The sequence below is a fragment of the Nitrospirota bacterium genome, from assembly GCA_016235245.1.
GTDB lineage: Bacteria > Nitrospirota > Thermodesulfovibrionia > Thermodesulfovibrionales > UBA6898 > UBA6898.
In genome coordinates this window covers 1-57,671 of sequence record JACRLO010000027.1, presented here as the reverse complement: position 1 = coordinate 57,671, position 57,671 = coordinate 1, and the positions used below count along the sequence as shown (strand labels likewise).

Sequence of the window (57,671 nt, the reverse complement as noted above, 5' to 3'; positions counted from 1 at the left end):
AAGAAGACCGAGGCAGCCGAGAGGCTTGGCATAAGCAGAAAGGTGCTATGGAAAAAAATAAAAGAAATCGGAATCGAATAATGCAAGACTATGCAATGAACTGCTTCATATAGCCTGCCTGTGTTCCCTCCTGGGAACGTGAACCTCTTCCCCTTGTTCCCGCGCGGGAACGTTTTTTTTCAGAAGAACAGTACAACTCTTTGTAATTAAATCACTCTGTATCATGGCACCCTCCTTGCTCATCCATAATTATCGACGATGATATCCGGGATACAACATAAGCAGATGGGCATGCCGGCTCTTCTTTATGTTCGGAAGAAGGAGGTGAATCAGACTGCCGAATGAAAGAGGGTGGGGGCCGGATGGTGACAGAAAAGAACCAAAAAGGAGGCAGCAAATGGAAGGGAAAAAGAGTGGTATAAGTGAGGACTGGTTATCGCTGTTCCTCGGTCTCTTTATTTTTCTCCTCTCTCTCGGTAGCTTCGGGGGGGTCGATCTTCTGGGATGGGGAATAAATACAAAAGTATGGACCGACCCTGCGAAAGCCATGGGGCCGGTGGCAAAAAATCTTCAGGCAGTGAAGGGTGATATTGTAAAGATTGACGGGCAGAAAATCACTCTTAAAAAGTCAGATGGGAAAGAAGAAACCATAACGGTTAAAGAAGATACCAGCACCCTTAAAGCCGGGGACAAGTTTGAGAGGAAAGGCATGTCAGGGTTTGTCTCAATCCTTTTGACCTACCTCGCCATGCTGGTGGTCATGGGAGCTGGAGCCAAACTGCTGGGCACAAACGTAGGAAAGTTCGCTGTCGGTTTTACGATAGTTTTCTGGATAGGCTATCTCTGTTGGTTTTGCGGCCATTATGCCTATATTGCAGCAACAAAAAATCAGCTGAAAAACTTTAATATACCCTGGGCGTTAAGCCTGACCGGTGAAGCCGGGTTTATTATCGCTCTCCTTGCCGGACTCGTTGTCGGAAACTTCTTCCCGAAACTCTCCGGGATGTTGAAGGAGGCATCGCGTCCTGAACTCTACATTAAGACTGCCATTGTTATTATGGGCGCCGGCCTTGGCCTGAAGTCTGCTGAATCCATGAGCCTGGCAACAAACGTCATGTTCCGCGGACTCTGCGCGATTATTGAGGCCTACCTGATCTATTGGGCCGTTGTATATTTTGTTGCCCGGAAGTATTTCAAGTTCAGCAGGGAATGGGCGGCCCCACTGGCGTCAGGTATTTCGATCTGTGGCGTGTCAGCTGCCATAGCGACTGGCGGCGCTATCAGGGCAAGGCCGGTGGTTCCAATTATGGTCTCCTCCCTTGTTGTCATATTTGCGGTCGTGGAGATGATCCTTCTGCCCTTTATTGCCCAGGCGATGCTCTGGAGCGAGCCGCTGGTGGCAGGTGCGTGGATGGGGCTTGCCGTCAAGACCGATGGAGGTGCAGTAGCAAGCGGCGCCATTACCGATGCGCTCATCAGGGCCAAGGCCCTCGAAATGGAAGGGATCAATTACAAGGCAGACTGGATAACCATGACGGCTACCACGGTCAAGATGTTTATTGACATCTTCATCGGCATCTGGGCATTCATCCTGGCCATTATCTGGTGCACCAAGATTGAATGCAAGCCGGGCCAGAAAATCCAGGCTATCGAGATCTGGCATCGCTTTCCGAAATTCGTCATCGGATACGCCTTCACCTTCTTTCTGGTTTTGGCAATCTGCTGGCCTGCAGCCAACGCCATCAGTCCCGTAGACAAACAGATCAAGGCGGCCAGGGAAGAGATCGCCTCAGTCGAAAAGCAGCTGCCGAAGACAACAGACCCTGCAGAGTTGACTGCGCTTAACGGGAAAATAGCTGCAACAAAGGACAGGATCAAAGAGCTTGAGACCTCGATCAGGGAGCCAAAGAAGACCATGGCAGCAGCCGGCGCGGCCACCAGCGAAGGCAACGTGTTTCGGGTAATGTTTTTTGTGCTCACCTTCTTTACCATCGGTATTGTGTCGAACTTCAAAAAGCTTTGGGAAGAAGGCATCGGAAAACTGGCAGCAGTATATATCCTCTGCCTGTTCGGGTTTATTATATGGGTCGGTCTTGGTATTTCATGGCTATTTTTCCATGGCGTGAAGCCGCCGGTCATATAACAGGATAATTAATCTATAGTCGCAAAAGGAGATAACCATGGCAGAAAAACCGAATCTTTCGAATGAGCTGGAAAAAATGAACGCTGAGTATGAGCCCCTGCTCCCGATCGAAAAACAGCTTATCGGCTGGAGCGTGGGGTTGGGAACAGGCCTGCTTTTGATCCTGTACTGGGTGAGCACCACCTTTTTCCCAAGCGGGCACTGATTTTTCCGGCAGATGATGCAGGGGTTATCCGCAAAAAGGCAGAGACCAAACGGTATTCCGTGCGGTCTCTGCCTTGACGGTCAGACCCCAAAAAAATACATGGGGTATTTTTGAGATGGCTTTAAATAACAGCAAGAGCGCAGGGGAAGCATTGTTTGCGCCCGATGAGAATTGGGACAAACTGTTCGATATGATTCCTGATGCGGTCTGTATCTTAGACCGCAGCTATCGGATTGTTCGGATCAATAAATCCATGTCCGAGCGCTTAGGCCTTATGAGAGAAAACTGTATTGGCACAACATGCTATGAGGCAGTGCATGAAAAAGGATGCCCTGCCGATTCTTGTCCTCATACCAAAACATTACAAGACGGCTCCATCCATACGACAGAGGGTTATGAGAAAAACCTGGGGGGATGGTTCCTGGTCACAACGTCGCCCTGGACAGATTCAGGCGGTAATGTGGTTGGCAGTATCCATATTGCCCGGGATATTAGTGAGCGAAAAAAACTGGAGGAAGAAAGGGGAACGCTTATCTCCGAATTGCGGGATGCCCTTACAAAGGTCAAACAATTGAGCGGCTTTCTTCCTATTTGTGCTTCCTGCAAGAAAATCAGAGATGACAAGGGGTGCTGGCAGCAGATTGAATGCTATATTCGTGAGCGTTCTGAGGCGGAATTCAGTCATGGTGTATGTCCGGACTGCGCAAAAAAATTATATGCGAAATATTATAAAAAATAACTGCCCGTCAGCGCTGAAATACCGGATCAACGCATGTTGCGGTAGATTTCATCATACTGTTCCTTCAACTGCATCCAGGTCTTCAGGGCTTCATGATTTTCCTTCCATTCCGCAAAATCCCTGTTATCCTTATGTTCGGTGCCCGTGCATTCTCCGATGAATGCATCTGTCTTCATATGGTATTTCTCCTCCATTTTTGCAAGGAATAGTCTGATTTCTTTCAGCTTCCTGTTGCAGATATTTACTTCCCGCGAAAGCGTAATACCGTATTCATCCGTATGCATAATCGGTCCCTCTTATTCATCTGTTGTCATAAAGCATCCAGCACGCCTGGAACACTTTTATAGTATTGCACGAAGAAAGCCCCGCTTTCAAATATAGGTAAAAAATTACAGTATTTGGCAGAAAAGAAGCATGCTAAGCTTTAGCTGAATATCCGGTTGATGATCCTTGGTACTGCGGCATAATTATGTAAAGGGCAGAATAGTAAGAAATGAGGAGGGTGAAATTATAATGTCTTATTTGAAGTGGTCGGATGAGTATAGTGTCAAGGTAAAGGAAATTGACGAGCAGCATAAAACGCTGATTAAAATGATTAACACGTTACACCAGGCGTTGATTTCAAACAAGGGGCGTGAAGCTCAAAAAACAATAATAATTGAGATGGTACATTATGCGAATGACCATTTTGTGACAGAAGAAAGGTATATGCAGAGCTTCAATTTCCCCGGTTATCAATCTCATAAGATCGAGCACGAACAATTTACCCTTAAGGCGCTTGATTTAAAAGAGAGAGTGGAAGGCGTCAGCTTTGTGCTTACAATGGAAATATTGCATTTTCTGAAAGAATGGCTCCAAAACCATATCCTCGGAACCGATATGAAATATTCAAGACATTTTATCGAGAGCGGCCTCAATTTAAACGGTGAGCCCCCTGCAGGCTTCCCATAAGGCAGGCAGCTGAGCAGCAGGGCCTTCTGCTGATTCATTTAACCAGACTGCGACTCTGCGCACGGATTGAGGCGTTTATTCTGCGCGCAAGGGACGCTGCTTCGGTTTTCGTGAATGGACCGTAGAGTGTTGTGCCGCGGTCATAGACCTTCTTTTGTGCAGGTGGGAAGGCATAGGACTGGACGATCCTGCTGTCGACCAGTATGGAGAATTGGCGCTGCCGGTCCCTGTCTGCGACTTCTCTGAACTTCTTCGCCCCGGACTTCGTATGAATCAGCTCAACGCTGTAGTTGCCCGGCGAATTGCGGCCGGTCGGGACAGTCCTGGCGACACGAAAATCGGAGATTGCCATGAAGGGTTGGGTCTCCGTCTTCACAGACCTGGAACCGTCTCTCCACTGAAAGGTTTTGGAAGGTTCCTGTCCGTGCATTGACTCGAGCCGGTATTCGACAACAGCCTCGCCATTAGGGGCGGCTGTTGTCCCCGGTCGGATAACCTTGATTGTCAGGGCCTTTGCGGTAAAGAAATCGTCCATTTCGCTATGCTCACGGTCTTTGAAGCTGACCCGGACATGCTGGCCTTTTGAAATATCTTCGGCAGAGCAGTCTGTAACCCTGGCCTCACGACTCAGGAACTCATGCATGCGGCCGTCTACAATGATCCAGATGGAAAATAGCCCCTCATTATCTGATTCTGTCCGTTCGATAATTCCTTTTACCGTCCCTGAGCGGGGAAGATTATCGGCGGTTGAAGCTGCAGATGCAAGTGTTACCAGCAGCAGAAGTATTGACGCTGCTCTTAAATGAATACGTTTAATTACCTTAATATTTCTTCTTCGCATTTTGCGTTAACGTAACGATTCAGGCGCGGCTATTTTCTGTCGCCTGCATTCGGCTGGTTATGCGTCCCTTTCTTCCATTTGAAAGAGGCTACGATGCGCTCTGCCATTTCTTTGTCAAAACCCGCTTCCTGCCATAGAGGATATGGCAGCATCGATGATCGTTGCGATCAGCCGCGTCCGCGGTAAAGTCCGGGACTACCTGTCACTCCTCTCTGATCATTAAATCATCATTGTATATTACGCCGCTTGACAATGATGGCGGGGCATAGAGCCCGAAATGTGCCTGGGTAAGAAAGCCATTGCCTCTCCTTACCTCGGCCTCGGAAACCAGCTGATCGTCCTGCCAGACCCTGGCATAGCCGTGTTCGCTGTCGAAATGAAGAGATATTGTAAGTTTTACCCACTGTTTCATGGGAAACGTAATCGTTGAAGTCTGAAAGGTACGTTCCCCCTGGCCGGTATAGGGCACATGCATAAGATGAACAAAGCCCTGATCGCTCAAATTTACCAGGACAGCATCCCAGCTGTCAGAGGTAGTGTGGTCCAGCGTCGCAAAACTGACCCATTCTCCGGGAGAAAGATTCACATCCAGCCAGACCCAGAATTCGATTACTACCGGGGTCTTAAATGCGCCGCCGGCTGTTTTATAGAGCTGAATCGTTGGATACGCCCGATGGTTATTATTTTGAGTTGGTGTGCTGGGTGGATTTGCGGCATAAATCCAGCCTTTGTGAGAATAGCTGCCGGAGCGCGTCTTCTCAGACGACAGATCATGAGAAGCAGACTTCATATGATTTTGCGGGACAATATAAAAGCCCAGGAAATCGTCAACTGATTCAAAGCTGGTCTGAAATGTTTTCAGCAGAGACTCGGGACTGGATGCGGGAGACTCGGGACTGGATGTGGGAGACTCGGGACTGGATGATGAACCGCCGCCGCAGGCGCTGAAAAGCAAAGCTGACATGAGAAGTGCGCCCGATAAGAGCTGTTTGAACGGGAATGCCTCTTTTGAATTACCGTCTTGCATTATCATAACTTCCGTGCAAATTATATCACAATTTGGAAGGGATATGACTCTATTCCCCTGTGAATTCAGATTTTGACAAGGATATCAGAACCAAAGTATCTGCTTATAAGCTCTTGCACCGTCGCCCTCATATATGCTCCCTCCACTTTATGAGTTTCTGAGTAAATGGACCAGGCAATGTCGCTAAACACATCGAGGATTACAGGATCAAAATGCTTCCCCCGCTCCTCGCGTATAAGGCGCATTGAATCCTCAAAAGATAATGGCTCCTTGTAGGGGCGTTTTGAGGTCAGGGCATCAAATACATCAACTACTGCAAATATTTTAGCAGCAACAGGAATTGCGCTGCCTTTCAAGCCATCTTTATACCCATCTCCTGAAAACTTCTCATGATGATAACGAACCACCTCTTCTGCGTCCTGCAGCCAGACATAACTTCCAATGATCTCTGCACCGTGTTCAACGTGAGTTTTCATAATATCATGCTCTGCTTCAGTCAATTTGCCCGGTTTAAGGAGGATGTTGTCGCTTATTGCAATCTTCCCCGCATCATGCAGGAATGCGCCTTTAATCAGCGCCTGAATCTCTTTTCTTTTTAAATGCATTGCCTCCGCAAGCCTGACCGCATAGATCGTGACACGATAATTATGATCATTTGTGTCACTATCCCTTTTGGCAATTGCACTGCCAAGCACCTCCAGCATTCCCAGATTAGCACTGGACAAGTCTACGGAATACTTAATCAGCCCTTTATTGAGGGCAATGATAACAGGATACAAGACTACGGTGGAGATCAGAACCGTCATTACCACCTGTATCAGAGAAAACAGCACGCGTTCTCGTATGTCTTTCACGATTCTGGGCTCTACCCGGTAGGCACCTTCAAAATAGCCGACTATTCTTCCGTCTGTTGTCTTTAACGGGCTCAACACCCTTACGAACATCTGGTCATCAATATAGAAGTTCTCATACTGTATGATCTCATTCATGAGACGGTCATGCTTGAGAAGGTTCATTCTATCTTCGATCTTTTCCGTATCTTCGCGGGCAAGCTCGATAACCTGTTTTTTGCTCTTATCATAAAATTCAATTACTGAAAACCTTCCGGTCAGAAGGTGCTCCTGACTCTTCTGGCGTAAAATGGCAACATTTTCTGGCGTGAGATCATCAAGATACGTCATCTCATCAGCAATAAATTTTCTCGACTCAATTTCAGCCAGGCCGATGACAAAATCATCTATCTTTTTATGCTCAACAAAGTAGCTTACCGCGCCTGCGACAACTGACAGAATAAACCACGCAACAGCAAGCCGCAGAATAAGTTTTTTATGAATAGTATCGAACATGCCTGTCGATGCCTTAATCTTCTGTCTACCTGTTTTCAATTTATCTTTTCTTAACCTTGATACAAATGATAGCACAGTCTACGAATCTGTCCATAAGAAGTCGCTGACATCGCTATGAGCGTTCCCGGTCTTTTCGCAGCGTTGCGGATCAAGCTTGACAGAAGCGCACATCTGACGCGATAATAAACAGGAGTTCATGTGAACAGACGTTCATCTCTTCGCAGCCCGCACTCTAATTGCAGATTGGAACGATAAAGAGATATGCAGAATCACCCGGCAACCCCCATTGTAGAATCGGAAGACAAGAACGGCTCAGGCGGCTGCACCAGGAAAGAGCCGGGTCGTTTTCTTATCCTGGGCGTCTTTTTTTCTGCGTTTCTTGGCCTATCCTTTATCACGCGCGTCGTCCTCATGGTAAAGAGCCTGCGCCTGCTTGATGCAAACCCGCTGCTTCTCCTGAAAGTATACGGTGTCGGTTTTCTGTTCGACCTTGTGACGGCCGGATATGTCGCGCTCCCCTTTGTCATCTACCTGATTTTCTTGCCTGACCGGCTGTATCGCAGCAGGCTGCACCGTATTGCCATGTTTATTGCCGTCTTTCTTACGACCTATGTTTTTATATTCAGCAGCGTTGCTGAATATTTCTTTTTTGACGAGTTTGGCGTGAGGTTCAACTTCATTGCGGTAGACTATCTTATCTATACCCATGAGGTTGTGCAGAATATCATTGAATCATATCCTGTGGTCCCGCTCTTTTCGGCCATTGCTGTCATAGCGGCATTGACCGTTTTCCTGATACGGAGAAGACTCCACCTTGCCTCTGCTCATGAGAGCAGCCTGGGCCAGAGACTGAAAAAAGGAGCGTTTTTTTTCATTATACCGGTGGTTACTACGGTGTTTGTGAGTCTGCCTCTGTCGCATATATCCTCAAATACCTATGCCAACGAGCTTGCTTCCAATGGTATCTATAGTCTTTTTTCGGCCTTCAGGAACAACAAGATTAACTACAACGCTTTTTATGCATCATTGGAGGACAGGGATCTTTTTAGAAATCTGAGAACCCTGCTGCAGGAAGAAAATGCGGTTTTTCTGAATGATGATCCCCTCGACATTACAAGAAGGCTCCGTACGAACGGCGCAGAGAAAAGACTGAATGTCGTGGTCGTTGTGGAGGAAAGCCTGAGCGCTGAATATCTTGGGGTCTTCGGCAACAGCAAAGGGCTCACCCCGAATCTTGACCGCCTCGCAAAGGAGAGCGTCTTCTTCACGAATATGCATGCGACCGGAACAAGGACCGACCGGGGGCTTGAGGCAGTCAGCCTCTCTATGCCGCCAACGCCCGGCAGATCGATGCTGAAGCGCAAAAACAACGAGGGCCTCTTTTCCTGGCCTGCCTTGATGAAAAGCCTCGGCTATGACACAAAGTTCCTGTATGGCGGATACGGTTATTTTGACAATATGAACTATTTCTTCAGCCATAACGGTGTAGACCGTATTATTGACCGGGCGGACTTCTCAAAGTCTGAGATCATTTTTGAGAATGCCTGGGGTGTGAGTGACGAAGACCTTTTCCGCAAGTCATTGGCGGAATTCCGTACATCATATGAAAATCGCAGGCCCTTTTTCGGCCTGATCATGACAACCTCAAACCACAGGCCCTATACCTACCCCGAAGGAAGGATCAGCATACGGTCCCATACCGGGCGAGACGGCGCGGTAATGTATGCCGATTATGCAATCGGTAAATTTCTGCAGGATGCCGCGAAAGAGCCCTGGTTCAACGATACGATCTTCGTTTTCGTGGCAGACCACTGTGCAAATTCTGCCGGTAAGTCGTCGCTGCCGGTGAAACGGTATGAAATCCCCCTCTTTATATTCTCTCCGGCGCATCTTGCCCCTCAGGGCATCGACAGGCTCGCAAGCCAGATCGATATTGCGCCGACCGTTATGGGCCTGCTTAATATCAGTTATCATTCCCGGTTCTTCGGCAAGGATATATTCAGGATGTCCCCGCAGCAGGAACGGGCCTTTATCGGGACCTATGAAAAACTCGGGTATCTGAAACAGGACCGGCTTGTCATCCTCGACGTGAAGAAGGAAAGCGGCATTTACCAGATCGACCGGGAGACGAAGAAGTCCAGGACTGCAGCCCCTGATCAGGGGCTGCTGGAGGAGGCGATCAGTTATTATCAGGGAGCAAACTATTTTTTTGAACATCGTCTGAACCGGTTCGAAGCGGGGGCGTCTCAAGATGTCCGTTAAGGCCGGGAAGACCACCGTGAAACGTCGCACCGCAGATCAGTCAAAGAGGCGCATCCTCGATGCCGCCGGTGAGGTATTTGCCGAGAAAGGGTATGCAAAGACTACGATACGCGAAGTTGCGCTCCGCTCGGGCATAAGTATCGGCGGCATCTATCTCTATTTCAGAAACAAGGAAGAGCTGTATACAGGGCTCATGCGGGAACAGATGGACGCCTTCTGCAAAGACACCGACAGAGTCAGAACCAGAGAACCGCTTGATGCTCTGAAGTCCATCATCGACAGCTATATGGAGCATGCGCTCAGGAAGACGAAAATGCTTTCGACCAATATCAAGGAGCATGATCTGGCCCTCAAAAAGCCCCTTAAAAAGGTTTTTTTCCGGTTCCAGAAGCAGCTGATCAGGGATATCCTGCAACGGGGTATGGCGGCCGGCGTCTTTAAAAAGATTGACTGTGATGAGACTGCAGATGTCGTTCTTTTCTGCATCAGGGGAGCCATGCTTTCCTACCTCTCCGGCGAAATAAAAGCATTGAAAAAGCACGGTGAAGGGCTTTTTCAGATGATACTTCATGGAATAAGGAGATAGAATGATGCGCGATATCCGTTACAGAAGAAGTGGCCCTGGTCCCGGGTTGCGGTCCTGGGCTGCGTTTATGGCACTGTTTTTTCTGCTTGCTGCCTGCGGCAGGAAACAGGAGCAGCCGATAACGAAACCGCCTGTGCCGGTTACGGCCGGCGTTGCAGCACAGAAGTCAGTTCCTCTGCAGATCGCTGCTATCGGTAATGCGGAGGCATCGTCTACGTTTGCGGTCAAGGCCCAGGTCGGTGGAACACTGACCAGGGTCCATTTCACGGAAGGGCAGGATGTGAAGAAGGGCGACCTGCTCTTTACCATAGACCCGAGGCCGTATGAGGCAGCGCTCAGGCAGGCTGACGCCAATTATGCGCGGGACCGCGCCCAGTCAGAGAATGCCCGCGCAGAGGAACGGCGGTATACGGATCTGGTGAAGAAAGGGTATGTATCGCAGACCCAGTATGAACAGGTGCGCACCAATGCCCTGGCTCTTGAGGCTGTTGCCCAGGCCTCAAAGGCACAGGTGGATAATGCCGCTCTCGAGCTGGCGTACTGCACGATCCGTTCGCCCTTTGCCGGAAGGACCGGCAGCCTCGTGGTATATGAAGGAAACCTTATCAAGGCCAATGCCGATACGGCCATGGTGACCATTAACCAGATCCAGCCGATCAACGTGAGCTTTGCCGTGCCTGACAAGAGCCTCCCTGAAATAAAGAAATATATGGCAGGGGGGTCATTGAAGGTGGAGGCCCTGCTCTCAAAGGACGACACGAACCCGCTTCAGGGAAAGCTGACCTTTATCGACAATGCTGTTGACTCGGCAACGGCAACGATACGACTCAAGGGGAGTTTTGCCAATAGCGACAGACGACTCTGGCCGGGTCAGTTCATCAATGTGCTGCTGACCCTTGCGACCCAGAGCAACGCTATTGTTATCCCAAATCAGGCGGTGCAGACCGGACAGATGGGAGCATTTGTCTTTGTCATCCGGGAAGATGCAACCGTGGAGGCGCGGCCGGTTGTGGTGAGCAGGACATTCGGCGAGGAGTCGGTCATAGAGAGCGGCCTGAAGTCAGGTGAAAAAGTGGTGACTGACGGACAACTCAGGCTTACTCCCGGAGCAAAGGTGGAGATTAAGTCAGAGCAGCAGACAGCGGATAAGAAGGGGCAAGGGTCAGAGGTCAGGGGACAGGAAATGCACGGCAGGGAAAAAGGTCCGAAGACTGAAATCCCTGCAGCTGGCAAAGCGAAATGAACCTTTCTGAACTATTCATAAAGCGCCCCATCATGACCAGCCTGGTGATGCTGGCGGTGATGCTGGTCGGTATGTTTGCGTACCGGGTCCTGCCGGTCAATGACCTGCCGAAAGTCGACTTCCCGACCATTCAGGTGCGGGCCGATCTGCCGGGGGCGAGTCCCGAGACCATGGCCAGCGCTGTTGCGACGCCTCTGGAACGGCAGTTTTCGACGATTGCAGGTCTTGACGCCATGACCTCAACGAACGGTCAGGGGATCTCGATCATTGTCCTTAAGTTTGCCATCGAGAAGAGCATCGATGCCGCGGCCCAGGACGTACAGGCAGCCATCTCCAAGGCTGCCCGGCAACTGCCTGCTGACATGCCGACCCCGCCATCCTATCAAAAAGTAAATCCGGCCGACCAGCCGGTGCTCTACCTTGCGCTCAGCTCTCCGACCCTGCCGCTTTCGGATGTCAATGAATTTGCCGATACCATCATTGCTCCGCGCATCTCGATGATCAACGGCGTGGCCCAGGTGCTGGTGTACGGCTCCCAGAAGTATGCCGTGCGGGTACAGCTGGACCCCAAAGCCTTGTCCAGCCGCAAGATCGGTCTGGACGAGGTGTCGGCAGCGCTGAACAGCGGCAATGTCAATCTGCCTACCGGCGTCCTGCAGGGAGACAAGCAGGCCTACACTATTCTGGCAACCGGTCAGCTGTACAATGCCGAGGCGTACAAACCACTGATCATTGCCTGGCGCGGCGGAGCCCCGGTGCGGCTGCAGGACGTCGCCACCGTTTCCGACAGTGTTGAGAACAACAAGGTGGCTGCCTGGTTCAATACCAAAGGTAAATCTACCCGGGCAATAGTCCTGGCCATTCAGCGCCAGCCAGGCACGAATACTATTGAAGTGGTGGACAACATAAAGCAGCAGATCCCGGGCTTTCGCCGGCAGCTGCCCGGATCGGTAGAGCTGGACATACTCTTCGACCGCACCGAAACGATCCGGGAATCAGTGGCTGACGTCAGATTTACCCTTCTGCTTACCATTGGCCTGGTCATCATGGTGATCTTCCTCTTCCTGCGCAATCTGTCGGCCACGGTCATACCGAGTCTGGCGCTGCCGCTGTCGATCATCGGCACCTTTGCGGTCATGTACGCCCTCGACTTTTCGGTCAACAACATCACCCTGATGGCGCTTACCCTGTCTGTCGGTTTTGTGGTGGACGACGCCATTGTGATGCTCGAAAACATTGTCCGGCATATGGAGCACGGCGAGACGCCCATGGAGGCGGCCCTGAAGGGTTCCCGGGAGATCGGTTTCACGATCCTCTCGATGACCATCTCGCTGGTGGCGGTCTTCATCCCGGTGCTCTTCATGGCCGGGATGCTCGGGAGGATGCTGCATGAGTTTGCCGTTACGATCACCTTTGCCATCCTCATCTCCGGAGTAGTCTCCCTGACCCTCACCCCCATGCTCGCGAGCCGTTTTCTGAAACCGCCGGGTCAAGAGAGGCACGGTCGTCTGTATCAGTTCATGGAACGGTTCTTTGACGGCATGCGCAATCTTTATGAAAGGACACTCAAGTGGGTGCTTCATTTCCGCCGCACGGTCATGGCAGTGACCTTTATTATGACCCTGTTGACGGCATGGCTTTTCACCAGGATGCCGATGGGCCTGCTTCCTTCCGATGACATAGGTGCTCTCAGCGTCACTACGGAAGGGGCGCAGGGCATATCTTTTGAAGAACTGAAGCGCAAACAGCAGAAGCTTGTCGAGATCGTGCTGCAGGAGCCGGATGTTGAGGCCTTCATGTCGTCCGTGGGAGCCACCGGCAGCCGGGTCGGCGGCAACAGCGGCGCCATGTTTATCAAACTCAGACCGCGCTATGAACGCAAACTGAACGCTGATCAGATCATCCAGAAACTGCGTCCCAAGGTTGCAACAGTGCCGGGCATTGTGATGATCATGCAGAACCCGCCTCCTATCAGACTTGAGGCGACCCAGTCCAAGGCCCAGTATCAGTTTGTGCTGCAGAGCCCTGACACGGAGGAGCTTTACCGTCAGGCTTCTGTCTTCGAAACGAAACTGCGCGGCATGCCGATCTTGCAGGACGTCACCTCGGACCTGCAGATGAAGAACCCGCAGATCAATCTCGACATTGACCGCAACCGGGCTGCGGCCCTCGGCATTTCCGCCCAGCAGATCGAGGATACTCTGTACTCGGCGTACGGTTCACGCCAGGCCACTACGATCTACTCGCCCAATAATCAGTACAAAGTCGTGATGGAGCTGGAGCCGCGATATCAGTCCGACCCGTCGGCACTGGGCATGCTCTATGTCCGTTCCTCGGCCGATCAGCTGGTCCCGCTCTCATCCCTCGGAACCCTGAAGAATAATCTGGGGCCGCTGTCGGTCAACCATCTCGGCCAGATCACCTCAGTGACCATCTCGTTCAACCTCAAGCCGGATGTGCCACTCGGCGATGCGGTATCTGCCATCCAAAAAGAGGCCATGGCACTGCCATCGACCATCACGACCGGTTTTCAGGGAACGGCCCAGGTTTATCAGGCCTCGACCAAGGGGCTTGCGCTTCTGCTGATCATAGCTATTTTGGTCATCTACATCGTGCTCGGTATTCTCTATGAAAGTTATATCCATCCTCTCACGATCCTCTCAGGCCTGCCGTCGGCAGGGTTTGGTGCGCTCATAACCCTGATGATATTCGGCAAGGACCTGAACCTCTATGCCTTTGTCGGTATTATCATGCTGGTCGGCATTGTGAAGAAAAATGCGATCATGATGATCGATTTTGCCCTTGATGCACAGCGGCATGAGGGGAAAGCGCCTCTGGATGCCATCTACCAGGGTGCTATCGTACGGTTTCGTCCCATCATGATGACCACCATGGCAGCGCTCATGGGCACACTGCCGATTGCGATCGGGTTTGGCGCAGGCGCAGCTTCCCGCCGCTCGTTAGGTCTTGCGGTGGTGGGCGGATTGCTGGTATCACAGCTCCTGACGCTCTACATAACTCCGGTGGTCTATTACTATATGGACAGGATGCAGGAATGGGTAAAAGGGCGCTTCAGGATCAACCTGCACAGGCAAAAACCGGACACTATGCAGAGCTGACTGAAGGTGTATAATAAGTGCAATATGAATGCTTGCCATCGGAGGAATGATATATGAAACGAATAATTCTCATACTGTTGATCACGACTTTTTCTTTTGTCCCTGCCGCGCATGCTGTCGAAATTATCGGGAAGGGCGAACTGATTACCCTTCAACGGGCCGTCGAGGTGGGCCTTATACGACACCCCAACATGCTTGCGGGACAGGGCTCAGTTGCGGTCAGCGAGGCGAGGAAGGGACAGGCCCAGGCAGGCTATTGGCCGACGGTCGATGCTGCGGCCGGGTATGCGCGGTATGAACCTTCCGGTGTCCAGTCCGGCAGCACGACGCTTACGCCAGCCGGCTCCCAGTGGCAGTATTCAGGCAGCGCATCCGCAAAACAGATGCTCTTTGATTTTGGCAAGACCTCGACAAACGTCAATATCCAGAAACTGAATATCGAGGCATCGAAGGCTGACCTTGAAAATACGGAAGAACAGATCATTCTGAATGTCAAGCAGGCGTATTACAACATCCTGCGGACGAAAAGGAACAGGACGGTTGCTGAAGAGACGGTCAATCAGTTCCGGCAGCACCTTGAACAGGCAAAGGCCTTTTTCGAGGTCGGCACGAAACCGAAGTTCGACGTGACAAAAGCTGAGGTCGACCTGAGCAATGCACGGCTGAACCTTATCAGGGCAGAGAATGCCGTTCGGCTTGCCGTGGTGTCGCTCAACAATGCCATAGGCGTTCCTGATGCGCCGGAGTATGTTGTTGAGGACAACCTTTCTTTTGAAAAATATGTCGTTGGACTGGAGGATGCGGTGAAGAAGGCCTATGACAACAGGCCGGAACTGAAAGCGCTCACAGCCCGCCGGATTGCTGCGGAAAAAGCAGTGTATGGCGCCAGGACAGGCTATTTCCCGATGCTGACCGGCAATGCCTCCTGGGCTTGGGCAGGCACGAGATTCGATATCAATGACGGCTCCTGGAGCGCAGGCATGACCCTCTCCATACCGATCTTCAGCGGATTTCTCACCAAAAACCAGGTTTCAGAGGCTAAGGCAAATCTGATCATATTTACGGCCAATGAAGAGGCGGTGCGCCAAAATGTGCTTTTAGAGGTACAGCAGAATTATCTCAGTCTGAAGGAAGCCGAAGAGAGGATCGTCACGGCCGAGCTTACCGTGGGCCAGGCCAAAGAAAACCATGAGATCGCCACCGGCAGGTATTCGGCCGGTGTAGGCAACCCCATAGAGGTGACTGATGCTGAGGTCGCCCTGAGCAATGCAAAGGCAGCGCATATACAGGCGCTCTATGATTATAAGATCGCGGCTGCAAGTCTTGAAAAGGCGATGGGCGTCAGATAATAGAAAATTCTTAAATATATTTAATATGTAATTCATATTGAATTCATTATTTTCTTGTAACATGATCACAAGGGCAAAAACCCTTATCAAAACCCCTCCTACGGTAGCCGGTCCCCCACCGGCTACCACATTTTTCTTCACACTCCAGGCTTCCATCCCAGAGAGCAAAACAGGTCCATAGTCAGATGCAAAATAAGTCTGTTTTAGATGCCTAAATGGTAAACTATACCCTGATGTAACTATTAAACGGTTCAGATTGTTCCATGAATAAAGAGGGGTTGTGTACTGCCCGGAGGTAGGATGAAAAAGATCATTGCAGTCGTCGCTGTTGTTGCTGTTTTGGCAGCAGCCGGCTTTTTCTGGCGCAACAGCAAGGGAAACGGCGTAAAATTCCGGACGGAGAAAGTAACGAAAGGTGATATTGTACAGTCGATCACTGCGTCCGGTACGGTAAATGCCGTAACAACGGTCCTTGTCGGCACCCAGGTCTCGGGTACGATCAAAGATATCTTTGTTGATTTCAATTCCGTGGTAAAGAAAGGGCAGCTTATCGCGCAGATTGATCCGGCGATCTTTGATGCCCAGGTGGCTCAGGCACGGGCAAATGTCCTTTCTGCAAAGGCGAACGTCGAAAAGGCTGTTGTGGCGCTTGCCGATGCAAAGAGGACCTTCAACAGACAGAAGGAACTCTTTGCGAAGAACCTGATATCAAGGAGCGATGTTGATACAGCAGAGACTGCCCATGATACCGCCGGCACGCAGGTCTCTGCTGCAAAGGCACAGCTCAGCCAGACCGAGGCTGCCTTGAGAATAGCCGAGACGAACCTGAGATATTCCAGAATAGAATCTCCGGTAAACGGCACGGTCGTATCCAGGAACGTAGATCCGGGACAGACCGTTGCCGCAAGTTTTCAAACTCCTACGCTTTTCACCATAGCCCAGGACCTGACGAAGATGCAGGTTGACAGCAGCGTTGCCGAGGCTGACATAGGGAAAATACAGGTTGGACAGCCTGTTGAATTTTCAGTTGATGCCTATCCTGACAGCCCTTTCCAGGGGACAGTCTCCGCGATAAGAAATGCGCCGATTACGGTGCAGAACGTGGTCACCTATGACGTGGTGGTAAAGGTGGAAAATCCCGAGCTGAAGCTCAAACCGGGCATGACTGCCAATGTTTCCATAATTGTTTCGAGCAAAAAGGATGTCCTGAGGGTATCCAATACGGCCCTCCGTTTCCGGCCGCCTTCCGACAAGAAGGACGCGCCTGCAAAGAAGGGCAAGGGCATCGGCGTCTGGGTCCTTGAAAATGAGAAGCTCAAGCGCATTGCAATAACCACCGGCATAAACGACGGCACCTATACGGAACTGCTTTCAGGCGAAATAGCCGAGGGACAGGAAATAATTGTCGAGTCCCTGGCAAAACCGAAAAGCCAGTCCCAGTCCCAGTCTTCGGCACCGCGCATGCGTTTCTGACATGGCCCTTATCGAAACAAGGGAAATCTCCAAGACGTACTGTCTCGGGGACATTGAGTTGAATGCGCTCAAGAATGTTTCCCTCAGCATTGAAAAGGGCGAATTCATAGCCATCATGGGACCTTCGGGCTCGGGCAAGTCTACGTTTATGAATATCCTTGGCTGTCTTGATAAGCCGACAGCCGGAAGATACCTGCTTGAAGGGGTTGATGTGGCTCATATGGACAGGGACGAACTTGCAGCCATCCGGAACAAGAAACTGGGGTTTGTCTTTCAGGGGTTCAATCTTCTGCCGAGGACTTCGGCTATGGAGAATGTCGAACTTCCCCTGCTCTATGAAGGCATTTCTGCAAAGGAACGGGTGGAGAGGTCTTCGGCAGCGCTTGCGAAGGTGGGCCTTGCAGGCAGGGAAAACCATCATCCCAACCAGCTCTCAGGGGGCCAGCAGCAGAGGGTAGCCATCGCGCGGGCGCTGGTAAACAACTCGCCGGTGATCCTCGCTGACGAACCGACCGGGAACCTCGATACAAAGACCAGCTTTGAAATAATGGACCTTTTTGTGCAATTGAACAAAGAGTCAAATATCACGATCATTCTGGTGACCCATGAAAAAGACATAGCTGATTTCAGCAGGAGGCTGATATTCTTCAGAGACGGTGTTGTCCTCAGCGATGAATCATCGGGGAAGACATGATTAATATCCCTTCAACATTGCGCATATCCTTTAGGGCGCTCAGGGTGAACAAGATGCGCTCTGCCCTGACTATGCTTGGCATTATCATCGGTGTCGGTGCGGTCATAACCATGCTTGCGGTGGGCACCGGAGCAAAACAGAAGCTTGGGGACCAACTCGCCAGCATCGGAAGCAACCTCATCATGATTGTGCCCGGCTCAACCGCTGCCGGCGGGGTGAGGCTGGGGGCAGGGACCCAGTCCACGCTGTCGATCGGTGATGCAGACGCAATACAGAAAGAATGCCCGGCTGTTTTGTATGTTGCGCCGGCACACAACGGGTCGGCCCAGGTGATTTACGGCCATCAGAACTGGTCAACCAGTATTACCGGGACGACAACGAATATGCTCTCTGTGCGGGACTGGCCCCTGACAGAGGGAAGGCCGTTCAGTGATGAAGAGGTCAGAAGTGCGGCAAAGGTCTGCCTGCTTGGCCAGACAGTTATTGATAATCTCTTCGGCGGCATCAACCCTATCGGCCAGATTATCAGGATAAAGAATGTGCCCTTTACGGTTATAGGGAGCCTTGACAGCAAAGGCCAGGACCCAAGCGGACGTGACCAGGACGATACGATATATGTCCCTGTGTCAACGGCACAGAAGAAGCTCTTTGGCACTACGTTCCCGGGCATGGTGAGGATGATCATGGTGAAGGCAAAAAGCACTGAGGACCTTCCCAACGCCGAAAAACAGATAAATGAACTGCTGAGGCAGAGGCATCATATCGGACCGAAACAGGACGATGACTTCACGGTCAGAAACCTTACCTCCATGATGCAGGCTGCCGAGCAGCAGACAGAGGTAATGACCCTTCTGCTTGCAGCCATAGCCTCTGTTTCCCTGCTTGTGGGAGGCATCGGCATTATGAATATCATGCTCGTTTCGGTAACGGAGCGGACCAGGGAGATCGGCATCAGGATGGCGATCGGCGCAAAGACCTGGGACATCAGGCTCCAGTTCATCATCGAGGCGCTGATTCTCTCCCTCATAGGCGGTGTTGCCGGGATCATCATCGGCATATCCGGTTCGGAAATATTGTCTGCGCTTGCAGGATGGTCCACGATCGTCTCGCCGCTCTCGATTGTCCTGGCCTTCGGTTTCTCAGGACTGGTCGGCATCTTCTTCGGCTTCTACCCAGCATATAAGGCATCCCTTCTCGACCCCATAGAAGCACTCAGATACGAATAAAAAAAGCCCTGCAAAAATGCAGGGCTTTTCATTGTTAACCGATACGGTGAGCGGTTTATTTAATAAGAGTGGCAAGACCGCCGACAACAGGAAGTTTTTTTGTGCCGCCGTTTGCCGCATTAATGATGCCCATGATCATAAGCGCCAGGCAGGCAAACCAGAATACCGGCATAAGCAGCATAGCCATCAACGGCCCCATAACAGGGATGAAGGCCAAAATGAATGATATAATGCCCAGTCCTATACCTCCGGCAAACCCGAAGATAAGGAGGATCAACTGCTGGTTAACATGAAACTTGGCATAGAGGCTGTTTTTGGCATCCGTCACCAGCGGGATGAAAAATAGAATCGGGAATATGTACCCCACGATCGCCAATACTTTGTTCTTCTCCACATCCTGTGCATCAAACTGCGTGATCTCCTCATTTGTCTCGCCCATTGAACCCTCCTTGATATAGTATTTCTTGCGACTGAAACAGTTTACCACGTAAGTCCCCTGAAGTGCTGCTATCTTTCCTGGACATCTCCCTGAACAATGCAGCTGGCCCTGATTGCGGTATGAAGAATTGCTTCAGTTCCACGGTTGTCCCATACATTGATATGTTCACAAACAGTAGCAAAGAGAGCAGTGGATTACAAAAAACAGGGGATGAAACGAGCAGAGGGGGTCGGTGATATCAGGCCTTTTTTACAAAATCTCCGAAGCCCTTCAATATCCTGAGGCCCAGTTCCTGGCTTTTTTCCGGGTGGAACTGGGTCGCAAAAACATTGTCCTTCCAGATCATGGAGGTGAAGCTGCCGTTATAGTCGGTGGTCCCGCTGATAATTCCCGTATCTTCGGGGACAACGTAGAAAGAATGCACGAAATAGAAATAGGAATTGTCCTCAATACTGCCGAATATCGGAGGCCTTCTGGCAATGGTAACCGTGTTCCAGCCCATATGCGGCACCTTCATTCCCGCGCCGAAGCGGACGACCTTTCCCCTGAAAACATCGAGCCCCTTGCAGGTCCCAAACTCCTCTGATTCGCTGAAGAGCACCTGAAGGCCGAGGCAGATACCGAGATAGGGTTTGCCCTTTTGTATAGACCTGATTACGCTGTCCGTAAGTGACAGGTCAGTAAGGTTTCTGATGCAGTCCTTGAAGGCCCCGACACCGGGCAGCACCACTGCCCCGGCATTATCAATCACCCCTGGACTTGAAGTTACTGTTGCCTCTATACCGACTTTCTGGAAGCCTTTCTCTACACTTCTGAGATTGCCCATACCGTAATCAACAATTGCGATCATTATTTAGATTACGTTTCCAAAAAACGAATTGTCAATGGCTTCCGTAATTATCGCCCGGCATGAATTACGAATGACAGAAACGGATGAGATCAGATATACCCCTCCGCCCCAGTCTCAATAGTTTTTGCAAAGGCGGTCAGTTCAGATATTTCCGTTTTCAGGACATTGATCAGCACGGCAACGTCCGTCAGGTCTTTATCCGATCCCTTTCCCTCGATCTTCATCGCGGCAGAAAAGACAGCCTGGGCGCTCAGCATTCCTGCCACCCCCTTTATGTTGTGGCTGCACTGTTCGACCAGGGAAGCATCTCCCGATCTGACGGCATCTTCAAGTTCATGGATCTTTTGGGGGAGACTGTTCAGAAAGGTATCGAGCATTGTTTTGAAAAAGACCTTGTCATTGTCAAATCGTGTCAGGGCTGCAGGCATATCAATCGGCGACGCCATGCAAACGCTCTTTTTTGTTTCATGCTCCTTATCCATGCTGTACTCAGCCGGTCTGAAATATTTGGCTGTCTGCGATCTTGACCATTTTTCGATGACCTTGAAGAGGGTATGAGGGTCTATCGGCTTGGAGAGATAATCGTCCATTCCGGCTGCCAGGCATTTTTCGCGATCTCCCTTCATCGCAAGCGCTGTCATTGCCACGATAACCGTATGTCTTCTGCCTGCTTCCCTTTCGCGGATTAACTGTGTGGCCCCGAAGCCGTCGATTTCCGGCATCTGGACATCCATGAGACTAATATCGAAGTCATTTCTTCCTGAGGTCTCGACAGCTGTACGGCCATTGTCTGCCATCTCGATCCTGCTGTATCCTCCCCTGTTGAGCATCGACACAATGAGCTTTTGGTTGATCGGGTTGTCCTCTACCACGAGGATGCTGAGGTCACTGAATTTTCTCTCGGCAATGGCGTACCTTGTTACCACAGGAGATATCTCTCTGCGTTTTCCCTCCGCTCTTGCGCTCAGGATTGCAGCCATAACATCCAGCAGAAAAGTCTGTTTTACCGGTCTTACGAGATACCCTTCGCAGCCGAGTTCCCGCAAATGAGCCACGTCCCCGCGATTTCCGAGCGACGTGATTACAATTACCGCCGTATCTTTAATCGAGGGTGTGTTCCTGATGATAGCGGCAGTGTGTTCACCGTTCATGTCGGGCACCTGCAAATCAAGCACTACTGCGTGGTACGGCCTTCCCGCAGCGGCAGCTTCACCGAGTGCTTCAATGGTGGATGCCCCGCCTGCTGCCGCATCGGTGAGGCAGCCCACACTGCCGAACATCCTGATCAGGATGTCACTGTTTGTCGCATTGTCATCGGAGATCAGGACCCTGATGCCCCTGAAATCAAAGCCCGAGGCCTCCTCTGGTGCATGAACGCCCTGCTGTTTAGCAAAGGACAAGGTAAACCAGAAGCTGCTGCCTTTTCCTGGTTCGCTCTCAAGTGTTATTTCGCCGCCCATCATATCGGCCAGCTTCCTTGATATCGAGAGGCCAAGTCCCGTACCTCCGTGGAGGCGGGTTGTAGAGCCGTCAGCCTGGACAAAAGCCTCGAATATGTTCTGCTGCTTATCGGCCGGGATGCCTATCCCCGAATCCTTCACCCGAAACAGAATGGCAGCAGTATTGTCGGTCTCCTCAATCAGTTCGGCGCTGATCAGAACATCACCCGTCTGCGTAAACTTCACGGCGTTGCCGCCAAGGTTAAGGAGGATCTGGCGCAGCCTGCCCGGATCTCCCCTGAGGAGCGACGGCACATCATGACTGAGGAGCAGTGCCAGTTCAAGCCCCTTTTCAGCAGCCTGCGGCGCCAGGGTATCGATCACGTCCTCCATAAGCACGCGCAGGTTAAAGTCTGTATCTTCGAGCGTCATTTTGCCTGCATCGATCTTTGAAAAATCCAGGATGTCATTGATCAGGTCCAGGAGTGCATAGGCGCTTTTGCGCACGTTTACCAGGTAGTCGCGCTGCTCGACGGTCAGTTCAGTATCCAGCGCCAGCAGCGTCATGCCGATAATGCCGTTCATCGGCGTACGAATTTCGTGGCTCATATTCGCAAGGATTTCCGATTTCAGTCTGCTGGCCTCTTCCGAGGCCAGACGTGCCGCTACCAGTTCATTATGCTTGATCTGAAGAATATGCATCATATTGCTGAAGGTCTCACGTATTTCGAAGGCCGGGTCTGTGATCGACAGTTTATATACGCGGCATTCCTTGCAATCGCTGAATTTTCGGGCAAAATGTCCCTGTATCATGCCGCCGCAGTGCGTTCCCGCTATCTGCCAGCATCGGATATTCACTTTGCCGTATACCGGGCATTCCAGATGGCCGCAGTTGAGGGTCTGCCAGCAGACAGGGATAAAAGGGTTTTCCTGCGGCTCATAGACATAGGATTCGAAGCCCTTTTTCTTTTCTATGTCGGATATGATCTCGGCAAAGACGGTGAGGGCCGAACGCAGATTGTTTCGGTCGGTCTCGATCTTTGCGTATGCGTCCTGAAGTTCAACAGTCTTTGATTCAAGGTCTTCCACCGAATGGTACAGGGCGTCTTCGACGATCCTGCGTTTTGTGCTGTCATGAAAGATGGCCCGGAACGATACGGGCTGTCCGTCCCTGAATCCGCAATCAACGCTCCCCTCGACCTGGATGATCGTCCCGGACTTCGTGATGAGTCTGGCTTCGAAGCGGTCGGTTATTTCCCCTGCCAGCAGCGCCTGAAAGGCTGCGGTAAACATCTGCCTGTCTTCAGGATGGACGATATCCAGAAAGGGCCGCCCCTCGATCTCCTGCTGATCGTATTTCATCACTTTGAGCCATGACCGATTGACATACACAATGGCCCCCTCAGGCGAGATGATCTGGATGAGGTCAGAGGCGCTGTCGAATAAATCTCTGTATCTCTCTTCGCTTTGTATGAGCGCCATTTCAGAGCGGTAGAGTGTCTTGAGCGGCAGGTTTCTCAGGGTAATAAAAACGACTGTGCCGACAATGGACCCCAGAAGCGCGATCAGCAATGTTCTTTCGACCAGCGGACGGACAGAACGATAAATCTCAACCCTGAGAGTGGCCTTGTCAGGGTTGGTAAGAAGAGCGGCCTGCATGATAAAGGGCGGTTTGATATGGTCGGCAGTTTCAGCCACAACCACATTTTTCTCATTGACGAGACGCCGGATCTCACCGCTGCCCTGTCTGAGCCGCTGTGAGATCGATTCCGTAAGTTTTTCCTGTCCGATCTCCTGCTCGGGACCTTCCAGATTCATTGAATGAGAGATTATGGCGGCATTAATTTCAGCATCGGTCTTCAGACTTCCGGCCATATACTGATACGAGATAACAAAATAACTGAGCGGAATGGCGATCACAAAAATGCTGATGACCGCGGCTGAGATGTAGGTAATGACTCTGGATATTGAATGTCGCCGGTTCAGCATCAGACAATTCTCTGCTTTGTCATAGTGTATCTATCTGCAATATTTCAGCCCCGCATCTTTCTCCGGATTTGAACCCGTGAAGGTATTATACGAAATTGGCGCTAAAATCTGAATGAGTTCTTAGGATGAGGGGGCATTTGAGATCCGGGCAGATCACTGTGTTGGGGCGGGTCAACAAAATCGGAATTTGCCACATAAGGGAAATGCATTTTCAACAGGGGGAACATCAGCCTTTTCGTCTTTCATACGATTCCTCAAAACGATTATGGAGTTTCTTGAACTGACGCATCACTTCGGGATCAAAATGCGCAGGCAATGATCTCCCATCACCACTGACTAAAATCTTATATGTGGTCTGATGATCGAAGGCCGGTTTATAGGAGCGACTGTTTCTCAGTGCGTCGTATTGGTCTGCAATGTTTAAAATCCGTCCTTCAATAGGGATTTTATCGCCTTTCAGTCCCTGCGGATAACCGCTTCCATCCCACCGCTCATGATGCGATGAGGCTATTTTACTTGCCATGACCAGTCTCTGATGATTTCCGATGATCTTCGACCCGTGCGCGGTATGTTCTTTTACCTTGACCCATTCTTCGGGCGTGAGTTCCCCCTGCTTTCTCAGAATATCGGGATGGACATGAACTTTGCCGACATCATGCAGGGTGGCCTGAATACGCATAGCCTCAATAAATTTCTCAGGCATTTTGAGGCCCTCTGCGATCATGGCGCAGTAATCACCAACCCGAAGAATATGATTGCCTGTGTCCTCGTCATATGCCTCTGATGCCCGAGCAAGCGCATAGACGGTATATTCAAAAGCGGATTCTGTTTCGAGAATCTGGCCGGAGAGGGACTTCAGAAACAGACTCTGCATAACAAAGCTGTTTAAGACCGACGCGTCATACGGTGTAACATCCCTGTTGTAATTTACTGCAAATATGCATAGCGATTGGCTCTGATAGCATGCCATGTTGGAGACTGGTATCATCAGGGATGCGAGCTTTTCCTTAATTATATGCAATTCCGATTGGCTCTGGTCGTTTTCGTTATAAAAAACGATTCTCGGTTTATCGGTATCCCCAACTGTTTGCTGGAAGTCGAAGGAGAGCGGTGTCCTGGTAAGCTCATTCAGCATATACTCATAGTGGTACCACTGCCAGTCATGATGCTCATCAGGAATTCCAACAATAACTAATTGCGGTCTGTCAAAGGCATCGGACGTTTTACGGATTATCTGATTTACAATATCATCCACCTTCGGGAGGAAGGCAAATTTCAGTGGATCAAAAGACAGGATGCTCGCCTCGCCAAAGTTCGTCATATTGTTGATCTCTTCGTAGGCGTGATTAAGACGGTCGTTCAGGGTCTTCATTTTAAGAAGCATTCTGACCCGGGCGAGGACTTCTCCTTTATCGATCGGTTTTGAGATGAAGTCCTCTGCCCCAGCCTCGATGCCTTTGATCCTGTCTTCCTTTGCCGCAAGGGCTGTAATCAGGACGACAGGAATGTTCCGGAGCCTCTCGTCCGCCTTGATCCTCCTGCAGACCTCAAACCCGTCGATCTTCGGCATCATGACGTCAAGCAGCACGAGGTCAACAGGGTTCTCCCTGACAACCATGAGTGCTGCTTCACCATCCTCTGCCTTGAGAATTTCATATCCCTGCGGAGCGAGATGTGCTTCGAGAAGTTCGATGTTCTGGATCTGGTCATCAACAACCAGAATTACGGGTTTATTGTTCATCCTCTATCCCTTGTAATGTGACTCTTAAACATCCTCAGGCCTCTTTATAGAGCTGGTATTGTGCCCGCCCTGCCTGCTTTGCCTGATACATGGCAATATCGGCATTTTTCAGGAGGATGCCTTCATCTTTTCCATCATCAGGATAGACAGCGATGCCGATACTCGTTGTCACCACAAGGTGATGGGTTTCAATGAGGAAAGGCTCACGAAACCGCTCAACGATCTTCTGTGCAACCTCGATTGCACCTTCCATTCCCTCCATGTCGTGCAGGATCAGCACAAATTCGTCGCCGCCAAAGCGTGCAACCGTATCACCCTTCCTCAGAGATGCACTTAGCCGCTCTGCCGTAGCTTTGAGAAGGAGATCTCCTGTATCATGACCAAGGGTGTCATTGACGTCCTTGAAATTATCGAGGTCGAGCATTGCGATGCCTATTTTGTTTTGATTCCTCTGGGCATGGGCCAGGGCAATGTTCAGGTGATCGGAGAAAAGTTTGCGGTTGGGAAGACCTGTCAGGAAATCATGGAAGGCCATCTGCTGGATCTTTTCCTCTGACTGTTTGCGTTAGGTGATGTCCTCGATGGCCAGGAGGATGATCCGTTCCTTGCCCATCTTCCGCTGAATCTGCCGGGCGTTCAAAAGCATGGTGCGTCTGCCGATGATGGCAAAATCGTGCTCTACCTCATAGTTATCAAAGGTCGTTTTTTGGGGAAGGATGGTTTCGAGAAGTTCCCGCAGCCCAGGGATATCCCACTGTTTATCACCCAGGTCATAGATAAGCCGCCCCACAGTCTCCTGGGGGTTTACCTTGAAGAATTCATAGAAGGAGCGGCTGACTTTGACTACCCGTAAATCCTGATCCAGAGCGATTAAGGGTTCACGCACGGTGTTTATGACGCTCTCGGCAAATTCACTGGCTTCAACTGCGGATAGTTTTGTTGCCTCAAGTTCTTCCCGATAATTGTCCAGCAGGTCGTTGTAGGCCTTGACCCTCAGCAGAGACCTGACCCTGGCTAAAAGCTCCATCTTGTCAACAGGCTTTGAAATAAAATCATCACAACCGGCTTTAATGCCTTTTACCCGGTCTTCTGTTTCCCGTAACGCAGTGACCAGGATTATCGGAAGCTGTCGATCGGTATCATTTTGCCTGACCCTGAAGGTAACTTCAAAACCATTCATGCCGGGCATCATGACGTCCAGCAGAACTAGATCGATTTGATTGCCGGAAAGTTTCCAGAGCGCTTCTGCTCCGCTTTCTGCCCTGACAATGTCATACCCCTGCGGGGCAAGATATGTCTCGAGAAGTTCGATGTTTTGGACCTGGTCACTGACAGAAGACGAAAATGCGGTCCCCTTTGAAGCGCTTGTCGCAAATATATCACTTGCCGGTTTGGGTCTCTACTCGTCTGAAGCCATAAAGCCAGGGACAGCGGCATCGATTGAAATAGAATTTCTTGCAGCAAACGGTATGCGCCAGAAAGATACGATCCGGGGGAGGGTGGTTCATTGTGCGGGGAGGGGGAACCTTTATTTTGTGGGTATTTCCTTTGCTGAACTCATGAACCCCATGTTACAGCCTGCCTTGCACTTTCATTTCAGCAAAATAATCAGTTGGAACTGATTTTTCACGGTCTGCACGGGGCGTTGTATAAATGCTCTTTCACAGCCGAAACCGCAAATCAGAATGGGGCGGTCCTGTATTAGGGGGTAAACGGCACCCTTTACCCTATTGCCGCGTGGGCGATGTCATACGAATAGGTTATTCAATGGAACCCTGTATTATCCGCTCCACATCAGCCCGTTCAAGGATCTCGTCCCTGATCAGGGCTTCAGCAAGGGCATCAAGCGTAGTTCTTTTTCCTTCCAGTATTTCTGTTGCCCTTGATTCCGAATCAATGATCAGCTTCTGAATTTCCTGATCCATGATCCAGGCCATTTCTTCACTATACCGCTTCGGCGCAGACAACTCCCTGCCGAGAAACGGATGCTCCTCTCCTCTGCCGAGATTGATCGGGCCGACCCGATCGCTCATTCCCCACTGCGCCACCATCTTTTCTGCGAGTGCTGTTGCTTCTTTCAGATCGTTCTGCGCACCGCTGCTACTGTCGTTAAAAACGAGTTTTTCGGCAACTCTTCCTGCAAGGGCTATGCTCAATTTGTCCATGAGATATATGCGCGGATAGTAATGCCGGTCTTCCTCAGGAAGGAGCTGTGTGACACCCATTGCCATGCCGCGCGGGATGATGCTGACCTTATATATCGGGTCAGCGCCGGGGAGACTCCAGGAGACCAGGGTGTGGCCTGCCTCATGATATGCGGTTATCCTCTTTTCCTTTTCACTTATGGTCTCTTCTCTCACTGCTCCCATGAGAATAATGTCTTGCGCCTCTTCGAAGTCATGCATATCGATCTTCTCCTTGCCCTTTCTCAGGGCAACGAGGGCTGCTTCGTTTGCAAGATTCTCAAGGTCTGCGCCTGTCATGCCGGGTGTTCCCCGAGCCAGAATTTCGAAATCGACATTATCTGAAAGCAGCTTGCCCCTTGCATGAATTTCAAGGATCGCCTTCCGTTCTTTCCATCCCGGCCTGTCTATCACAATATGCCGGTCAAACCTTCCGGGCCTCAGGAGTGCAGGATCCAGCACATCAGGCCTGTTCGTTGCTGCCATGACGATCACCTCGGTGTGAGGATCGAATCCGTCCATTTCGCTCAGAAGCTGATTCAGGGTCTGTTCTCTTTCATCATGACCGCCGCCAAGACCGGTGCCGCGTGTTCGTCCCACAGAATCTATCTCATCGATAAATATAATACTCGGATGGGTATCTTTTGCCTTTTTAAACATATCCCTGACGCGTGAGGCGCCTACTCCCACGAACATCTCGATGAATTCAGAGGCGCTGATGCTGTAAAAAGGCACTGCAGCCTCTCCGGCGGTTGCACGTGCAAGGAGGGTCTTGCCGGTTCCCGGAGGCCCGATCAGAAGCACCCCCTTAGGCACTTTTGCGCCGATCTTTTCGAACCGGGAGGGGTCTTTCAGGAACTCTATCGTTTCCCGCAGCTCCATCTTTACATTGTCCATGCCGGCAACGTCTTTGAAGGTAACACCCGGTTTCTTCACATCGAACAGTTTGGCCTTGCTTGCCCCAAACGTAAAGAGTCCTCCGGGACCGCCCTGAATCTGCTGACTTTTTCTCATGACCAGGACCCAGATGCCGATGATCAGCACCCATGGCAGGATGCCGATCATGAACTGCGTGAAGAAGCCTTCTTCTCCTGATTCGATGGTTATCATTACGTTTTTTTCCTTCAGTTGGGACAGAAGCTGTTCCCCCTGGAAAGAAGGCAGGACGGTAAGAAAGTGTTTTACGGTTGCGGGTTTCTGTTCCCCCGGAAACGGCAGGCTGACTTCCTTTGAGAGTTCCCCGTGTACAAGCAGCTTTTTTATTGAAACGGATTTTATGGTCCCGGCGTTCAGCTGCTCCATGAACTGCGTGTAGTTTATCGTATAGCGGGGCGGAGGGCCGACATTGAAAAAGGTGTTCCAGGTGAATATGACCACTGCAGTGATAGCAAGTGCCGCGACGTATCGCCAATACATATTGGGGATACCGCCAATGCTGTCTTTCCTGAGTTCAGCCATGCTTTAGAACGGTATGCCCTCATCCATTGTTTTATTGATGTTCAGGGAGCGGTCCACGGAGTTCATGTCCTTGATCTGTCTGATCTTAGCCACGATCAGATCCCCAGCGGTTTTGTATGGTATAAAGCACTGAAGAACGCTGCCGGCTGTCGGGAAAAGATCGGTTTGCAAATGACGGTGCCTTGGTTTGTACGACATTCTGTCCTTTGCCCCGCAATCGTCAAGTCAGATTACATCGTTGGCATACGTATCAAGATCAAAGGGCCGGGTCAACGCATGACGTTTCCCGGCCCCTTGCCCTCGTGCTTCTATTTTACGATTACTTCAAAGTGGACGCGTCTGTTTTCCTTTGCTTCCGCTGCATTCTTGTTCTTTGGTGTTGGTTTCTCCGGCATGGCGAGTCTGGTTTCGCCATAGCTGATCGTCGTCATCCTGTCGGCAGTTATACCCTTCTGCACAAGGTATTCCTTAACTGCAATTGCCCTGCGTTCTCCCAGGGCCATATTGTAAGCTTCAGCACCATGAGCACAGGTATGTCCCTCGACCTGAACAGTTACGCGCGGGTTTGCTTTCAGTGTCTTAATGTTGCTGTCGAGAATAGCTATTGCCTCTTTCGTAAGTTTCGCCTTATCAAAGTCGAAATGTATATCCTCAAGGATTATCTTTACCGGTGCAACGACTGGAGCCGGAGGCGGCGGAGGCGGCGGTGGCGTCACTGGCTTGGGCTCAGGTTTTACCTCTGCCACCGGTTTAGGCGGACAAAGAGCATTAAACTTGTTGATCGCGTCTTTTGCCATATCCATCGCTTCCTGATTACGGCATGCCATGTAGATTTCAAAGGCTTCGTCTACCTTGGCTTTTGCAGCGTTGAATTCTGCCGGGCATTCTTTGTCTTTGCCCGCAGCGCGGGCCTTCTCAATCGCCCGGTCTGCCTCCGGCAGCGGTTTGTGATACATGACATACCCTTCTCTGTTGGGGGCCTTCTCCAGATGGGAGCACCCGACCATCAAACTCATCGAAAATACGGCAACAACGAATACCAATACACTCTTTGCTGTTTTTCCTTTCATCTCTGCCCTCCTGCTGAATTTCTTATTTTTTACGGCTGCAATATCCGCTGAGAAAAATATCGTTTTCTTCTCACGCCCTTGGTGACTGAATATCATACTACCTTTCGGGTCATACAATCCATCCCAGGGAGCAGCAGTATGCGCAGAATCATAAATGATCAATCCGATTCGCCTGCTGACTACTTACATACTATATTATTTTCAGATAATGTCAAGATCAAGACTATTTTTGTCCGGCCATTTCTTAAAGATCTGAAATGATGCAACCGTCATACACAATGGTCTGCCCGTATTCAGTAAACTTCAGATAGCCTGTCCGCTATTTGACGACTCTACCCTTGTGTGATACCCTGAAATCAGGATCTGCAAATTGTATGGAGGCCGGGATGCCGCTGGGCGGGCAGCATTTTAATGCCGGAACCTGTAGTATTCTCTCATGAAAGCAAAGACAAAAAAAGTCCTTTTTACCCTTGGCGGTTTTGCCATTGCACTCCTTTTGGCTGCAGCCGTTATTTCCCTTGCCTTCGACATAAATTCATTCAGACCCCGCATCGAGACGGTTGCCTCGGGGGCTACCGGCCTTGATGTCAGGATCAAGGGAACGATGGGGCTGTCTTTCTTTCCCCTGGCGATATCGGCAGAGGATATGCATGTTTACAACAAGGGGGCCGAAGTCCTTTCCCTCAAAAACCTTAAACTGGGAGCGGAGTTGATACCCCTGCTCAGGAAGCAGCTCAAAGTCACCAGTTGCGAGCTTGTCAGGCCGGTTGTCACCATTGTGAAGGAAGTAGATGGGAAATTTAATTTTGAAGGCGCGGATAATAAAGCCACTGAAGGGAGTCCCGGGGCAGCTTTCCGTTTGAATGATCTTAAGCTCTTTAAGGGGGCATTTGTCTATATCGACAGGAAGTCGGGGGAAAAGACGGAGTTTAAGGATTTCAACCTCGCTCTCAAGGACCTTTCAATAGCCGGCAACGCCATAAGAAGCGCCTCGTTTTTCGGAAGCATGGACTGCAGGGAGGTGCTGCAAAAAGGCTTCAGAATCGGGAATCTCAAGTCTTCCGTAACAGCGGTCAGGGGGATATACAATTTCGAACCTCTTACCATCGCGGCCCTCGACTACGTTGACAGCAAGGCCGGGGAAAAGACCTCGTTGAAAGAAATTAAACTGGCTGTCAAGAACCTTACAATAGTAGAAGCCTCAGGGGTTATCATCAGAAACATCGCATTCACCGGGATCCTCAACTGCAAGGAGATACGGAAAAAGGACCTCAAGATCGACAATGTCAAAAGTTTTATAAAAACGGAGAAAGGTGTAATCTCCCTCACATCTCTTACGATGGATTTGTTTGGAGCGAAGGCCGAAGGAGATGCAACGGCAGACAAGTCGGAAGTCGATGCTCTGTATACAATCAATTTGAAGGCATCGAAGATTGACTTCGAAAAACTTCAGGAGTCCTTTGGCACCAAAAAAATGATCGGCGGGAAGGGGGAGCTTTATGCTTCCCTGACGCTACAAGAAAAAGGAAGCCCCAATCTGATGAGCGGCATGGACGGTATTTTTTCTCTCCGGGGTGAAAATCTCGTCACGCATACGATAGACCTCGACAGGGTCCTCTCGTCATATGAAACGAGCCAGAATTTCAATCTCGTCGATGTTGGAGCTTTCTTCATCGCCGGACCTCTCAGTACCGTTGCACTCAAGGGATACCGCTATGGGGACTTGTATAACCAGACCCGGGGAGGGCAGGGTGTCATCACGCAGTTCATCTCCCGCTGGAAGATCAAAGACGGCGTAGCAGAGGCTGCGGACTGCGCCCTTGCGACTCACCATAACCGGCTTGCCCTGAAAGGCAAGCTCGATCTGGTCAGGCAACAATATGATACTATACTAGTGGCTATTGTCGATAACAAGGGATGCGCAAAAGTAAAACAGGGCATCAGCGGTCCCTTCGGCAGTCCACGGATCGGCGCGGTGAGCGCGGTGGAGTCTCTCGCCGGTCCGCTCCTCAACCTTTACCGGAAGACAAAACGCATTGTTCAAGGCGGCAGGTGCGAGGTTTTTTATAACGGTGAGTTGCGGCAAGCCCGCTGACACGCTCTCCCTGCGCACCTTCCCGGACGTCGTTTTACGTTATGTATCGTGTTTGCTGAATAATTCTATGTATGACTGACGCATATCTTCAGGTCGCGGGACGGCGAAATAACGCTGCCGGCATAATGCGGGCGGAGAAACGGAGGAACATCAATGGCAAAGTATACGGCTTCAATCGACGAAGAGACGCGACAGAGGATCCAGGCATTACCGGGGAGAGTACACTTTGCGGACTATATGAAAAAGGCGATTGCGATTTTTGTCGAAGAGCTCGAGAAAAACCCGGACCTGGGACCGGAGAATTTTACTGTCACTGTGTCAGTCCGGAAAGACAAAACGTATAAAGAAAAGAAATAGGGCGCGACATTTATAAAGGCCTTTTAGCAGACGGTCTCGCGGATATCAAAATAGGTGACAGGCGCGGGCCGGCAGACGTGACGTCCCTATTCGGTAATTTCATTATGGGTGGGCAGAATAAACAGCAATCTCCCCTTTTTTTCCTTTTAACGCTGTCTTGTCAAGAAAATCAAACAGGACCTGCTGTTCAGCGCCAAGCGATTCAAAAACCGATTCGCTTACAATCAACTGTCTGGTGTATTTTTTACAAAGCGATTCGATGCGTGCTGCGATGTTGACATTATCTCCGATTACGGTATAGTTCAGTCTGTTTCTGCTTCCGATGTCGCCGATAATAATATCTCCGTAATGAATGCCGATCCCGATGTCTTTGATTACCGGCAGCTCCCTCTCTTTGAGCGCCTGCTGTATCTCGGGGAGGCGGCGGAGCATTTCAGTTGCAGATGCAACCGCAAGGCCGCAGGGGTCTTTTAGGCTCTTGACCCCGAATATCACCATAATGGCATCGCCGATGTATTTGTCGATGATTCCGCTCTGTGCCGTGGCTGTCTGCTCCCACGCCGTAAAATACAAGTTCAGCATCTCGGTGACCGCCTCAGGCTCATAGGTCTCGCTGATGCCGGTAAATCCCCTGATGTCAGCAAACAGGATACAGAGCTTTTTCCTTGATGATTTATTGGATGGCCGGCGTAGAATTTCGTCGCGGAAGTTATTGTCAACATACCGGCCAAACAGCTCATTGATCCGTTCTTTCAGCGTGATAATCCTGATCCTTCCGATAGAGAGCGACAGGCTGAGGATCAGACCTCCAAAAATGATGTAAATATGTGCAGGGTCGGAGAGAAAAGCCCTGAACCCTTCCAGAAGATGAAAAACATCGAGTCTCTCTCGCATCGCCTCATATCCTATGTTGCCCGCAGCATACTGCTTCTCAGCGGACAGCTTCAGATCAAAATAAAAATAGAGGAAGATAAAGATGATCACGTTTGTCGTTGTGATAAGCGCCTCAATGATCTTCTTTCGGCTCCCGCCCGGGTACTGCGCTGCCACAGCCTGAAGGGCGCCGGTAATAATTGAAAAAACCCAGAAAAATATATGGCCGGTATTAAAAATAAAGGATGACCCTTCCCGGATTTCTACCAGTGTATATATCAGCGGTGCAATGAGTGAGCCAAAAAAACGAACCCTTCCCCTTGACCCATAACGTGCGAGGATTGTGGTCTGCACGAAGAGGATGAGAAGGAGCATGGTATGGCCGAAATTTCTGAAATAGTTCAGGAAGTCCATGCTGAAGTTCATCAGGATATAAAAGAGGGCATACTGGCCTGAATAAAGAATAAGTTCGTCTGTAAAGCGCGATGCTGATTCTCTCACGGCCCTCTCAACGCAGATTTCTTGAATTAGGTGCAGACGCTACGATCCGGCTTGCAAAGTATAACCCAAAGAGACTGCTTTCAACCAATACATTTGTGCTGCCTGTCTGTTATGGGATAAGCGCTCGTGAAAACCGGCCGCGGCAGCATCGAAATCCGACCGCTAAAATAATGAGGGATGACCTTGCCGATAGTGTGTGATTCCTGCTTCAGATTGCATCTATTTTCATGAACAGAAGTGGTTATCTCAGGTCTCTGAACAGTCCGCCACGAAGACCCTAACTCATTGACACTCTTGAATTTTGACTGATATACTCGTCATATGCGGTAAAAGTCCAGGGAGTGGGCAAGACCTGCTTAAGGTGCTCTGTCCCTGTCGCTTCGGAAGAGCGTATCTGTTTGTGGCGTATAGGGCATTAATGCATTTACCCGCAGGGCACAAGTCCTGTTTCTGGGGGCCAGAGATGAAAGTTAAGGAAAGAAGCAGAGAAAAGATGATGAAGGATGTCCTTGCCGTGGTCCTTGCCGGCGGCAAAGGAGAGCGTCTGCACCCGCTCACCATCCATCGGGCAAAGCCTGCAGTTCCGTTTGGGGGGAAATACCGCATCATCGATTTTACGCTCAGCAACTGCATTAATTCGGACATCAGGAAGATTGCGGTGATCACGCAGTATAAATCGCTCTCTCTTGACCGGCATCTTGCGCTTGGCTGGGAGAACCTTCTGAACCCGCAGCTTGGTGAATATATCTTTACCATACCTCCCCAGCAGCGCATTGATGACCGCTGGTATGAAGGCACTGCTGATGCGGTATTCCAGAATATTTATGTCATCGAAAAAGAGAATTCGCCTTATATCCTGATCCTTTCCGGCGATCATATCTACAAAATGGACTATGCCGAGATGTTCGATTTCCATCTGCAGAAGAATGCGATGGGTACGGTTGCGACCATACGGGTTGAAAAATCCATTGCCCCGGCATTTGGCATTGTCCAGGTGGACATTGACTCGCGTATCATCGGGTTTGAGGAAAAGCCCTCTGATCCCAAGACGATTCCGGGTGATCCGGAGCACTGCTATGCCTCGATGGGGCTGTATATCTTCAATACCGGAGACATCATAAACGAGCTGAAGACTGATTCCGGCAAGTCTTCTGCACACGACTTTGGCAAGAACATCCTGCCTGCGATGCTGAAGACCGAAAAGCTGTTTGCCCACGAGTTCAAGGACGAAAACAGGAAAGAATCAAAATACTGGAGGGATGTCGGGACGATCGATGCATACTGGGAGGCCAATATTGATCTGGTCTCCGTTGATCCCCAGTTCAATCTCTATGACGACAGCTGGCCGATGCGGACATACCAGGGGCAGTATCCGCCTGCGAAGTTTGTCTTCTCGCAGGAATATAAGGGGGGACGACTTGGCGTTGCACTCGACTCGATCGTATGCGGAGGCTGCATCATCAGCGGCGGCAGGGTCCAGCGTTCTGTGCTCTCCCCCAATGTAAGGGTGAACAGTTATGTTGACATCAGGGATTCCATCCTGCTTGAAAACGTTGAGATCGGAAGGCACTGCAGAATACGCAAGGCGATTATTGATAAAGACGTCTATATTCCTTCGGGCACGACCATCGGGTATGATCCCGAAGAAGACAGGAAGCGCTTCAGCGTGAGCCCAGGAGGCGTGGTTGTCATTCCCAAGGGTGCGGAGGTGCGATGAGCCTTGCCGGAAGGCTTGAGGACCTTGCCATTGCCGATATTTTCCAGATCCTGAGTATCGGGAAGAAGACGGGGACATTTCTGGTAAAGGGAGCACAGGGCACTGCACTTATTGTATTTAAGAACGGCCTCGTGGTGAGGGCAGAGACCGATGACCTTGAAGGTACGCTGGCTGATTTCATGCTGAAGGCAGGCATGATCAAGGAAACGGTCTTTCAGATGGCGGTGGAGGTCAAAAAAAAGCTTCCGGACCAATCCCTTGCCGACCTCCTTCTGGACCTTGGCGCTGTCAGCAGGGAAGCTCTTGAGCAGGCAACGAGAAAGAGAATTGAGCATGTTATCTATCGTCTCCTTCTCTGGGAAGGCGGCGATTTTCAGTTTGAACTTGACGACCTTGATATTGGAGACAAAACCGAACTGCAGGACCTCGGTTGGGAGCTTTCGAAGGGCCTGAGTCCTGAATATCTCCTTATGGAGGGCGCCAGGGTTCAGGACGAATCAGCAGAGTCATCGTTTGATCCGACCCAGGCCTTCACCATCGAAGACCACGGACAGAAAGAAGAGGCAGATGCAGGCACCGGCTGGGATGATAACTGGGGTGATTCTCCCGCGGCGGAGCGTAAGGATATTTCGGCTCTTAAATCGCTGACCCAGGAACTCCGTTTCCCGAACTCGACCTCCGAGATAACGCTTCTGGTCCTCAGGCTTGCAAGCGATATCTTTCAGCGGGGCGTGCTTTTCATGGCGGGGAAAAATCAGATCATCGGGCTTGGTCAGTTCGGCATTGAAGTGGAGAGGGCTGACGAAAAGATCCGCGGTATCGTTCTTTCTCTTGAAATGAGTACGTTTCTGAAGACTATCATACTGGAGCAGATGCCGTATAAGGGGCCTCTTGAGGACGATGACGTAACACGGTATTTTATGGATGAGATTGGCGGCCCCTGGCCTGAAGAAGCCGCTTTTTTCCCGATTGTTGCAGAGGGCAAGGTCGCTGCCGTACTCTATTGTGACAATGCCATTTCCCGGGACCCTATCGGCGAGACCGAAGGACTCGAGATATTCATCAGCCATGCGGGCCTTGCCCTCGAAAAGTCGCTGCTTCAGAGAAGGATTCATGAAATGGAAAAAGGCAGGGGGTAAGAAGCGGTCCGGGAGAGATTTTTTTGCAGATGTTCTGATACAATCTCAGCACATGTGGAGATTCTGTGAAAACCATTCTTATTGTTGAAGATTCAGCTACAACGAGGGCCCTGATACGGGCTGTTATCGACGAACTTGGTGACTATGAGACGGTCGAGGCAGGGTCAGGTTTTGAGGCGCTGAAAATGCTGCCTCAGCAGGAGTATGACCTGATCGTTACGGATATCAACATGCCCGACATCAACGGCCTCGAGCTTATCAATTTTGTGAGGAACAATCCGCGCTACAATCATCTCCCCATAATCATCGTCAGTACGGAGAGGAGTGAGGAGGACAAAAAACGCGGAATGGCCCTTGGCGCTACTGCCTATGTCACGAAGCCGTTCAAGTCATCTGAGCTGCAGGAAATCATCAAGAAAATCCTGGTCCCATGAGCACCTCCAAGAAAGAATTCATTGCAGAAGCCGAAGATCTCCTGCAGGAATCACAGAACCTGATTCTTGAGATACAGGATTCGGTTACCACCGGCATCAACCCGGACACCATCAATGCCCTCTTTAGGGCAATGCATACCCTGAAGGGTGTGTCAGGCCTCTTTGGACTCCAGGGCATCTCCAAGCTGAGCCATGCCCTCGAGGCGCTTATGGACGATGTGAGGCTCGGCAAGGTCGATGTGACCGACGCTATTGTTTCGTTTCTTTTTAAAAACCTCGATATCCTCCGCAGTCTTGTGGATGGCGTCGGCAACGAGCAGGAAAATGATGATATTGCCGCGTACCTCACGGACATTGAGAACTTCAGGAGCGGCCAGAAAGGACAGGGTGCGGCAGCTCCGGCCGAGAGTGTCATTGACCCTGCCATCATGAGGGTGCTCTCTGAATATGAGGAGCACAGGCTTAAAGCCAATATCAAGGAAGGCAAGGGCGTCTATCTCGCCAAGGCGGTCTTTAGCCTCGATATTTTCGACAAGGCGCTTGAGTCGATGACAAAGACGATCAAGACAATGGGTGAGCTTATCTCGACGCTCCCCACATCGTCGAATGTGCCGGACGGCTCCATAGGTTTTAATCTGATGTTTGGCAGCCTCCGGCGCCTTGAGGATCTGAAGAAGGAGATTAATGTCGAGATCGAGGTGCTCTCTGCACCGAAGGGTTTACCGGCAGCACCTGCGGCAGTGCCCTCCGCAGACAGCCAGAAGATTCAGGACACGCATCTCAAAAGCACGTCGACAACGGTCCGTGTTGATATTGAAAAGCTCGATCGAATCCTCAATACCATCGGCGAGCTTACGCTGGCCAAGGGGGCGGTCAAGAGGATCGGCACAGAGCTCATCGATAACTACGGCCACACATCTCTTGTCTATGATATTCACAAGATCTCCCAGACCCTGGAGAGGAGACTGGCAGAACTCCAGGACCAGGTCCTTGAAATACGCATGGTCCCCATCGGACAGATCTTTGCGCGGCTTTCGCAGATTGTCAGACGCTACTCACGGGAGATCGGCAAACAGATAGACCTTCAGATGTATGGAGAAGATACGGAGCTGGACAAATTTCTTGCAGAAGAGATCGTGGACCCGCTTATGCACCTGATCAGAAATGCCATCGACCACGGCATAGAGATGCCCGAGGAGCGGAAGGCCAAGGGAAAGAAGGAACAGGGGACCATCACCCTTAAGGCATAGCAGAAGGGCAACCATGTAATTGTGGAGGTGAAGGACGACGGCAGCGGAGTGAGCCTCGATAAGGTGCGTAAAAAGGCGATTGAAAAAGGGCTTATCGATGACGACGTTGAACTCGAAGACAAGGAGATCATCAATTTTATCTTTGCGCCGGGCTTCAGCACGAAGGATGTGGCCAGCGAGATGTCCGGCAGGGGCGTCGGCATGGATGTTGTCAAGGAAAAGCTTTCTGCCCTTGGCGGCTTTGCTGATATTGAGACCAGGACGAATGTCGGCACAACCTTCATGGTGACACTGCCGATAACCCTTGCAATCATTAAAGCGCTTATCGTGAGGGTTGGCGCCGAGAAGTTTGCCGTACCGCTTACTTCCATGTCCGAGACGCTCATCGTGAACCATAACGAAATCCAGACCATCGAATGGAAAGAGGTAATTTATCTGAGGGGCGAGATGCTGCCGATGATACGGGTCAGCACGTTTTTGGGTCTTCCGGGCGATGAGAACGATCGCTCTTTTGCGGTCGTAGTGGGATTCGGCGAACGAAAGGTCGGTCTTCTGATCGACGAGCTTTTCGGCCAGCACGAGATTGTTATCAAGACCCTCGGTGAGTACCTGAAAAAACTGAGGGGTTTTGCCGGGGCCGCTGAGATCGGCAAGCACGAGGTGATCCTTGTCCTTGATATTGAGTCGCTGATCGATGAATCGCTTCTGAAGCAGAAGGGGGCGGCCTATGTATGAGGAATTTTACGGCCTGACTGCGCGGCCGTTTACCAAGACGCCGGACCCGAAGTTCCTCTTTTTAAGCCGAAGCCATGAGGAGGCCCTTGCGCGGCTCCAGTATGCGGTTGAAGAGAAGGAGCTGATCCTGCTGACCGGCGATGTAGGCTGCGGAAAGACAACGCTGACCAGGGCGCTGATGGATATCCTGGGCGAACGGTACAAGATCGTCACGATCATCAACCCGGTGCTCACGCCGGCCCAGTTCCTGCGTGCCCTTGCAAAACGCCTCGATATTGATATCCCCTCTGTGTACAAATCTGACCTGCTGGATGCGATCTATGAAAAAGTATACAAGGAGTATGAGGCAGGCACCTCCATCGTCATCATCATCGACGAGGCCCAGCTCATCCCGAGCAAGGACACGTTTGAGGAGATCAGACTGCTTACGAATTTCCAGCTTGATAACACAAACCTTCTCAGTCTTATCCTTGTGGGACAGACCGATCTCAGGAAGAGGCTGAACCATAAGGCGTATATTCCGCTGAAGCAGCGCATAGGGCTCTATTATCATCTCGGCCCCATTGGCGAGGACGAGATACGGGAGTATGTCCAGCACCGGCTGAAGACGTCGGGAAGGGAACAGCTGCTCTTCACTGATGAGGCGCTGAAACTTCTTCACACCTATTCCGAAGGGGTGCCGCGCCTGATTAACAGTATCGCCACCTCTGCACTGCTTGACGGTTTTGCCCATGAAGCAGGCGTCATAGACGCTTCGTTAATCGACGGGGCTGCCCGGGAGATGAGTTTGCATGGATATAGCGAAAATTAGGAAAAAGGCGAAGGAGCAGCAGGCAGGGAAGCGGCCGGATGACCAGTCTGCTCCCCAGGATTCATCGGTTGCGCCATTATCCGCGACAGAGGTGAAGACAGAGACACAGGAACAGCCTCTTCCCGAAGAAGTTCAGTCTCCCGAACCTGAGACGAAAAAAACGGCGGTCAATGAGAAGGAACTGTCCGGCAATAATATGCAGGAAGTTGACGATGGTCAGGTTGAGCTTCTTACCTTCAGCATCGGCACAGAGGAATTTGCCTTTAAGGTCGCAGAGGTGGAAGAGATCCTCAGGCTGCAGAAGATGACAAAGGTGCCGACCATGCCGGACTATGTCATCGGCATTACGTCGCTCCGGGGGAAGATCATACCGGTCCTTGACCTGAAGGCACGTCTGAATCTCAAGGCCACGGGAGAGGCTCCCGAATATGGAACTGAGGACAATCCCGGAGGTGGCAGGGAAGCGAAAATACTGATTATCGCCGGCCCCCGGGGGTTTATCGGCGCAACAATCGACAGGGTTATGGGCGTTGTCAGTGTTGCCAGGGACCGGGTAATTGAGCCCCCTGCCCACCTGAACGAGGCGGAAATAAAATATATCGAGGGCATTGTCATTCTCGAAAAGCGGTTCATTTCGGTTCTTCGCGCTGAAGATGCGATGAACATTGAGATCGGATAAAGGAGGGCGTATGCAAGAAAGGCTTGAACTGAAGATCCTCACCCTGGTGATGATTTTGCTGGTCGTGGGGATCCTGTCGGCCGGTTTTATGGTGCTGACCATAGAGAAAAAGAGCCTCTACAGTATAACCGAATCGAGTCTCGATTCGACGGCGTCGATTATTTCCCAGGAAATAGCCCGCACCATGCTTGAGGGAAAAGCGGACATGACAAAATCTATGATGCAGGAGTTGAAGGATATAAAAAACATTGAGGAACTTGTGGTTCTTCATTATGACGGTCATCATGCCTTTAACGCTGACAGCAAAATCCGCGAGAGTGCCGTGATGAAGCAGCTGTCGGAGACGAAAAAATCCTTTTCCGTCCGCGATGTCAAGAAGATGACCTATTACAGACCGCTCATAAATGAGGAACGGTGCAAGACCTGTCATGCAACAGACCCTGCCGTACTTGGTGCGGTGAAGATAGGGTTCTCGATAGAAAAAGAATATAAGGAAGCGCTCGGATATATTGTTCTCGTTATCACGTTGACGATCCTGGCAGCACTTTTTTTCAGTGCCGTGCTTTGGTTCATGATCAGACGGATGGTGATCAAGCCGGTCAAGTCTGTTGAAGATGCGGCCCAGAAGCTGTCAGAGGGAGACATGTCCTTTAATGTCGAGATCAGAAGCACCGATGAAATCGGCAGGGCAAGCAGGGCGATCAAACAGTCCATGTTCTCCCTGTCCGATATTCTGAGAAGGATCAAGGACATTACAAAACGGGTAAATCATGTTGTTGTGGAAGTGGAGGGCGAGTCCAGAAAAATTGTCGAAGGTGCGGCGCTGGAGACTGAGGCGATCGCAGACATCTCATCTTCGATCGAAGAGATGAATGCAGCCATATCCGATATTGCAGACGGTACCGATGGCCTGGCAGCATCAGCGGAACAGACTGCCGCGTCCATGGAAGAGATGGTTACGAGCATTGCCGAGATCACCAACAGCACCCAGGACCTGTCGGTTGCGGTGGAGGCGACCTCTTCGTCCATAGAACAGCTCTATGCCACGAGCAGGGAGGTTTCGAACAACTCTGCCGCGCTTGTGGGTGCTGCTCAGGAGACTCAGGCTGCGATCATAGAGATTGCCGCTTCGGTAAAAGAGGTCGATCACCGGGTAAAGGAGTCTGCAACGCTTTCCGAACAGGTCAAGCGCGACGCCTCGACCTTTGGCATGACATCGATCGGCAAGACGATACAGGGCATGCAGGACATTAAAATATCGGTAGAAAAGACTGCCGGATATATCGAGAAACTGGGGGGCAGATCAGAAGAGATCGGCCAGATCCTGACCGTGATCGACGACATTACTGACCAGACGACGCTCCTGGCCCTGAACGCGGCAATCCTTGCTGCCCAGGCAGGCGAGCATGGCAAGGGCTTTTCTGTTGTTGCTGACGAGATCAAACAATTGGCTGACCGCACGTCGATCTCAACCCAGGAGATCGGTCTCCTTATCCAGTCCGTGCAGCAGGAAGTGGGCGATGCCATCGATGCCATGAAGGACGGGCTGAAGTCGGTTGAGACCGGGTTCAAGGTGACACAGGAAGCTGCCGATGCGCTCAGAAAGATTGTGGAAAGTTCTACGAAGTCCTCTGCGATGGCTGCCGCGATAGAGCGTTCTACGGCGGAGCAGTCAAAGGCAACCTCTCTGGTATCGGAAGCTATGGAGCGGGTGCTCAGCATGGTAGGACAGATTACGAATGCCATGGCCGAGCAGTTCAGCGGCATACAGCTCATCAAGACGTCAACCGAAAAAATGCGCGATATCTCCACCCATGTACGGACGGCAACGAATGAGCAGTCCTTAAACAGCAAACAGATCTCACAGGCCGTAGAAGTTGTCTCTGACAAGAGCCAGCAGATCTCGCGTGCGATCAATGAGCAGAAGATCGGTTCGAACCAGATCTGGTCCTCTGTCGAGAAGATCAAGGACATTCCCCGGGAGAACAAGGACCGCTCCTTCAAGCTCAACCAGCTGGTCAAGGAGCTGCACAAGGATGCGGAACTGATCTCTACGGAGATGGAGCGGTTCCGGTTTGCCGGCGAACAGGCCATGTCTGCCGGCGGTGTTCTGAGGATGGGCATTGTTCCGATTGAGACGCCGGCGCTTATGTTCAAGCATTTCAGCCCCCTGGCCGACTATCTGAGCAAAAAAATGAAGCGAAAGATAGACCTGAAGGTTGCGGTGGATTTTCAGGGGGCGATCAGGGACCTTGAGCAGGGTGTCACCCAATTCTGTTTTATGGGGCCGTCGACTTATAGCATTGCCCATGTAAAATTCGGTGCAAAGGTGCTTGTGAAGGCCCTCAATAACGGCAAGCCGTTTCATAAGGCGGTGATCATCACAAAAAGTGACAGCGGCATTAATTCACTGCAGGATATCAAGGGACGTTCCTTTGCCTTTGGTGATATCAATTCGACGTCGAGCCATGTTGTGCCCAGGGCAATGCTGCTTGCTGAGGGAATAGATCTCAAGGATCTGCAGTATTACAATTACCTCGGTCATCACGACGATGTCCTGAAGGCGGTCCTCAACGGGGATTTTGACGCCGGGGGCGTCAAAGAGAGTGCAGCGATCATGCATAAGGATATGGGCATCAGGGTGCTCAAGCTCTCGGAAGACATCCCTGAATTCAATTTTACGGCTTCAGCTGACCTTGACCCGCAGATCAGCAGGGATCTCAAGGCTGTTCTTATGGGGCTGAAGGAAGATGATCCCGAGACCAAACCGGTGCTGAAGGCGATCTATGAAAACTACACCGGGTTTACTGACGCGGAGGATGAGGATTACAGCACGATACGCATGATGATGTCCAAGATAGGTATATAAAGCAAACCCAAAAGGAGGACGGAGAAGATGAAAACAGGTGTGTCAAGGACCCCATATGAGGGATTAACGAAAAAGATTGCGCTCGGCATGATCGCGGCGCTTGTGATGTTCACAGGCTCTGCTTTTGCCGAAGAGAAGATCAGAATAGCCGGTGCGGGAGGGATGATCTCCCTGGGCACGGAACTGGCCAAGGCCTTTATGGCTGAACATAAAAACACGGTGATTGAAGTAAATCAGAAATCAATTGAGACGAGGGGCGGCATCATGTCAGCTGCAGAGGGCAAGGTGGACATAGGTATGGCGTCACGCCCCCTGAAGGAAGAGGAGAAGAAGCTTGGCATCACTGCAATCGAGATTGCACGTGTGGCCAATGTATTGGGTGTGAACAAAAGCGTACCGATTGTGGATATTTCTTCAGAAAATGTTTGCAAAATTTATTCCGGCAAGACGGTGAAGTGGAGCGAAGTAGGTGGACCTGCCGAACCGATCCTGCTGCTGACAAGGCCTGAGGCCGATGCAACCAAGGAAGCGGTAAGAAAGCATATTGCCTGTTTCAAGGACCTGAAAGAGCCCGCCTCTGCGGTGGTCGTGCCGACCCATCCTGAGATGAACAAGATACTCTCCGGCCGGCCGTTTACGATCGGCTTTACCGATACGATCGCTACTGACGATTCAGCAGGGGCTATCGTACCGCTGAAGCTCGACGGTGTTGCACCAACGGCGGAGAATGTCAGAAACGGCAAATACCGGATGATCAAGAATATGAACCTTGTGGTGAAGGGGGAGCCGAAAGGTGAAGCAAAGGCGTTTATCGACTTTGTAAAAGGGCCCAAGGGTGCGAAGATCATCGAGGCGAACAAGGCTGTCGCAGTCAAATGATTTTCGGAAAATCCATAACAGTCAAATTTGTCGCAACGGTCTTTGTCGTGCTGCTGGCGGTACAGTCTGTCGGTACGGTAGCCTTCATGCTCTACATTCGCTCATCGTTTCTTGAAGAGATTACCATGCGCATGAACCGGGCGGCATCGATCATGGCAGGGGTGAGCATGGCGCCGCTCCTGAGCTATGATTTTGCGCTCATTGACACGTACCTCGATGAAGTATCAAGGGACGAGGAGATTACCTCGATCCATATCTTTGACGCCCAGGGCAAAGTTGCCAGGGAGAAGATCAAGACGGATGACGCCGAGATCAGTACCCTGAACCCCTTTTATTTTAAAAAGGCCATGGTAATCACCGCGCCGGTCAATTCAGGCAATACCAAGCTCGGAGAGGTTTCACTCCATTTTACCGGCAAGACCGTTAATGACAATATCGGAAAAAGTATGCTCATAATTATCCTTTACCAGGGCATTGCGCTGGTAATGCTTGGATTTGTCATGATCTATTTTTTTCAGAAGAACATCAAGAAGCCTGTGCATGAGCTCAATATCGTCATAGAAAAGATCACCAACGGCGATCTTACGGCGGCAATACCTGACCTTGGCGATAACGAGATCGGCAGCATTGCGAAGGGCGTCAGGGTGCTCGAACTACGCCTCTCCCAGATGATTGAGAGGATCAGCCAAACGGCTGTCAATGTAGGTATGGCTATCAAGCAGGTGGACCATACGTACCGCATCGCAAGCGAAGGGATAGGCAGTCAGGCGGTTGCCGTCAAAAACGGTATCCGCTCGATACAGTTGGCGAATAAGTCCCAAAAAGAGGTCAGCGACAGCATCGAAAAGCTTCTGAATTTTTCGACCGAGAATGTGACTTCCCTGCTGCAGATGAAGGCAACGGCCGAGGAGATGTCGTCCCAGACACAGCGCCTATTCCGTTCGACCGAGGATTCGTATTCCGTGGTGCTTCAGATGTCCCAGGCATCGAAGTCCATATCGGCCAGTTCTTCAGAGGCCCTGTCTGCGGTAGAGGATACCTCTGCTTCGGTTGAAGAGGTGGGCGCCTCAGTGCGGGAGGTCGAAGAGCATGCTATCGATTCTTCTGCAATTGCCGACAGGGTGAAGGAAATCACCTCAGGTGTTGGTATGATGTCCGTGGTCAATGCGGTTGAAGGCATGGAAAGTATTTCCGGCCAGGTACAGAAATCCGCCGAGATCATCCAGCGGCTTGGAGCCAGATCGGTCGATATTGAGAAGGTGCTCTCGGTCATCCGGGATGTTACTGAGCAGACGAACCTGCTCAGCCTTAATGCCGCCATCCTTGCCGCCCAGGCAGGGGAGCATGGGAAGAGCTTCTCGGTTGTGGCAGATGAGATCCGCGCCCTTTCCGAGCGCACCGCAAGTTCAACGCGGGAGATCGGCGGGATTGTCAAAACCATCCAGAAGGATATCAAGGATGCCGTTTATTCGGTTGATAATGCAAAACTGAAAGTGGAAGACGGCAATACTCTTGTGGTGAAGGTCGGAGAGGCTCTGCGGGACATCCTGAATGCTTCTATACAGTCCTCTGACATGACCAAGGCGATTGAGAGGGCAACAGGGGAGCAGTCGCTCGGGCTGAGACAGATTACCTCTGCAATAGACGACATTAAAAAGGTGATTGTCAGCGTAACCAAGTCCACCAAGGAGCAGGAAAACGCGCTGAGTTATCTTCTTGAGGGCGTCGGGGACGTGAAAGAGGTTGCTGAACTTTCCAAACGCGGCGCAGGAGAACAGGCGGAAGGAACAAGACTTATAACAAGGAATATTGAACTTGCCAATGAGCGGATTAACCAGATCAATACAAATGAGTCGAATCAGAAGAAGGTGAACACCGAGGTCATCGCTGCCATGGAGAATATCAATGGCATCGGGACGGTAACCATGCAGAACATGGAGGATGTTTCAAATTCTCTTAAAACGCTCTTTAGGGAAATCGAGGCCCTGAAACAGGAGATGGAGGCCTTCAAGATCAGCTGATGTCCAAATACACGATATTCAATATAGGCGGGGATATTTTTGGCATTGATATTTCCCGTGTGCTTGAAATCCTCCGGGTGCAGAAGATCTTTTCCATCCCGGGACTCCCGGGATTTCTTACCGGGGTCATGAGCGTGCGCGGAGCTGTCATACCGGTCATGGATCTCAGGCTGAGATTCGGGATGAAGCCTTCCGGCAAGAAGGAACGGATTATCCTCGTCAGATACGGCGAGGAAAAAATTGGCTTTCTGGTTGACGAAATCAGGGAGATTCTGCGGCTGAACCCTGAAGACCTCAGGCCTTCTCCCTCAATTTTCAAGGGATTCAAGACAGAGTATCTGACCGGCCTGGGCAAGAAGGGAGATCAGATCATCATACTGCTTAATATAGACAACCTTCTGACGTCTGAGGAGAAGATATGGTTAAAGGAATCAAAGGAACTGCTGGAGGATAACGGTGCAGGAACTGGAAAAACAGCTCAATAACGACAACAATATTGAGGTCAGGCGCCGGGCAGTCGAGCAGATGCGAGGCCGGAAAGATGCCCAATATATACCGCTTCTTATCAAGGCAATGACGGATGTGAGCTGGCGTGTCAGGAAGTCGGCTGTCGATATCCTCTTTGAGGAGTATGGCCTGGATCAATATATCCGGGGCATGATCGAGCTCCTGTATATTGAAGAAAATGCAGGCGCAAGGAATTCTGCCATCGAAGCGCTTATTAAACTCGGCAGGAAGGCCACACCATTTCTCATTGAGGGATTCAAGACCTCCAACAGGGATGTGAGGAAGTTTATTATTGATGTGCTGGGAGAGCAGATGGACAGCAGGTCCCTGCCGCTTATGCTTGAGGCATTGAAGGAACGGAAGCCGCTTCGTGAGCCTGTGCTCAAGGCCCTCGGCATGCTTGCTGACCCTGCAACGCTCGGACCGGTAATAGCGCTGCTCCAGGAGACTTCAAAAAACATCCAGGAACAGGCCTTGCGGACTATTGAAAAGATGTATCACAACGGGCTCGGCGCCGAGGTCATTACCTCAGAATTCAGAAGGATACTTGGTGATAAGGCGATTGATCTTCTTATTGCCCATGCCTGGTCGAATAAAAATGAAGTGAGAGTTTCTGCCATCCTCATGCTCGGGCTGATGAAGGACGAGGCTGCATATGGGCCGCTCCTTGACATATCCCACGAGGAAGAATATGCGGATGACGTAAAGGGGGCCTTTGTATTTATCGGCAGAGATCGACCGGATTCACTCCTCAGACTTTTTGATTCGGGCAATGCCCATCAGCTCAGGTTTATTGCCGAAGTGGCAGGCGAAATTGTTTCTCCGGTGTACTATGACATGTTTGCGAAACTTCTGAACGACGAAGACGGACACGTGCGTTCCATCGCCGCAAGGAGCATCGCCAGACTGAACAAGTCCGAAGCGGTGCCCATGCTCATAAAACGTCTTGCTGATCCATACGAAGATGTCCAGGAGGCCGCTGTTGATGCCCTTGGCATGCTGCAGTATTCTCTGGATATCCATGAAATTCTCGCAATGCTCAGATCGGATTCCCCTGTGCTGAGGAGAAATGTTGCGCGTCTTCTGGGAAAGATGAAGGCCGATCGTGCGGTGAAGGACCTCGGGTTTGCGTTAAAGGACGAGAAGGTGGCGGTAAGGAAAGCGGTTGTGAAAGCTCTTTCCCAGATTGGGACGGAAGAGGCTGTTCGTTACCTCAAGTATGCGCTTACCGATGAGGACCCTGACATCCGGATCTCCGCGACGTTAAGCCTGGGTGCGATCGGCGGCGAGGGCATTATTGATTCGCTTACCATACTTACCGTCGACCCTGACAATTTCGTGAGAGTGTCCGCTGCCAGGGCTCTTGGCATGCTCAAAGACAGAAACTCAATAATTATCCTGGTGCCTCTGTTGCACGACGAAAGCGGTTTTGTGGTCACAACAGCGATTGAGGCACTGAAGGCTGTGGGAGGCGAGGAAGCGTGCAACGCTATATCAGGCATGCTTACCTCTGCAGACGACGAAGTGAAACGGACAGCTATCGCTGCGCTGGCGGAGTTTGAGGGAGTAACGGACCGTCTTGTTCCGTTTCTGCGGGACCCAGACTGGGCTGCAAGGATCGCCGCGGTGAAAGCACTGGGCAGGCATAGCCTGGCTGAAGTTCGGACTGAGCTTGAAAGACTTCTTGATACCGAAGAAGATCCTACGGTAATTAAGGCGGTAGAGGAGATACTGGGTGTTTGAGCAAGAAGAGATTATTCCTCTTCCTGAAGATGTCTTCCGCCTGATCCGGGACATCATTAAGGACTATTGCGGCCTGTATTTTGACGATACTTCCCGCTATCTTCTTGAAAAGAGGCTTTCGCGCCGTATCAGGAATCACCACCTGAGCGATTTCAGGGATTATTATCGGTTTATTCGTTATGACAAGCGGGCAGAGGAAGAGCTTACGGCGATCATGGATGTGCTTACGGTGAATGAAACCTATTTCTTCAGGGAACAGAACCAGCTCAAGGCTTTCAGTGAAGAGATCCTTGAAGAACTGAGGACCGTCAACCGGGAGAAGAAAACGCTCAGGGTCTGGTCGGCAGGGTGCTCTACCGGAGAGGAGCCCTATACGATAGCCATGCTTATCAATGAAAAGGGGCATTTTCACGGATGGGATATTGAGGTACACGGCAGTGATATCAACCAGCGGGTGCTTCAGACAGCGCGGCGCGGTGTGTACCGCAGAAACTCCTTTCGGACAACAGAACCCTATTTCATGAGCAAATATTTCGTCGAAGAAGATGGTTCTTTCAAGATCAGCGATGCGGCCAAGAAACATGTGAATTTCAGTTATCTCAATCTGCTCGATCCGTTTAAGTCAAAGTTTCTCGGGAAGATGGATGTCATCTTCTGCAGGAACGTGCTGATCTATTTTGACAATGCCTCCCGGCGGCGCGTGATTGAGAACTTCCATGACAGACTTGTTGATGGCGGATATCTGCTTCTGGGCCATGCAGAGTCCCTGATCAATATCTCAACCGCCTTTACCCTGAAGCATCTGAAAAACGATATGGTCTATCAAAAGCCGAACGGCACTATGGGGAATAAATGAAGACAAAGGTTCTTATTGTAGACGATTCAGCATACACGCGGCAGACGATGAAGAAGATCCTTGAGGAAGACAATACCCTTGAGGTAGTAGGTATTGCTACTGACGGTATTGATGCCATGGCAAAGACCCTGCGGTTGCAGCCTGACATCATCACCCTTGATTTCGAGATGCCGGGTATGGACGGATTCAGTTTCCTCCGGTGGCTTATGCGGGAGCGGCCGACGCCGGTGATCATGGTTACGTCTCATGCCGATTCAAAGACGGTCTTCAAGGCTCTTGAGCTTGGCGCGGTTGACTTCATTGCAAAGCCGACGCGTCGTGCATCGATCGAACTCCAGACCATTGAAAAGGATCTTCTCAGAAAGATTAAAGGCCTCAAGAATATCAGGCTTGATATCCTGAGCAAGAACCTCGAACTGCTTGATCAGGAAGAGGAAGAAGAGGTTGTTGAGGCGGGCAAAGGCAAGACGGGCAGGCATGATATCGAGATCGTTGCGGTGGGTTCCTCTACCGGAGGTCCTGCGGCGCTGCAGATCATTCTGACACGGCTGCCTTCTGATTTCAAGGCTGCCATGGTCATCAGCCAGCATATGCCGAAGGGCTTTACCGCTCCTTTGGCTGAGAGACTCGACCGGATGTCCCATGTCAGGATCAGGGAAGCGGCGGAGGGTGATATCATCGAGGCAGGGACTGTCTATATCTGTCCGGGGGGGCAGCATCTCAGCCTGAAAAGGCGGGGGAGCAAAAAACAGATATCGCTTAAGGAGGGCAGGTTTGAAGATAAATACATCCCCTCCGTTGACCATATGATGTCGTCGGTTGCCGAGCTTTACGGCATTGCCTCCATGGGTGTGATCCTGACCGGCATGGGCAATGACGGCAAGCACGGGATGCTGGATATTAAAACGCAGGGGGGGTATACTATAGCGGAGTCTGAAGAGACGGCTGTGGTATTCGGTATGCCCGCAGAGGCGATCAAAAACGGCGGCGTGGAGAAGATCCTTCCGCTTTCCGATATTTCCGCAGAGATCATCAGAATTGTAAACAACCCATCGGTCAGAGGGAGAAATTAAGTGGTAGAGAAAGAATCCAGCTATCTCAATAAAGCTGAAGAATTCATCCAGATGTTCAAGAAGGGTGAAGAATTTACAAAAGATATTCTCCGGGAAAATGAAAAACTGAGATTCAGGGTCGCCCAGCTTGAGGAGTCTGCCGAGCGCTCCGGCGATGAGGCGCGGATCAAGCTCTATGATGAGCGGATAAGACTTCTTGAACTTGAATTGAATTCCCTGAAGGACAAGTTCATAGAGGTCGAAGAGGAGAACAAGGATTTTGCCTCAAAGTATCTTGGGGTTGAGGAGGAGAACAATAATCTCGCCAACCTCTATGTTGCAAGCTACCAGCTCCATTCGACCCTCGATTTTTCCGAGGTGCTGAGGATCGTTGTCGAGATCGTGATCAACCTTATCGGTGCAGAGCAGTTCGCCGTCATGCTCATTGACGACAAGACGAATGATCTTGTTGCGGTTGCTACGGAAGGTATACAGGCTTCTGATTCTTTGCGGATAAAGATCGGAGAGGGCATTGTCGGCAGAGTGACCAAGGAGGGCGAAAGCTATTTTGCGGAAGACCTGAGCGTGATGCATGAGTTCAACTCCCTTGAGCCGATCGTCTGCATTCCGCTGAAGATAAAGGAGCACGTTATCGGCGTCATAGCCATCTATAAGCTGCTTACGCAGAAGTCGGGGTTCAATAATGTCGATTATGAGCTCTTTAATCTCCTGGCCGGTCATGCTGCAACAGCGATCTTCTCATCCCGGCTGTACACCCAGTCCGAGAGGAAGCTGACGACCATTCAGGGGTTCCTTGACCTTCTGAAAGATAAGCCGAAGAAATAGGAGAGAGCGAGATGCCAAATATTCTTGTGGTAGAAGATTCACCGACCATGCGGCAGTTGATCAGCTTTGCGATGAAGCGCATCGGCAATTCCCGTGTCATAGAGGCAACGGACGGCGTTGACGCACTAAAAAAACTGTCGTCCGACAAGATCGACCTCATCCTCTGTGATATCAATATGCCGGTAATGGACGGGCTAAAGCTCGTGAGCCTCGTGCGCGGCAATGCGACCTTTAAGGATATCCCGATTATTATGGTCACGACTGAGGGGGCCGAGGAGGACCGGAAGCGGGCGATTGCGATCGGCGCCAATGCCTATCTCCCCAAGCCTATCCAGACACAGGAACTGATCAGGCTGGTCAATACCTATCTTGGCGGCGGGAGTCAACCATAACTTTCGGCGTATGCCCTGACTGTCCGTGTTACAACCTTACTGACAACACAAAATCTAATTTTTTCTGCGGAGTTTTTTATGAGTGCTACAGACAATAACGATCGCTGCAAACATTTAAAATCAAGCATTGGCTTTGAGATGCTCGTTCGGGATGTGATGACCTCCAATGTCATTACGGTCCAAAAATATGAAAATATCATGCCGGTGGCAAAAATATTGTCCGAAAAAAATATCAGCGGCCTGCCGGTGGTTGATAAGGAAAACCATGTGGTCGGTATGATTACCCAGGCTGATATTCTCTCCATGATAGGGGTGCGAAAGGAACATACGTTCAAAGACCTTTTGAAACATATGCTGGGGGAACAGCTTCCTGAACAAAAAGCAGGAGACATTGTGGCAGATATCATGGTTTCCCCTGTTGTGACCATTAAGCGCGATATGAATATTGCCGAGGCTACGCAGCTCATGGATGAAAAGAGGATCAGGAGACTGGTCGTGGTGGATGAACAGAATGTGCTTGTCGGGATCATATCGCGGGCTGATATCCTGAAGGCGGTACTCAGGAAACTGCAGTAGAGCCTTTTCCTGCTGCGGCGCAGCCTTGTTTCAGGGAATCAATCGTTGCGCGATATCTCTTCTCGGCCTGTCCATCATCAATATTGCCGCCAGTGCATGGGTACCGAGTTGGTGATCGCATAGTTGTTCAATTTAGTAAAGAGCCTGTCGGCCTCGCGGTATTGTCTGACCGCAAATTCCTTCAGTTCCTTGTGGCGGTTCGGGTCAATCTTCTGCGTGTCCAGGGAAACCATGAACTGTTTCCACTCAGCGCGGGTCGCAGCAAAATTCCTGAAGTTGCTCCGCCACCACATTTCATCATGACCGCCCGGCATGTATTCTCTGTCCGGCAGCTCCTCGAAAACAACCACGAGTCTTGCCGTGTCAATCCTGATTGCATAGTTTGCCATGAAATCCATGCCGATAAGGCCGTCAAAGGCATCGGATAGCGAGCTTACGATATTTGTAGGAATGAATGTATCCTCTGCGCTGCCTACCTGCACGGAATCGACGATCGTGAGAATGGACGGCGTCTGACCGCCGATGCCTGCTGAAGAGGTCATGAGTTTGGCCTCGTCTTGGTCAAAGATCCCGAGTCTCCTGGCAAGCCGGTCGAATATGATCATGCCGGGAGCGCCGGTATCCAGGACCATCCTGGCAGTGACTGAGCCATTCAACTGGACCGGTATGATCACGCGGCGCGAACCGCCTTCAAAGGCAGTATAGGTCACCTCATGTTTCAGCGGTTTCCTCGCCCCCTCTTTGGGCGAAGAAGATCTCTCGCCTGAGGCGGGCCTGCCCGGGGTCTCTGCAGAAGGGCTTGATATATCCGATCTTTTCCGATACCGCTCCAGGTCCTGATCAGAAAAAGTCGGAACAGAGTCAGCATGGGCAAAGGTCGGCATGAGACAGAGAAATGCGAAAACCGACAAAAACAGTATCCTATTCATAGCGGAAGAGAAACCTCTCTCAGAAGAGAGAACGGCCCGGTCTCTTTTCTGAGGAGTTCCAGGTGCTCCGGCTTCCTCACAAGCAGACAGCCTGCAAAACCGAGGGAATTGACCGAGATGTCGTGATAGAATTCCTTTGATCTGGGCACCAGAAGCATCCATTGCCGCGTAACGAGCAGACAGTAAGGCCCGGACTGTTTTACTGCTTCTCCTTCGCGCGGGACCGACATGCCGAGTTCTGCAAGCATATCCTTATATAAGCCAAGACTCTGGGAAACAGGGGAAAGCGGAAACCCGCTGCTGTCCAGCTTAAAACGGGCGAAAGAGTGCTGGAGCACAAAACTGCTAAGCCGCTTTATTCTGCCGATCTCCTCTATCTCATCAACCAGCGGCTGGATCGGTATTGAGGGCCCCTGGTTAGCGAGCGGCAGAGGAACGATCTGCAGATGCTTATGGGCCTGGCTTGCGCCTGCGGCCTCTCCGCCGTTATAAAAGCCTACGGCATCGTATTCTTCCATACAGCTCCAGAGGGCCTCGAAATCTGCAGGGCTGAGAAGGTTCTCCTGCTCCTCGAACTCCCGCGTCACGACCAGCAGATGCCGTTCCATGACATTGAACTTGTTCAAAAGCGCCAGATGCGTTAGGCTGAGGTCAGCCACGAAAAGGTCTATTTCATAAGGCAGGAAAGGGTCTCCCTTCTTTTCCTGTGCCCTCTTCAGCCGGTCTTCGTCCTTGCATACAAGGTTTGAGAGGATGCGCACCACGAAACGGACGCCATTGTCTTCGATATACTCCGACGCGGTGCTGATCGGAAGCAGGGCACCCGAGGCAAGGGCACGCAAGGACACTTCATCGATCAAACGGAGCAGGTCGCCTTTTCTGAACATAGTGATACTATTATCCATAAATTTTGTCCGGATGTAATCAGGTCATGAAATGCGATCCCGCAGCTTCAGGAGATCATTTTCATTCTCATCATCCCCGCGACAGCGCCTCCGATAAAAGCGAGCAGCCAGCATCCGTAAATTGAAATACTGACGCGGTGGAATACCAGATTGGCGGCTTCAGCCCGTTTTGTGCCGGAGGCTATCAGGGCCAGAAGGAAATGGAATGCCATCCCGGACAGGGAAGCGATCCCTAGTATCGTGTGCCATACAGGCGGTTTGCCGTATGCAATTGAGATCTGGTTCATTTGGGATGTTCCCAAAAAGTCACAGAGCAGGCCTGCGCCGAAAATGATCAGGTGCTTGCGGTGAAGGCCCTGGCGGCGTCCGCTGAAGACCGCCCAGGTATACAATATCAGCGCCATCACCATCCATACGACGGCTTGTATCAGCATGGGGCTCATATCAATGTCCTGCCTGATGCTGTAGCGTTGAGCCTGGTTGGAAACCCAGGTCTCAAGCTGCGGCAAGAAGCAAGACCTGAGTGGTTTCTTGCTGTCATACGTTCGGCTTACTGCCTCATCAATAGCGTCCCGGCTGCTCCAGCTACTGCGTTATATTTACCTGGACACTGTCAACATAAGACAGGGAGGTTTCTGCCTGTCCGTTCATAGTGGTGTCTATCCCGAAGTAAACAGTGTATCTGCCGGCCGGCAATCCGGACTGGCAGTCAAGAAAAACCGTAGGGAGGCCAAATAAGGCATACTGATACGCAGCCGGCATGCCGCTCAGGCTGCCGATGGGGCTCCACAAATTCGGCAGGGAAAAATAGTATAATCCAAACGGCGTCTCCGCATAACCCCACCAGTCGGCGTTTGTTCCGTTACCTTCTCCGGGGGCAAGATCGATAGAAAGCTGAAGCGGGTTATCTGAACTGACCGTGAGGGGCCCATCTGAGCCGTTTGCCTTGATGTCAGGCCGAATCCGGCCGGCCTGCCCGTCATTGGGGCAGCCACCCGTCCCTTTCCAGCAGTTGTAATAAATATTGAGCACGGGCAGAAATTCGGCAGTCGCCTTCTGATTGCCTGCCATACTGGGATGGTCATCGCCGCTCGGATATTCGTTGGTGTTAGGCTCGAGATCGTCGTCGCCATCGGTGATGTGCGCCAGTGCAGATCCTGTCCAGCGGTGGTGATTTCCTGTGTTCAGGCTCAGATCATTGGCGTTTGAATTGCCTCCGTTGGTTGTTAACACATTGTAAAAATCGAACACTCCAACGTTCTTATATGGATAGTCTTTGAGCCATTCCTTTACCAGCCACTGGTTAAACGCCCTGGCATTATTGGCCCAGGTGCCGTCGCTCAACGGCGGCGCAGTAATAACGATAAAGAGTTTGTCCTGCCTCGCAGCAAAATAATTCAGCAGGTCGTTGTAAATGCCCTTTGCGTTTGCGATTGTATGATACGCTGAACTGCTGTCCTGAGCAGTAAGGGGGTTACTGCCGATCGGCGGTACGATGTCAGATGCATTTCCCTGAAGTGCGGAATTGGGAAAGCAGGACTTAACCATGATGATCTGATTTTCACCCGCGGGCTTTACAGAAAGACGTGAATAGGCGGCGTTCTGACCGCTCTCATTATAAAGTGCGCCCAGTATTGCCTGGCTGTCCGGCCCCCTGAACCAGCTCCACCAGTTTCCTATGTCGGTATAATCGCCTATGCCGTTCGGACCCCACCCGTAGTTGGTATCGCTCACATAGTAGTTGTTATTGGCCAGCGCGATACCCAGGCCCCCGTCGGTATCGGACAGCCAATTTTCACCTGTTGAATGGTGGATGAATATCAGGCTTGCCGCAGCCGGTGGATTTGGATTCAGGGCTGTTCCTTCGGCAATAGAAATCCCTGATGTTATGGAACCCGCAGATAGTAAGAAGATAAGTAAAGCCTTTTTTAACATGTCTCCCTCATTTTTTAGGCCGGCCCGTCAGAGCAGTCCAGATCAAAAATCATCTCATATGTATCATTATGCCAGAGGCGGCAGTCAAATTAAAGCACCGATGCCAAGCTCCCTGATCTCTGGTTCATCATCTCGTGCCTACCGGGCACTTCTCATGCCCCAAACATAGCCCCATTATTCAGTAATCATCAATAAATACAATCACTGGCTCGGTCCGAGTGTGTCTGTCGTAATCGTGGTTCTTGTTCTCTGCCACAGATCCGTATGGTTTCTTTTTGAAAATGTACTGAGGTGTTTTCTGTATGCTCTTTCTGCTGATTCCCATTCGGCGCGCAGCGCCGGATGGGAACGAGATGCGTCACCCGCGCGGGTAACAACCAATGTCAAAATCAAATTAGCATTATTCCGCGCCGGTGTGGACGTTATTGTTCGGCTTCTTTTATTTTTTTTGATAGTTACCGATGCCGAGCTCTTCTGCGAAGGCTGCGTTTATATCGCAATATTTCTTCTTCCCTTTTATTGTTTTCTTTGGTTCAAAGTGGAAAGTAGGTTCCCCGAGTCCTCCTTCTTTATTATGCTTTAGATCGTATACAATGAATTCAACTGATTCTGAATCAGCATACGATTCACCAAACTCTCGCTTTCCCATTATTAGCACAATGGGCATCTTCTTTTGTGAAGCCGAACGAAGAACTCGAATATCTTGCAAAAAACAATCCGCTCCCTCCATGGTTGCAACACCATTCTTAAGGGGAAGACCTTTTTCATCCGGAAAGGTGACAAGATGCCAATGCTTCTCTGGCTCAAGGTCATTTGGGTAGTCTATATAAAACGTGAACAAGCTAAAACCATGAGCATTGTAGTTCTCACGCCAAGACAAGAAAACGATATCCTTTTTTCCGTCACCATTTAGATCAACCTGATTTGGACCATTTACTAATTGAAGCACTTGCATGTTGGCATATTCACTCTTTGGCTTTTCGATGTTGCGGGCATGTAATACAAGCGGATTCATCAGGAAAGATACGAAAATTACAAGACTACATTGAAGAATCTGATAACGTATCATATTTTTCGCACAATTGAATCATGGTGACCTCAAAACTGGTAATGTAATTTGTCGAGAAAAACATAGCCAGAGGAGGCACACCATGACTCAGAAGAATTGTAGCAAAAAGATGGGCAAAATAATCCAGA

General features: G+C 50.8%; 50 protein-coding genes and 1 pseudogene (1 of these 51 running past the window's edge). 33 read left to right on the top strand and 18 right to left on the bottom strand.

Features of this window, described 5'->3' with window-relative positions; genetic code table 11:
* The 4 genes from HZB31_12210 to HZB31_12195 form a co-directional block, all read left to right on the top strand.
* Positions 1 to 81: the final stretch of a sigma-54-dependent Fis family transcriptional regulator gene (locus tag HZB31_12210; protein ID MBI5848685.1), read on the top strand. It extends 1,275 nt beyond the left edge of the window; the window shows 81 of its 1,356 coding nt (coding positions 1,276–1,356); its start codon lies beyond the left edge, outside the window; the stop codon is at positions 79 to 81.
* Positions 82 to 397: 316 nt separating this feature from the next.
* Positions 398 to 2,143, top strand: coding sequence for a putative sulfate exporter family transporter (locus HZB31_12205; GenBank protein ID MBI5848684.1), 1,746 nt, complete (start codon positions 398 to 400; stop codon positions 2,141 to 2,143).
* Positions 2,144 to 2,180: 37 nt separating this feature from the next.
* Positions 2,181 to 2,348, top strand: coding sequence for a hypothetical protein (locus HZB31_12200; protein MBI5848683.1), 168 nt, complete (start codon positions 2,181 to 2,183; stop codon positions 2,346 to 2,348).
* A 115-nt stretch (positions 2,349 to 2,463) separates the two neighbouring features.
* Positions 2,464 to 3,087, top strand: coding sequence for a PAS domain-containing protein (locus HZB31_12195; GenBank protein MBI5848682.1), 624 nt, complete (start codon positions 2,464 to 2,466; stop codon positions 3,085 to 3,087).
* A 26-nt stretch (positions 3,088 to 3,113) separates the two neighbouring features.
* Here HZB31_12195 and HZB31_12190 read toward each other — a convergent pair whose 3' ends face one another.
* Positions 3,114 to 3,371, bottom strand: coding sequence for a hypothetical protein (locus tag HZB31_12190; GenBank protein MBI5848681.1), 258 nt, complete (start codon positions 3,369 to 3,371; stop codon positions 3,114 to 3,116).
* A gap of 229 nt (positions 3,372 to 3,600) precedes the next feature.
* On the opposite strand from HZB31_12190, the gene HZB31_12185 reads away from it, so the two are divergent.
* Positions 3,601 to 4,038, top strand: coding sequence for a hemerythrin family protein (locus HZB31_12185; protein ID MBI5848680.1), 438 nt, complete (start codon positions 3,601 to 3,603; stop codon positions 4,036 to 4,038).
* 34 nt (positions 4,039 to 4,072) lie between these two features.
* Here HZB31_12185 and HZB31_12180 read toward each other — a convergent pair whose 3' ends face one another.
* The 3 genes from HZB31_12180 to HZB31_12170 all read right to left on the bottom strand — a co-directional run bounded on the left by HZB31_12180 (position 4,073) and on the right by HZB31_12170 (position 7,291).
* Complete coding sequence (locus HZB31_12180; protein MBI5848679.1) at positions 4,073 to 4,879, bottom strand: hypothetical protein; 807 nt, start codon at positions 4,877 to 4,879, stop codon at positions 4,073 to 4,075.
* A 202-nt stretch (positions 4,880 to 5,081) separates the two neighbouring features.
* Entirely contained in the window at positions 5,082 to 5,906 is an 825-nt protein-coding gene (locus HZB31_12175; GenBank protein ID MBI5848678.1) for a polysaccharide lyase, read from the bottom strand.
* A 65-nt stretch (positions 5,907 to 5,971) separates the two neighbouring features.
* A complete protein-coding gene (locus HZB31_12170; protein ID MBI5848677.1) occupies positions 5,972 to 7,291 on the bottom strand; it encodes an HD domain-containing protein in 1,320 nt (439 codons plus the stop codon).
* Positions 7,292 to 7,513: 222 nt separating this feature from the next.
* On the opposite strand from HZB31_12170, the gene HZB31_12165 reads away from it, so the two are divergent.
* From HZB31_12165 to HZB31_12130, 8 genes are all read left to right on the top strand, one after another.
* Positions 7,514 to 9,514 (top strand): sulfatase-like hydrolase/transferase, encoded by a 2,001-nt coding sequence (locus HZB31_12165; GenBank protein ID MBI5848676.1) that lies wholly within the window; start codon positions 7,514 to 7,516, stop codon positions 9,512 to 9,514.
* Positions 9,515 to 9,530: 16 nt separating this feature from the next.
* Entirely contained in the window at positions 9,531 to 10,100 is a 570-nt protein-coding gene (locus tag HZB31_12160) for a TetR/AcrR family transcriptional regulator (protein MBI5848675.1), read from the top strand.
* Between the two features lie 67 nt (positions 10,101 to 10,167).
* The gene (locus HZB31_12155; GenBank protein MBI5848674.1) at positions 10,168 to 11,343 is read left to right on the top strand and encodes an efflux RND transporter periplasmic adaptor subunit; all 1,176 of its coding nucleotides are present in this window, start codon (positions 10,168 to 10,170) and stop codon (positions 11,341 to 11,343) included.
* Positions 11,340 to 14,462: an efflux RND transporter permease subunit gene (locus HZB31_12150; GenBank protein ID MBI5848673.1), complete on the top strand. Its 3,123-nt coding sequence runs from the start codon at positions 11,340 to 11,342 to the stop codon at positions 14,460 to 14,462. The genes HZB31_12155 and HZB31_12150 overlap by 4 nt, the downstream gene beginning before the upstream one ends.
* A 53-nt stretch (positions 14,463 to 14,515) precedes the next feature.
* Positions 14,516 to 15,811 (top strand): TolC family protein, encoded by a 1,296-nt coding sequence (locus tag HZB31_12145; GenBank protein ID MBI5848672.1) that lies wholly within the window; start codon positions 14,516 to 14,518, stop codon positions 15,809 to 15,811.
* 300 nt (positions 15,812 to 16,111) lie between these two features.
* Positions 16,112 to 17,284: an efflux RND transporter periplasmic adaptor subunit gene (locus HZB31_12140; protein ID MBI5848671.1), complete on the top strand. Its 1,173-nt coding sequence runs from the start codon at positions 16,112 to 16,114 to the stop codon at positions 17,282 to 17,284.
* 1 nt (position 17,285) lies between these two features.
* Positions 17,286 to 17,978: an ABC transporter ATP-binding protein gene (locus tag HZB31_12135; GenBank protein ID MBI5848670.1), complete on the top strand. Its 693-nt coding sequence runs from the start codon at positions 17,286 to 17,288 to the stop codon at positions 17,976 to 17,978.
* Positions 17,975 to 19,204, top strand: a complete 1,230-nt coding sequence (locus HZB31_12130; GenBank protein MBI5848669.1) for an ABC transporter permease — start codon at positions 17,975 to 17,977, stop codon at positions 19,202 to 19,204. The genes HZB31_12135 and HZB31_12130 overlap by 4 nt, the downstream gene beginning before the upstream one ends.
* A 55-nt stretch (positions 19,205 to 19,259) precedes the next feature.
* On the opposite strand, the gene HZB31_12125 is transcribed toward HZB31_12130, so the two are convergent.
* The 6 genes and pseudogenes from HZB31_12125 to HZB31_12100 all read right to left on the bottom strand — a co-directional run bounded on the left by HZB31_12125 (position 19,260) and on the right by HZB31_12100 (position 26,689).
* Positions 19,260 to 19,643, bottom strand: a complete 384-nt coding sequence (locus HZB31_12125; GenBank protein MBI5848668.1) for a hypothetical protein — start codon at positions 19,641 to 19,643, stop codon at positions 19,260 to 19,262.
* A gap of 238 nt (positions 19,644 to 19,881) precedes the next feature.
* Positions 19,882 to 20,493 (bottom strand): imidazole glycerol phosphate synthase subunit HisH, encoded by a 612-nt coding sequence (hisH, locus tag HZB31_12120; protein MBI5848667.1) that lies wholly within the window; start codon positions 20,491 to 20,493, stop codon positions 19,882 to 19,884.
* 89 nt (positions 20,494 to 20,582) lie between these two features.
* Positions 20,583 to 23,921, bottom strand: a complete 3,339-nt coding sequence (locus tag HZB31_12115; protein ID MBI5848666.1) for a response regulator — start codon at positions 23,919 to 23,921, stop codon at positions 20,583 to 20,585.
* A 226-nt stretch (positions 23,922 to 24,147) separates the two neighbouring features.
* Positions 24,148 to 25,662 carry a response regulator gene (locus HZB31_12110; protein ID MBI5848665.1) on the bottom strand — a complete coding sequence of 505 codons (1,515 nt, stop codon included), beginning with the start codon at positions 25,660 to 25,662 and terminating at the stop codon, positions 24,148 to 24,150.
* 34 nt (positions 25,663 to 25,696) lie between these two features.
* Positions 25,697 to 26,197, bottom strand: a complete 501-nt coding sequence (locus tag HZB31_12105) for a GGDEF domain-containing protein (GenBank protein ID MBI5848664.1) — start codon at positions 26,195 to 26,197, stop codon at positions 25,697 to 25,699.
* Between the two features lie 33 nt (positions 26,198 to 26,230).
* Positions 26,231 to 26,689, bottom strand: a pseudogene (locus tag HZB31_12100) (PAS domain-containing protein).
* A gap of 283 nt (positions 26,690 to 26,972) precedes the next feature.
* Here HZB31_12100 and HZB31_12095 point away from each other — a divergent pair.
* Positions 26,973 to 27,284 carry a PilZ domain-containing protein gene (locus HZB31_12095; GenBank protein ID MBI5848663.1) on the top strand — a complete coding sequence of 104 codons (312 nt, stop codon included), beginning with the start codon at positions 26,973 to 26,975 and terminating at the stop codon, positions 27,282 to 27,284.
* 138 nt (positions 27,285 to 27,422) lie between these two features.
* Here the strand turns inward: HZB31_12095 and HZB31_12090 are convergent, their stop codons facing one another.
* Both HZB31_12090 and HZB31_12085 read right to left on the bottom strand, forming a co-directional pair.
* Positions 27,423 to 29,261, bottom strand: coding sequence for an ATP-dependent metallopeptidase FtsH/Yme1/Tma family protein (locus HZB31_12090; GenBank protein ID MBI5848662.1), 1,839 nt, complete (start codon positions 29,259 to 29,261; stop codon positions 27,423 to 27,425).
* A gap of 350 nt (positions 29,262 to 29,611) precedes the next feature.
* The gene (locus HZB31_12085) at positions 29,612 to 30,373 is read right to left on the bottom strand and encodes an OmpA family protein (protein ID MBI5848661.1); all 762 of its coding nucleotides are present in this window, start codon (positions 30,371 to 30,373) and stop codon (positions 29,612 to 29,614) included.
* 436 nt (positions 30,374 to 30,809) lie between these two features.
* Here HZB31_12085 and HZB31_12080 point away from each other — a divergent pair, with 436 nt between their 5' ends.
* A complete protein-coding gene (locus HZB31_12080; GenBank protein MBI5848660.1) occupies positions 30,810 to 32,468 on the top strand; it encodes an AsmA family protein in 1,659 nt (552 codons plus the stop codon).
* A 153-nt stretch (positions 32,469 to 32,621) separates the two neighbouring features.
* Positions 32,622 to 32,825 (top strand): hypothetical protein, encoded by a 204-nt coding sequence (locus HZB31_12075; GenBank protein MBI5848659.1) that lies wholly within the window; start codon positions 32,622 to 32,624, stop codon positions 32,823 to 32,825.
* A gap of 102 nt (positions 32,826 to 32,927) precedes the next feature.
* On the opposite strand, the gene HZB31_12070 is transcribed toward HZB31_12075, so the two are convergent.
* Positions 32,928 to 34,199 carry an adenylate/guanylate cyclase domain-containing protein gene (locus HZB31_12070; protein ID MBI5848658.1) on the bottom strand — a complete coding sequence of 424 codons (1,272 nt, stop codon included), beginning with the start codon at positions 34,197 to 34,199 and terminating at the stop codon, positions 32,928 to 32,930.
* Between the two features lie 463 nt (positions 34,200 to 34,662).
* Between HZB31_12070 and glgC the strand changes: the two genes are divergently transcribed.
* From glgC to HZB31_11985, 17 genes are all read left to right on the top strand, one after another.
* Entirely contained in the window at positions 34,663 to 35,916 is a 1,254-nt protein-coding gene (gene glgC / locus HZB31_12065; GenBank protein ID MBI5848657.1) for a glucose-1-phosphate adenylyltransferase, read from the top strand.
* Positions 35,913 to 37,055, top strand: a complete 1,143-nt coding sequence (locus HZB31_12060; GenBank protein ID MBI5848656.1) for a DUF4388 domain-containing protein — start codon at positions 35,913 to 35,915, stop codon at positions 37,053 to 37,055. Before glgC ends, HZB31_12060 begins: the two co-directional genes overlap by 4 nt.
* A 65-nt stretch (positions 37,056 to 37,120) precedes the next feature.
* A complete protein-coding gene (locus HZB31_12055) occupies positions 37,121 to 37,489 on the top strand; it encodes a response regulator (protein MBI5848655.1) in 369 nt (122 codons plus the stop codon).
* Positions 37,486 to 38,739 carry an Hpt domain-containing protein gene (locus HZB31_12050; GenBank protein ID MBI5848654.1) on the top strand — a complete coding sequence of 418 codons (1,254 nt, stop codon included), beginning with the start codon at positions 37,486 to 37,488 and terminating at the stop codon, positions 38,737 to 38,739. The genes HZB31_12055 and HZB31_12050 overlap by 4 nt, the downstream gene beginning before the upstream one ends.
* A gap of 21 nt (positions 38,740 to 38,760) precedes the next feature.
* Entirely contained in the window at positions 38,761 to 39,474 is a 714-nt protein-coding gene (locus HZB31_12045) for a chemotaxis protein CheW (GenBank protein MBI5848653.1), read from the top strand.
* A complete protein-coding gene (gene tadA, locus HZB31_12040) occupies positions 39,467 to 40,285 on the top strand; it encodes a Flp pilus assembly complex ATPase component TadA (GenBank protein ID MBI5848652.1) in 819 nt (272 codons plus the stop codon). The genes HZB31_12045 and tadA overlap by 8 nt, the downstream gene beginning before the upstream one ends.
* The gene (locus tag HZB31_12035; GenBank protein MBI5848651.1) at positions 40,266 to 40,964 is read left to right on the top strand and encodes a purine-binding chemotaxis protein CheW; all 699 of its coding nucleotides are present in this window, start codon (positions 40,266 to 40,268) and stop codon (positions 40,962 to 40,964) included. The genes tadA and HZB31_12035 overlap by 20 nt, the downstream gene beginning before the upstream one ends.
* A 10-nt stretch (positions 40,965 to 40,974) precedes the next feature.
* Entirely contained in the window at positions 40,975 to 43,833 is a 2,859-nt protein-coding gene (gene phnD / locus HZB31_12030; GenBank protein MBI5848650.1) for a phosphate/phosphite/phosphonate ABC transporter substrate-binding protein, read from the top strand.
* Positions 43,834 to 43,860: 27 nt separating this feature from the next.
* Entirely contained in the window at positions 43,861 to 44,712 is an 852-nt protein-coding gene (locus HZB31_12025) for a phosphate ABC transporter substrate-binding protein (protein ID MBI5848649.1), read from the top strand.
* Positions 44,709 to 46,733 (top strand): methyl-accepting chemotaxis protein, encoded by a 2,025-nt coding sequence (locus HZB31_12020; protein MBI5848648.1) that lies wholly within the window; start codon positions 44,709 to 44,711, stop codon positions 46,731 to 46,733. Before HZB31_12025 ends, HZB31_12020 begins: the two co-directional genes overlap by 4 nt.
* Complete coding sequence (locus HZB31_12015) at positions 46,733 to 47,218, top strand: purine-binding chemotaxis protein CheW (GenBank protein MBI5848647.1); 486 nt, start codon at positions 46,733 to 46,735, stop codon at positions 47,216 to 47,218. Before HZB31_12020 ends, HZB31_12015 begins: the two co-directional genes overlap by 1 nt.
* Positions 47,190 to 48,983, top strand: a complete 1,794-nt coding sequence (locus HZB31_12010) for a HEAT repeat domain-containing protein (GenBank protein ID MBI5848646.1) — start codon at positions 47,190 to 47,192, stop codon at positions 48,981 to 48,983. Before HZB31_12015 ends, HZB31_12010 begins: the two co-directional genes overlap by 29 nt.
* The gene (locus HZB31_12005) at positions 48,976 to 49,839 is read left to right on the top strand and encodes a protein-glutamate O-methyltransferase CheR (protein MBI5848645.1); all 864 of its coding nucleotides are present in this window, start codon (positions 48,976 to 48,978) and stop codon (positions 49,837 to 49,839) included. The genes HZB31_12010 and HZB31_12005 overlap by 8 nt, the downstream gene beginning before the upstream one ends.
* On the top strand, positions 49,836 to 50,912 hold the full coding sequence (locus HZB31_12000) for a chemotaxis response regulator protein-glutamate methylesterase (GenBank protein ID MBI5848644.1): 1,077 nt from the start codon (positions 49,836 to 49,838) through the stop codon (positions 50,910 to 50,912). The genes HZB31_12005 and HZB31_12000 overlap by 4 nt, the downstream gene beginning before the upstream one ends.
* A 51-nt stretch (positions 50,913 to 50,963) precedes the next feature.
* Positions 50,964 to 51,737, top strand: coding sequence for a GAF domain-containing protein (locus tag HZB31_11995; GenBank protein ID MBI5848643.1), 774 nt, complete (start codon positions 50,964 to 50,966; stop codon positions 51,735 to 51,737).
* 11 nt (positions 51,738 to 51,748) lie between these two features.
* A complete protein-coding gene (locus HZB31_11990) occupies positions 51,749 to 52,129 on the top strand; it encodes a response regulator (protein MBI5848642.1) in 381 nt (126 codons plus the stop codon).
* A 78-nt stretch (positions 52,130 to 52,207) separates the two neighbouring features.
* Positions 52,208 to 52,705, top strand: a complete 498-nt coding sequence (locus tag HZB31_11985) for a CBS domain-containing protein (protein ID MBI5848641.1) — start codon at positions 52,208 to 52,210, stop codon at positions 52,703 to 52,705.
* A 77-nt stretch (positions 52,706 to 52,782) separates the two neighbouring features.
* Here HZB31_11985 and HZB31_11980 read toward each other — a convergent pair whose 3' ends face one another.
* The 5 genes from HZB31_11980 to HZB31_11960 all read right to left on the bottom strand — a co-directional run bounded on the left by HZB31_11980 (position 52,783) and on the right by HZB31_11960 (position 57,489).
* Positions 52,783 to 53,616 (bottom strand): clan AA aspartic protease, encoded by an 834-nt coding sequence (locus HZB31_11980; protein ID MBI5848640.1) that lies wholly within the window; start codon positions 53,614 to 53,616, stop codon positions 52,783 to 52,785.
* 14 nt (positions 53,617 to 53,630) lie between these two features.
* Positions 53,631 to 54,521, bottom strand: coding sequence for a phosphorylase (locus HZB31_11975; GenBank protein MBI5848639.1), 891 nt, complete (start codon positions 54,519 to 54,521; stop codon positions 53,631 to 53,633).
* Between the two features lie 65 nt (positions 54,522 to 54,586).
* The gene (locus HZB31_11970) at positions 54,587 to 54,973 is read right to left on the bottom strand and encodes a TIGR03987 family protein (protein ID MBI5848638.1); all 387 of its coding nucleotides are present in this window, start codon (positions 54,971 to 54,973) and stop codon (positions 54,587 to 54,589) included.
* A gap of 151 nt (positions 54,974 to 55,124) precedes the next feature.
* Complete coding sequence (locus HZB31_11965; protein ID MBI5848637.1) at positions 55,125 to 56,474, bottom strand: hypothetical protein; 1,350 nt, start codon at positions 56,472 to 56,474, stop codon at positions 55,125 to 55,127.
* A 439-nt stretch (positions 56,475 to 56,913) separates the two neighbouring features.
* Entirely contained in the window at positions 56,914 to 57,489 is a 576-nt protein-coding gene (locus tag HZB31_11960) for a hypothetical protein (GenBank protein ID MBI5848636.1), read from the bottom strand.
* Between the last annotated feature and the right edge of the window lie 182 nt (positions 57,490 to 57,671).

Coding starts and splice junctions, on each gene's coding strand:
- tadA (MBI5848652.1), top strand. CDS start 39,467: ATGTATGAGGAATTTTACGGCCTGACTGCGCGGCCGTTTACCAAGACG.
- hisH (MBI5848667.1), bottom strand. CDS start 20,493: ATGATCGCAATTGTTGATTACGGTATGGGCAATCTCAGAAGTGTAGAG.
- HZB31_12075 (MBI5848659.1), top strand. CDS start 32,622: ATGGCAAAGTATACGGCTTCAATCGACGAAGAGACGCGACAGAGGATC.
- HZB31_12095 (MBI5848663.1), top strand. CDS start 26,973: ATGTTTTGGACCTGGTCACTGACAGAAGACGAAAATGCGGTCCCCTTT.
- HZB31_12200 (MBI5848683.1), top strand. CDS start 2,181: ATGGCAGAAAAACCGAATCTTTCGAATGAGCTGGAAAAAATGAACGCT.
- HZB31_11990 (MBI5848642.1), top strand. CDS start 51,749: ATGCCAAATATTCTTGTGGTAGAAGATTCACCGACCATGCGGCAGTTG.
- HZB31_11960 (MBI5848636.1), bottom strand. CDS start 57,489: ATGAATCCGCTTGTATTACATGCCCGCAACATCGAAAAGCCAAAGAGT.
- HZB31_11995 (MBI5848643.1), top strand. CDS start 50,964: ATGTTCAAGAAGGGTGAAGAATTTACAAAAGATATTCTCCGGGAAAAT.
- HZB31_11975 (MBI5848639.1), bottom strand. CDS start 54,521: ATGTTCAGAAAAGGCGACCTGCTCCGTTTGATCGATGAAGTGTCCTTG.
- HZB31_12115 (MBI5848666.1), bottom strand. CDS start 23,921: ATGCTGAACCGGCGACATTCAATATCCAGAGTCATTACCTACATCTCA.
- glgC (MBI5848657.1), top strand. CDS start 34,663: ATGAAAGTTAAGGAAAGAAGCAGAGAAAAGATGATGAAGGATGTCCTT.
- HZB31_12020 (MBI5848648.1), top strand. CDS start 44,709: ATGATTTTCGGAAAATCCATAACAGTCAAATTTGTCGCAACGGTCTTT.
- HZB31_11970 (MBI5848638.1), bottom strand. CDS start 54,973: ATGCTGATACAAGCCGTCGTATGGATGGTGATGGCGCTGATATTGTAT.
- HZB31_12050 (MBI5848654.1), top strand. CDS start 37,486: ATGAGCACCTCCAAGAAAGAATTCATTGCAGAAGCCGAAGATCTCCTG.
- HZB31_12130 (MBI5848669.1), top strand. CDS start 17,975: ATGATTAATATCCCTTCAACATTGCGCATATCCTTTAGGGCGCTCAGG.
- HZB31_12085 (MBI5848661.1), bottom strand. CDS start 30,373: ATGAAAGGAAAAACAGCAAAGAGTGTATTGGTATTCGTTGTTGCCGTA.
- HZB31_11985 (MBI5848641.1), top strand. CDS start 52,208: ATGAGTGCTACAGACAATAACGATCGCTGCAAACATTTAAAATCAAGC.
- HZB31_12135 (MBI5848670.1), top strand. CDS start 17,286: ATGGCCCTTATCGAAACAAGGGAAATCTCCAAGACGTACTGTCTCGGG.
- HZB31_12025 (MBI5848649.1), top strand. CDS start 43,861: ATGAAAACAGGTGTGTCAAGGACCCCATATGAGGGATTAACGAAAAAG.
- HZB31_12015 (MBI5848647.1), top strand. CDS start 46,733: ATGTCCAAATACACGATATTCAATATAGGCGGGGATATTTTTGGCATT.
- HZB31_12110 (MBI5848665.1), bottom strand. CDS start 25,662: ATGAACAATAAACCCGTAATTCTGGTTGTTGATGACCAGATCCAGAAC.
- HZB31_12155 (MBI5848674.1), top strand. CDS start 10,168: ATGGCACTGTTTTTTCTGCTTGCTGCCTGCGGCAGGAAACAGGAGCAG.
- HZB31_12150 (MBI5848673.1), top strand. CDS start 11,340: ATGAACCTTTCTGAACTATTCATAAAGCGCCCCATCATGACCAGCCTG.
- HZB31_12035 (MBI5848651.1), top strand. CDS start 40,266: ATGGATATAGCGAAAATTAGGAAAAAGGCGAAGGAGCAGCAGGCAGGG.
- HZB31_12195 (MBI5848682.1), top strand. CDS start 2,464: ATGGCTTTAAATAACAGCAAGAGCGCAGGGGAAGCATTGTTTGCGCCC.
- HZB31_12090 (MBI5848662.1), bottom strand. CDS start 29,261: ATGTATTGGCGATACGTCGCGGCACTTGCTATCACTGCAGTGGTCATA.
- HZB31_12185 (MBI5848680.1), top strand. CDS start 3,601: ATGTCTTATTTGAAGTGGTCGGATGAGTATAGTGTCAAGGTAAAGGAA.
- HZB31_12060 (MBI5848656.1), top strand. CDS start 35,913: ATGAGCCTTGCCGGAAGGCTTGAGGACCTTGCCATTGCCGATATTTTC.
- HZB31_12205 (MBI5848684.1), top strand. CDS start 398: ATGGAAGGGAAAAAGAGTGGTATAAGTGAGGACTGGTTATCGCTGTTC.
- HZB31_11965 (MBI5848637.1), bottom strand. CDS start 56,474: ATGTTAAAAAAGGCTTTACTTATCTTCTTACTATCTGCGGGTTCCATA.
- HZB31_12105 (MBI5848664.1), bottom strand. CDS start 26,197: ATGGCCTTCCATGATTTCCTGACAGGTCTTCCCAACCGCAAACTTTTC.
- HZB31_12175 (MBI5848678.1), bottom strand. CDS start 5,906: ATGCAAGACGGTAATTCAAAAGAGGCATTCCCGTTCAAACAGCTCTTA.
- HZB31_12165 (MBI5848676.1), top strand. CDS start 7,514: ATGCAGAATCACCCGGCAACCCCCATTGTAGAATCGGAAGACAAGAAC.
- HZB31_12000 (MBI5848644.1), top strand. CDS start 49,836: ATGAAGACAAAGGTTCTTATTGTAGACGATTCAGCATACACGCGGCAG.
- HZB31_12190 (MBI5848681.1), bottom strand. CDS start 3,371: ATGCATACGGATGAATACGGTATTACGCTTTCGCGGGAAGTAAATATC.
- HZB31_12180 (MBI5848679.1), bottom strand. CDS start 4,879: ATGCGAAGAAGAAATATTAAGGTAATTAAACGTATTCATTTAAGAGCA.
- HZB31_12140 (MBI5848671.1), top strand. CDS start 16,112: ATGAAAAAGATCATTGCAGTCGTCGCTGTTGTTGCTGTTTTGGCAGCA.
- HZB31_12125 (MBI5848668.1), bottom strand. CDS start 19,643: ATGGGCGAGACAAATGAGGAGATCACGCAGTTTGATGCACAGGATGTG.
- HZB31_12145 (MBI5848672.1), top strand. CDS start 14,516: ATGAAACGAATAATTCTCATACTGTTGATCACGACTTTTTCTTTTGTC.
- HZB31_12080 (MBI5848660.1), top strand. CDS start 30,810: ATGAAAGCAAAGACAAAAAAAGTCCTTTTTACCCTTGGCGGTTTTGCC.
- phnD (MBI5848650.1), top strand. CDS start 40,975: ATGCAAGAAAGGCTTGAACTGAAGATCCTCACCCTGGTGATGATTTTG.